Raw genomic sequence first — 57,671 nt, 5'->3', positions numbered from 1 at the left:
TCCCGTAGATTGTAAGATGTAAGTTGACTAACTCAATTGGTGTGGCTGGTAATTCAAAAGAAAACTCTTGTTTATGTTTGATGTGGAAGGCTTCAGCTAATGCAAGTAGCCCCTCTTCATCAAGCGTAATAGCTGATGCGTTTAATTTAACAGCATGCTCTTGACCTTTGTAGCGTAAATCATAATTAATTTCAAAATAATAATGATCCTTTGATAATGGTGCATCTGCATAGGCATTGGCAATGACTTGATCAATATTTTCTTGAATAGCCGCAAGATGGACTTTGTCAAAGTTCATTAAACTTGTTTGAATGTAATCTTGTCGATATTCGGTCATCATCATTCCTAATGCTGAGAAGACGGACGAGCCATAAGGAATAATGACTTTTTTCATACCAAGCTCTTCTGCTAAATTAATCGCATGTAGTGGACCACCACCACCAAATGCCACCATTGTAAAGTCTTCAGGATCGTAGCCTTTACGAATAGAGATCAGCTTCAGTGCATTTAACATATTGGAGTTTGCAATATCTAAAATACCTTGTGCTGCTTCTTCTGCTGACACATTAAATGGTTTCGCAATTGCTTCAACAAGAGCCTCCTCCACTTTGTCAATGGATACTGGGTTATCAAAGTTTGCTAAGGATAATCTTCCTAAATAAACATTGGCATCTGTAATTGTTGGCTGTGTATTCCCTAAGCCGTATGCTACAGGCCCTGGCTTTGCCCCAGCAGAATCTGGTCCAACCTTTAATGAGCCAAACTGATCTACACGTGCGATAGAGCCACCGCCATTTCCTATTTCCACAATATCCACTACAGGTGTTTTAATTGGATAGCCCGCAAATTTTTCATTTCTTTCAATATAGTAATCTGTTGTAACATTGACTTTGCCATCTGTAATAAGCGAACATTTTGCTGTCGTCCCACCAACATCAAAAGCTATGATATTCGATTCATTTAAAAGTTGACCTAATTTAGCTGCCCCAAACATCCCTGCTACAGGTCCAGATTCAACGAGGTTGATTGGTAGCTCCATTGCTTTATCAAAGCTTGTAGTCCCGCCATTCGATTGCATAATTTTTAAATGGTCTGTAATGCCAATTGTGCTTAATTTCTCTTTTAGGCTTTTTAAGTAGGCATGTGCAATTGGCTTTACATAAGAATTAAGGACTGTTGTGTTTGTTCTTTCATACTCACGGTATTCTTTAATCGTTTCACTTGAAAGTGTGATATATACGTCAGGCCAAATTTTTAAAATGGCTTCTTTTAACTGTTGTTCATGAATTGGATTTTTATAGCCGTGTATCAAGGAAATGGCAATCGCCTCAACACCTAATTCCTTAAATTTATATACGATCTCGTCAACTTCCTCGGTATTAAGCGCTTTCATAATATTTCCTTTAAAATCAATTCGCTCATCAATTTCTTGACGTAAATAACGCTCTACAAATGGTTCTGGCTTTTTATATTTAAAGTTATATAAGTCTGGTCGATTTCCACGAGCAATTTCTATAACATCACGGAAACCTTTTGTTGTAATTAACCCAACTACGCCCCCTTTTCTTTCCGTTAATGTATTGATGATAACCGTCGATCCATGAATAAATGATTCAATGAAAGAATCTTCCGTTACATGTCGTCCTAATACATTTAATATGCCATCCTCAAAGTGACCAGGTGTCGTATGTCCCTTATCAAAATGAAGATTTCCTTTTTCATCTGTGAAAACTAGGTCAGTAAAAGTACCGCCAATATCTGTTGCGATTTTCAAGACTTCATCCCTCCGTGTTCCTATAATCGGTACAGTGTTCCGAATTAGAATTAAATAAATTATATTTAAAAGAAAAAGAAAATTCAATGTATTTTTTAAATAAAAATTCATTTGACAATTGTCCTTCGTTGTAAAAACCCGCTCTATCTTTCCAATATCAGAGAACTATTGATAAAAAATACCAAATACATTTATATAAGGAAAGTTCTCGTGATTTTTGTGCAACATAAAAAAGATCCTAGTTTTCACTAGAATCTTAAAATCACTTAAAAAAATTAATTTTTGCGAATTTTCACTCAAGGAGTAGAGGCAGGAAGCATCCGAAATTTCACTTTTATACCATGTTTGCATTGTAGATAGTCGATGAGTTAGGTCACTTCCAACGAACCAAATTTACCAAAATTATCAATAAAAAAAAGCTGCCGATTTAAGTAGGCAGCTTTTAATATCATTTAGAACAATCCTACCGCATGTCCTTCGTTGTCGACATTCATGCGTAGAGCAGCTGGTGCTTTTGGAAGTCCTGGCATTGTCATAATATCGCCAGTTAGACAAACTAAGAAGCCTGCACCAAGCTTTGGAATAACTTCACGAATTGTGATGGTAAAGCCTTCTGGACGACCAAGTAAACTTGGTTGGTCTGATAAAGAATACTGGGTTTTCGCCATACAAATTGGAAGGGAGTCCCAACCAAATTTTTCGATTTGGGCAATTTGTTTTTTGGCTTGGTCTGTAAATTGTACATCTTTCCCGCCATATACCTTTTGCACAATCGTACGTACCTTTTCTTCAATCGACTCCGTTATATCATATAAAGGAGAGAAGTTGTTTTCTTCCTCTAGCACAGCTAGTACTTGCTCAGCTAAGGCTAGACCACCTTTACCGCCCTCTTCCCAGACATTTGTACGGGCAATGCGAACATGATTTTCTTGACACCAGTTTAGAACGGCTTCTAGCTCAGCCTCTGTGTCCGTGATAAAACGATTTAACGCAATAATTGGTTCAACGCCAAATGTACGAACTGTATCTACATGTTTAGCTAAATTCTCAATCCCTTGTAGAAGTGCTTCCACATTTTCGCCTACAAGCGCTGTTTTCGGTACACCTCCATGCATTTTTAAGGCACGAATTGTCGCTACAATGACAACTGCGCTTGGTTTAAAGCCTCCCTTACGAGCTTTAATGTTCATGAATTTTTCAGCACCTAAATCAGAGCCGAAGCCCGCTTCTGTCACCACAATATCAGCTAGCTTACGAGCGGTTTGTGTCGCCATAATGGAATTACAGCCGTGAGCAATATTCGCAAATGGACCACCATGGATAATAGCAGGTGTTCCCTCTAATGTTTGAACTAGGTTTGGCTTAAAGGCATCTTTTAATAATAGTGTTAAGGCACCCTCTACCTGTAAATCACGCACAAAGACAGGCTCACGCTCGAAAGTATAGCCAATCACGATACTAGCGATTCGCTCACGTAAATCCTCAATGCTTGTTGCTAAACAGAATACTGCCATAATTTCAGAGGCAACCGTAATATCAAAGCCATCCTCACGCGGCATGCCTTGAACAGGACCACCTAATCCCACCACTACCTTACGAAGGGCACGATCATTTAAGTCCATGACACGCTTCCAAATAATGCGTCGTGGATCAATGTTAAGTGTATTACCTTGGTGGATATGATTATCAATAAATGCGGATAAAGCATTGTTAGCTGTTGTAATCGCATGAAGGTCGCCAGTAAAATGTAAATTAATATCCTCCATTGGTATAACTTGTGCGTAACCTCCGCCAGTTGCGCCACCTTTTACGCCCATAACTGGACCTAATGATGGTTCACGTAATGCGACCATCACCTTCTTATCTAATTGATGAAGGGCATCTGCTAGTCCAACAGTCACAGTCGACTTTCCTTCACCAGCTGGGGTTGGACTAATAGCTGATACTAATACTACCTTTGCATCCTCGCCCTGAGCAGTAATTTTTAATGGGTCGATCTTTGCTTTGTAGCGGCCATACTGTTCAAGAGCATCCTCTGGAATACCCGCAGCATTGGCAATTTCCGTAATAGGTTTGATCACTGCTTGACTAGCGATTTCTAAATCTGATAATGGTTGATTTTTCGTTGTCATTTGGCATCCTACTTTCTATGTTGTTCATTTCCATTATAGTCTTAATTGTGAAAAAAAAGAAAGCCAGATATGCAAGCATTTCGTCAATCAATTGACATCTTTGTTCAATTCCTGTATGTTCTAAGAGAAAATGCAATTTTTTCACATTTTCTCAATGAGTGCACCATTTATTTAACTTTATTTTACATTCAAGCGCATTGGAGGCGAATGCTTATGCAACAGGGGATCGTAAAGTGGTTCAATAATGAAAAAGGTTATGGCTTTATTGAATGTGATGATGGCGAAGATGTATTTGTTCATTTTACGGGCATCCAGGAGGAAGGCTTCCGTACACTTGAAGAAGGTCAAAAGGTTTCATTTGATGTTGTGGAAGGCAATCGTGGACCCCAAGCATCAAATGTTGTAAAACTATAAGCATAATGGGGCTATCCATGTAGTTCCAGATTAGCAGCAGATTAGGAAATGCATCGTTTCCTTCATCCGCTTTTTGTATTGTTTTATAAGCTGAATGCCCCCTCCATGTTATAATAGAAGTAACAATACGTAAGGAGGGATCTCGATGCAAAAACAAAATAAACCCATGACTGAAGTTATTTTGAAGCATAAAGAACGACAAAGTGTAGCAGAATTTGCAGCAACACTGGAAACGATTGCAAAAAAGCTTAAAGAAAATGGTGAATTCACTTTTGTTCAAGACACAGAGCCAACAGTTGTCAGCCCAAGTGAACAGCTCAAAATCGAATACTCCTATACAAAAAAGGGCGACAAGCATTCATTTGAAATTGAATTTGATTGGTATACAGGTACAGAAACACCGAAAAAAATGACAATTGAATAATAATTGGCAACGAAAATCCACTTCTCTGATGAAGTGGATTTTTCCATATTGTTGAATTAAAGATCATGTCACTGCTAAAACTTTTTAGCAAGGTGAGGGGGTGATTTCGCTCCAGGGGTCTCCTCTATAACGCTAAATTCACAGGAAAGCAAGTAGCCAGCATAATAAATTCTATTGATGGTTTTGTTTTTCAATACTTATGTAAAAAGGCGGGAGCAAAAGTGTTTCAGCCCATAAAAATACCGAGCTATCCACTAAAACGCTTACGAAGTGTTTCGGAATAGTTCGGTTTTTCTAGTTATCATGTTTGTTAATGTAAAGATTATTCGGCTTAATGAAGGTCCCTGTTAGTGATGTTCCAGCCTTTTCTCCTTATCGATTTATCCAATAAAAAGCACCAGGGCAAACTAAAGTTTCTTTTGTTCGTTTAGAATCCTTTAATGTCACACCAAATGGTCCCTCTTTGACATGACCAAGTGTCATTGTCATCGCGCTCTCTTCCTCATAGAAATCTAAACGCATATTCGGTAGCTGTAGTGACATATACTGCTCATATTGCGTAGGCACTGGTAGCTGTAACACCTCTTGCCACAGTTGTACTGTTGCCTGCATGTCCTTGACGTAGAATTGGACGGATTCCATGGTTATAGCCTGTTTGACATCAATGGCACCACTTGCCTTTAATTGAACCAAACGCTCTTCATCTGCCTCCGCCCATTCAATCAAAAATGGAAAATCAATTGGCAGATCTGGCTTACCAAAATGCAATAGCTTCCATTCTACCACAGTGCCATCTGGTCTTGTTCTGCTACATGCATCTGGTCCATATACTTCATAGCCCAATGCTCGCAAGCGTCGACCCTCTTCCTCAATATTTTTTGTGCGCAGAGCAATTCGAGAAAATCCCTGGCGCTCTTGGTCACGTTTAAACGTATAATGTAGGGAATATGGGTATTGTGCCGCTTGCTCAAATAAATCACGATCATAGATAGCAATTTGTTCAATATAGCTTAAGCCAAAGTAGCTTAACGTATTATAAGTCCCCCACATCGTGTGCTGCCCACCATTCACTGTATGGACATTTCGTTTATTGAAGAAAACCTTTATATTTTCTGGTGATTCCACTTGATGAACCAAATGATCAAAATATAAAGTCATGGCCATTCCCCTTTCTTTCCCCATTACCTTTACCTGTATGTTTGATTAGTTTAAAATTTACTCAAGAAAAGGAGTTACTAGTAGGATATGAAAAAAAGTTTCGTTTACCTACAAACTCCGTTCACTAATTTCATAAAGAGGTGATTTGAATGACAGATTTAGTAGCTGCTTTTAAATTGGCATTAGGTAATTATCCTACAGGCGTAACAGTTGTCACGACATGTCATGACACAAAACCGATTGGCTTAACCGTCAATTCCTTTGCATCTGTTTCAATCGACCCGCTCCTTATTTTGTGGTCACTCGATAAAAAATCTCAGCTCCATCCTTATTTCACGACTGCGCCAAATTTTGCGGTCAATATTTTAGCGAGTGATCAAGAGCATTTATGTACACTATTTGCCAGTAAAATCCCTGATCGCTTTGCACAAGCAAAATGGTCAACTTCCTCTTTAGGACTACCGATTTTACATGATACAGCAGCTAATTTACAATGTAAAACATTTCAGCAAATCGATGCTGGCGACCATACCATTTTTATTGGGCAGGTCGTAGACATTACAAATGCTCAAAAAGAGCCTTTGCTTTATCATCGCCGTCATATCGGTCCCATACCAAAAAGCTTTTATAGCTAGCCTTTACACAAAAAAAGGGCCACTTGTAAGCACAGGAAATCCTTCATGCTTATAGGTGGCCGTTTGACATAAGTTCTACTGAAATCATTGTTATTTTTTCTGCGGAAATCTCTGCTTTTCAAGCCTATTAATTTGCACAATCACACCATCTTGAATCGTAATATGCACTTCACCAAATTCAAGATTTTGAATCGCCTTCGCAATTGCCTCTAGTTTCTTATCATCTACTTTTACTGACTGAGCCATACGATACACCCCTTCTTTTTTATCCTTATTGTTCATAAAGAGGCCAACGCATCAAACTGATTGATAGCCCCTCCTATCTCTCAGACACCATCTGTTGGATTTGGCACCTGTTGTTCGGTTGCCGAGGCTTCATTGGGCCAAGTCCCTCCACCTCTCTTGATAAGAGTACTGCGTTTCTTGAAAATAATTCTATAATTCTGCTATAGGAATGTCAATACAAAATATTAGAAAACCTAGTTGAATACTATGCAATATGTCGTTTAGATTAAAAGACTCCCTATACCTAAAGTATTTTATGCCTAGTCAGTGAGAAATAGATGGCAATCCATTAATTTATTACAAGCTCCATTTCCTCATCATGAATTCAAGTGGGCCTCGATGATGTTTAGTCCTCCACCATACAGAAACCACGACACATCCTAAAAAATAACAGCAGGCATACAGCATGGAAAAAGCAAGTGTTTGGTTCTCCAGCTTTTGGCAAATAATTAGTATTCCAATGCCTATAACAACATGGCCAACATAATGCGTTAAAGACATTTGTCCAGTTAATATGAAAGATTGAATAACTTTATTTTTACATGTCTCTACAAGATAGATGGAGCCAACAATGATAACAATAGCCGAAGCCGAATTAGAGAGGACATACATCATATTCGGTGGAATCGGTCCTGTATCAAATAAATACAATGCACTCTCTACATCTAATAAATGAATGGTTGTCATCTTAATGAATAACGTTGAACAAGTCTCAGTCACGATGACTAGCAATAAGCCTATCACCAGTAAGTTTTTTCTTAATGTATGATTTGTTAAATCTAATGTGCCCATTACCATCCCTATCAGAAAGAAGCAAATCCAGGGGAATAGTGGATGATAGCCATTAAACATCAAATTTCTTATAAATCCAGCTGGTGTCCAAAAATCAAGATACTCTAGTAGCACATATGTTGGATGCCAACCAGCAAGGTAACTAAATTGAATTTGAAGCCATTGTGAAAGGATAAGGATGGCACCAATTATGAAGATCATCATTTTCTTGGATTGGGCAATCAAACAAGCAGCAACAAACATATACACGCCATAATAATGTAAGATATCTCCTGTCCAGCCGATTGCATATAATATAATCCCTATCGTAAATAACAAAAGCGCCCTCTTCCACAAAGTAAGTCGATTTTGACGAAGAAGGATTGGGTCCTTACTCTCTCTAGCCTGACGAGTCATTAAGGCTGTCCCTATTCCTGCTAGCATGACAAATACGGCCGAAGCACGTCCCTCGAAAAGATGTTGGAAGGCCATTAACCATGTTGAACCATTCGTTGTAGAACCTGTTATGACGCCAAAATTGACAATGAACATGCCAAGCATGGCGAGAGCTCTTGCAAAATCAAGACCTTCAATGCGCCGATCATCATTTCTTTTTGTCATCTTTGCCCCCTTGGATAACGCTATTCACTGCCTCCTTCCAAATAGCCCTATAGTTCAATTGGTTGCCTGTTAACATGAAATTACCGATATTATCATAGACGAGGGCTAGCATCTGTGCCTTCGCTTCTATATGGGGAGTATCCTCTAGCACGCCTAGCTGTACGCCATATCGTAGGATAGCAACAAAGCTCGTTAAAAAGCTTGTTTCTAGCTCTACTAATTGTCTTTTATAGTTTTCATCGCGGGCCGCTAATAGTACATATTGATTAAATATTTTATTAAAATAAGGGTCCTTGTCCTGTGCCTCAATAGATTTATAGCCTAGCTTAAGTAATTCCTCCTTAAAATTAGCAGAAGAAAGCTCTTTATACTCCACAGCGACATCATGTTGAATTTCTTTATACAATTCATCAAATATGAAAGCGATTAATTGATCTTTTGATTGAAAATAATAGTAAATGGCTGGTTTTGAAATACCGACCTCTGTAGCAATCATTGCTAAGCTTGTTTTTTCAAATCCATTTTCCGCAAACATCCCATAAGCAATTTCTATAATCTTTTGAAAAGTTTGTTCTTTATTTCCCATTATTACCCTCCTTTTTTACCGACCGTTAAGTAAATATTATAGGATGCTAACCTTTTAGACAAGAAAAAACTGCGTAGAAATATTTCTCTACACAGTTCATATTTATTGATTTTGTAAATACATCATTAAAGCTTCTGCTGTTTTTTGCTTGCCCATTACTTTAAGAGGCTGTCCATCAGCAGGTACAATCCAATGAGGTTCATCCCCCCCATATAAAGACTGAGAGCTATTTGCTACCATAAATTGTGCATTGGCTGTTTCCATACGCAGTCTGGCACGAGCTAACAAGAATTCCTCATCATTCGTTGCTTCGAGCTTAAAGCCTACTAACGTTACATTCGGTTGCCATCCCTTAATTTGACCTAATACTTTTGGTGCTTTTTTAAAATGAATAATAGGTGGTTCGTCAGAAGGCATTTTCCCCGTTTCCTCCATTAAATTACCTGATTGATCATATACTTTGTCAATGACCCAATCAGAGCCCGCAGCCGCCATAATGACGATATCGACATGTTGTTGTTGAACTGCATGACGCACCTTTTGTCCTAAATCCTCTATGCCTTCAAATTGAATCAATGTCATATCATTTTGGTTTTCTGGGAGCTGTGCAAAGTAACCATGCATGTATACTACGTTAGCGCCAGCAGCCAGCGCCGCCTCTGCTAAATAACACCCCATTGTGCCTTTTGATAAATTCGTATGACCTCGTACACGATCCCATTTTTCAAGTGTTCCCCCACTTGTAATGAGTACGGTTTTGCCCTGTAATGTCCCCATACACTCACCTATTTTCTGAAATATATACAAATACTATTTTAACGTAATGTAAGGATAGGCTTCAATAGCCACTATTTTAGGGAGCTGTTTTGTTCTTTTAGCCAAGCACTTAATATCTCTGCAAATTTCTTTGTGACGGGCGAAGCATGGTGTTTCATGGCAATACCAATTGTTCGGTAGCCACCTTGCTTTAATGGAATCGCTCTCAATGTTGGCGGTAAATTTTGAATAACCAACTGAGGTAAAATACTGATCCCTAAATGATGGGAAATCATGGAAAGAATCCCTACCTCCTCGGAAAGCTCAAAGCGGATATTCGGCTTAACATGATATTGCTCTAATAGCACCTTGACATCATTTGTCCCTTTATAGGAAGTCATAATAAATGGCATATCCTCTAAATCTACGATATCAATTTCTGTCTTATCAAACAATGGACTTTTATCCGAAACAATACATAATAATGGGTCTTGTTGGAGCTCAGTGAACTGATATTGCTCTGACTTTTGACCATTCAAAAATCCTGCTTCTACTTCACCACTTAAAAGCCATTGTTCAATTTCATAGTAATCTCCCTCTCGTAACTCCACCTGTATCCCTGGAAATTGATTATCCATAATTCGAACAATCTCTGGCATCCAATTGGAAGAAATACTCGATATCACACCAATTCGAACCTTACCTCGTGTCACGCCATGAATGTGAGCTGCTTCCTGTTGCAATAATTCTTGAGCATCCAAAACCTGACGCATTGCCCTTAGCATTGTTTGTCCCTCACTCGTTAATGTCACACCCACACGACTTCGATGAATGAGCGCAAAGCCAAACTCTTTTTCTAAACTCGACACGGCATGACTCACAGCAGATTGTGTTAACCCTAGCGCATCAGCTGCTTTTGTAAAGCTTGCCACCTCTGCCACCTTTGTTAAAATCTCATATTTCACTAAGCTCATCCGCAATCCCTCTATATACATGAATTTTTTTAATCCTATTCATTATAAACATTCGTTTTACTAATCACAACACAAGATATATAGTAATTTTTAGTATAAAACTGTTTTAGTACACAGATGGTAGGTGAACATAATGAGTATCCAAGGAAAAGCAAATGTATTGATGGTTATTGTCACAATGTTTTGGGGGCTCTCTTATACCTTTATGGTCATGGGGCTAGAAACGTTGGCAGTTTATAATGTGGTGGCATTACGTTGTATCATCGCATTTTTTGTAGCAGGACTTATTTTTTACAAACGGATGATCAAAGTAAATGGTAAAACATTAAAATATGCGGCTATTCAAGGATTTTTATTATTCATTGTGTTCGCGTTAAGTTTATTTGGTTTACAATCTACTTCTGTTTCAAATGCTGGCTTCATCTTGAGCCTAACGGTCGTGTTAGTGCCGATTTTTAGCAGCTTTATTGAAAAAAAATTACCTTCTCGAGCAGTTAGCTTTGCGATCATTTGTACCATGATTGGTATTACCGTTTTAACAGCACACGGCTCATTCACATTCCATAAAGGTGATTTATTAGTAGCAATTGCTGCGTTATGTTATTCAATTTATTTACTTTTAAATAGCTCATTCACACGAAATGTAGAGTCCATTTCATACGGAATTTATCAGCTTGGCTTTGCTGGTATTTATGCACTTGTGTTAACCTTTCTATTCGAAACACCAACAATGCCAAATTCAGCCATATCCTGGATTGCTATTTTAGGGCTTGGCATCATCTGTAGCGCGTTTTGCTTTGTGGGTCAAACTGTTGCACAACAGTATACTTCTGCTACACATACAGGTCTTATATTCTCCTTAGAACCAATTTTTGCCGCTATGTTTGCCATGATGTTTATCGGAGAAGGCATAACAATGAAATTAATGATTGGTGGCAGCTTCATTCTTATAGGGAATTTAGTAGCACAATTAGAGCATTTCCATGTATTACGTTTTATGAAAAAGGATGCACAGGAAAAAGTCATACAATAATATAGTGCATATGAATAAAAAAGGAAGCTGAGCGTTATTTCTCAAGCTTCCTCTTACTATGTATTGAATTTATAGCACGATTACATGTAAAATAGACTAATTTTTACAGGTACGAAAATAAAGGAGATTCATACATGCAAATTCAAACCTTACATACGTCATATTATTTACCAACCAAGGATAATCAACCAATTCAAACACAAAACCTATTGGATTTAATGAGACATGTCGGTGGCCGTGAAGAGGAAGACGAAAAAAAGAACAAATCGAAAATTGAGGTCAGATACGAAAATGGCTATGTACGTCAATACCTTGTCAAACCAACAGGACAAAGGGTTCTCCTAATGGAAACCAAACAAAGCCTTGATATTAGAAAATCTACTAATTTACAAGACCTGCTTTCGCAACCTTTTAAAAAGAAAACAAGCGATCCTATTCTTTCAATACTAAATGCGAAAAATAACATTTCTAAATATAAAGATGGCATTTAAAAAATAGCCCTTCTTTTCAAGAAATGCTAGATAAAATAATAGACAAAGTCGAAACAATCGACTTTGTCTATATTCAAACTAGCGAGAAATAGTCATATCTCGTTAGTTTGATTCATTATAAAAATCTTCTATATTGCTCTGCCTCTGCCATACGCTGTTGATTTCTTAAACGCTCCTCTTGCTCTTCAGCAGTCTCTGGATATGTTTGGAGTGTATCAACATCATCCTCATGTTCTGCATATAAGACAATACTTCCTTGTTCTACAAGATGCGCATAGTAAGCGATTTGTCCCTCTGACAGATTAAATCGTTTTAAACCCTCTGTAACGGCTGAGTCGCCTGTAAACCAAGATTTAAATTGATCTACCCAATTTCCAGCCTCATGCGTTTGCACATCGGCATCCCATTTTACATCCTCAAACTGTTGGGGATCTCTCGCAATAATATGAATATCGTCTTGGTGATAACCTTCCATTCGCATATTCTCTAAAATGTGAAGCATTTCATCCCTTGTATGGGCCACCTCAATTTTTGGATTTTGTTCATTCATCATGTTCAATTCCTCCTATGTTGTATGGCTTACTAGGTAATTACCCGCACTACACACAAACAAACCCAATTTACTAAACTGTAATAATTGTTAAATTGCCTTAAACTACGTTGCTGATTTGACATAATAAGTTCAGGGCAGAAAAAAAGCATGCTGGAGAGAATTTCTTCTTCAGCATGCAAATTGTCAATTTTTACTTGTCAAGAAAGGCCTTTAACATCCATGTATGCTTTTCAAGAGACTGATACATGGCATTGAGTAAATCCTCTGTACGGTCGTCTCCTTCTTCTGCGGCTAGCTCCATTGTAGAATTTAAAGCTTTCATCAGCTTTTGGAAATCTGAGATTGTCGTTGCAACCATGTCCTCTGTCGTTTCTTCACCTGTTGCTTCATCTACATAGGATAGCTCTAGATGCTCTTTTAATGTTGCCACTGGCTTGCCATCCTTTGATAAAATACGCTCTGCTATTTCATCTAAATTCAATGTTGTTTCATTATATAGTTCTTCAAATTTTGCATGCAATGTAAAGAAGGCTGGACCTGTGACATACCAATGATAATTGTGTAGCTTTGTATAAAGCACAGACCACGTCGCCACTAGCTTATTTAATTGTTTGTTTAAGTTTTGTGTCATAATCAATTTCTCCTCCAATATGTCTTGTTCTAGCCATTAGTATGAGTCATAAAAGATGTTGGCTATACACTCATTGTTCCCGACCGACAATATTTCAAACATCCTTCATGAGAAACGATTTAGAGTAAGAATATTTCAACTATTCTATGAAATTATTTCACTTTCCGAAATAGTTTCGTTATAATGAAATCACTTATATGTAAAGGGGTGTCCATAAATGAAAGTTTTACCATTACGAAAAGATGTTGCAGTAGAGGAAACTTGGGATTTAACAGATTTATTGAGCAATGAGGCTGATTTTGAACCTACCTTAGCACAATTAGTGGAAGATGCACTTAGCTTCGAGCAACAATACAAAGGTACGATTACAAATGCACAAAAAGTAATCGACGTGTTAACAGCCTTTGAAGAGCTACAAAAAAAGTTTGTTCCGATTGGCACATATGCAAGCTTAAATCTTGAGACAGATCGCACAAATGATGTAGCACAAATGCGTGCGGCAAAGTTTGGTACAGCTATCGGAAAAGTCAGCAGTGCACTATCCTTCGTGCGCAGCGAGTTACTGGCATTGGATGAAGCTGTTTTACAAGAAGCAGCGACATTAAGCCCTCTTTACAAACGATATCTAGAGGAATTATTAAAACGAAAACCACACCAGCTCCATCCTGAAGTGGAAAAAGCGCTGGCAGCCTTCAGTGCCACATTTGATGCGCCATATAAAACGTACAATACGACAAAATTAGTGGACATGGATTTTGGCGAATTTGAAGCCAATGGCGAAAAGCATCCTCTTAGCTTTGTGCTGTACGAAAATGACTGGGAGTTTGAAGCAAATACAGATGTACGCCGTGCTGCCTTTCAAGCCTTTTCAAGCAAGCTACGCGATTACCAGCATACAACGGCACAAGTATATAACACACATATTCAACAAGAAAAAACAATGGCTGACCTAAGAGGCTTTCATTCTGTCATTGACTATTTACTATTTGATCAGGATGTCGATCGTTCACTCTATAATCGTCAAATTGATTTAATCACTAAAGAGCTTGCCCCACATATGCGTCGCTATGCAACGTTAATTCAAAAAGCCAACGGAATCGACCAAATGACATTTGCAGATTTAAAAATTGCACTTGACCCTGATTATGATCCAAGATTATCGATGGCTGAGGCAAAAGAATATGTTGAAAAGGCTTTAGCCGTTATGGGGAATGACTATAATCAATTAATGGAGAGAGCCTTTAATGAACGTTGGATAGACTATGCGCCAAACAAAGGAAAATCTACAGGGGCATTTTGTTCAAGCCCGTATGGTAGCCATCCTTATATTTTAATGTCCTGGAATGAACAAATGAATGAAGTCTTTACACTTATTCATGAGCTTGGTCATGCTGGGCATTTTGCAAATACGTATGAACATCAATCGTATCTTAATAGTCGTCCATCTCTATACTTTATTGAAGCGCCATCGACAATGAATGAAATGCTGTTAGCAAATTATTTACTAACACATAATGAAGATCTACGCTTTAAACGTTGGGTAATTTCCAATATTGTAGCGAAAACATATTATCATAACTTTGTTACACATTTACTAGAAGCTGCCTATCAACGCAAAGTATATGAATTAATTGATGCTGGAGAAGCAGTTAATGCAACCATCCTCAATCAATTAAAACGTTCCGTGTTGGAAGATTTCTGGGGCGATACAGTCGCTATTTCTGAAGGTGCTGAACTCACATGGATGCGCCAGCCGCACTATTATATGGGCCTTTATCCATACACATATAGTGCAGGGTTAACCATCTCCACACAAGTGTCTCAACGTATTTTAAAAGAGGGCGCTCCAGCTGTTGAAGATTGGCTAGCAGTTCTTCGGGCTGGCGGTACAAAATCACCAGTGGAGTTAGCGCAAATGGCTGGTGTTGATATTACGACTGACCAACCACTTCGTGATACAATTGCCTACATTGGCCATTTAATTGATGAGCTTGAACGTCTAACAGTGGAAATCGAAGCGGTTCAGCAATAATTTAACTAGAAGACGGTCCTGCCTATTCAAGGTATAGATCGTTTTCTTTTTTTAGTTCTAAGTAGAAAAATACGTACATATACTAGAATCAGGGCGTCCCTCTATATTTTTTAGATATTTCAAAATAGACAATTATTTTTCTTCATACAAAAGTACCGTTATTATTAAGAGTACGCAAATTATTTAGCAATATACGATTAACAATGATTAAAGGAAGTGTTCTAATTATGGTAAAACGTAATGATCCATGCCCATGCGGTAGCGGCAAAAAATATAAAAAATGTTGTGAAGGCAAACAACAAGTAACAGTGGAAGCAGTACAAATCGAAGAATTAGAGCGTGTGCTACAAACATTTTACTTAGAATATCCAGAACGTAAAGATGTTCGTGCCTATATTGAGCATGTGGGCACATGGCAGCCTAAATTAGAGAGCGTTTTACAGCGAGAGCTTATTGAAGCCATCGCTTTAGACGACTTTTTCTTCCATCAAGAGCCATCTATTTGGAAAAATTATTTGAAGAAAACGAAGAAAAAAGCGGTAAGACCTTCTACAGTCAAAGTACTTGAAGATTGGTCTCAGCCTACTTTATTTATTGGTACGGTGTCTGTTGTTGAGGAAAAATATTTCAAGGCTAATCATATACTTACAAATGATGAGCTTTATATTCGACGTGAAAATAACAAACCGATTCCTGAAGGTATGCATGTATTTGCCTTCATTTTACCAGATGGCACAAAGAAATCGGCTCATTTTTTAGCTGTGTCTACACTGATTTTCTTCCCAGAGGATCATGCGAAGGTCTTTGAAGAATTTAAGAAGCGCTTTGAGGCTTCAGAGAAGAAGGTTGGCTCCTTCTTAAAAGAAGAGCACCTAGCATTTTGGGAGTTATTAGTATCAAATGGCTATAAAGGTGAGGAATTCTCAAACTTTGAGAGCAATGTCCTGACACAAGTAAAAGACTTCCTAGAGCAAAATGAGCGTGAAACAGCACCGATGCTTGAGCTTTTAGAAGACTATTTAATCGAAGGTCAACCGACTGCGCGTAAAGAAGCGGCCATTGCAGCTGGTGCGATTCGTTATGGTCAGGAAAAGGAGCTGTTTGAGTCCCTTTCTATGACGGTAAAAGAAATCGCTGCGACATTTGATATTTCGGCTTCCTCTCTTACAAAGTATTATCAAGATCTAAGCAGCTATGCTGAAACGAAATAATCTTGACAATTAAAGAAGCTACATGTACTAGCATTTTGCTAATACATGTAGCTTTTTCTCATGTGTTTATTTGCTATAAACTTTTAAAAGTTCTTCCCCTAGGAACTGTAGCTTTTCTCCAACTGAACAGGCTTCAATGCAGAAACGATGAGCCCCTGGTTTACCACGTTCTTTACGTAATTGCTTAATCACTAAGCAATCCGAACAATACGTATCATGCAGTTCATCAATATCCTTCATAACCGTCACTTTATCCATGTTGAACTCTCGCTCCTTTCACGTCCAAAATTCACTTCCTACTATTATGAAGCGTTCAATTTCAACAAGCAACTATTTTGTTTACTTCCTACGTATTTTTTTCAAACACGATTTGCCCCACAAGGATGCTTTGCCCATAGCCTTGTTGTACAATTATAGAGAAGTCAAATCACAAAGTAGGGATGATATGTTAGAGGTTTATATAGATGCTGCCAGTGCAGGAAATCCTGGGCCAAGTGGTATAGGAATATTTATTAAAGGTGAAGGTCACCAGATCCAAATTAGCGAGTATATTGGGGAAACAAACAACCATATTGCTGAATTTTCGGCATTGGTTCGTGGTCTTGAAGAAGCACAAAAGCTAGGCTCCCCTCTTGTCTCGGTGCGTTCAGATTCCAAAATCGTTGTTGCTTCTATGGAAAAAGAATATGTGAAAAATGAGGAATTTAAACCTTATTTAGAAAAAGCTTTAGCGCTTGCTACTAGCTTTGATTTATTCTTTATCAAATGGGTGCCCGACTCACAAAACAAAGCGGCCGATGCCTTGGCACGAAAAGCAATCCAAAGTAAAAATAGTTAGCCTCATTTCACAGGACTGTTCTATAGGAGCAGTCCCTTTTTCTTTTCCCTATTCTTTAGTTACTTACTATCCCCAAATTTTATTATTTTATGATATTCAAAAAATGCTAGAAAACGCCGCTCATTTTCTGATTAATCCAAAACGATATTGACATTGCTAGAGTACGATGTTATCCTTTAACACATTAGTAGTTTAGCAAACGAAAGCGTTAGATTATAGGGGGAAACTAAAATGAAACGTGTATTGACTTTATTTATGATGCTGACAGCTGTCATCGTTTTAGCAGCATGCGGGACTTCAAAAGAAAAGACAGCAGAAAAAGACGAAACAGCAGCAGATCAAGAAAAAATTATTATTGGAATTGACGATAAATTTGCACCAATGGGCTTCCGCGATGATAAAAACGAAATCGTTGGATTCGATATTGATTTAGCTCGCGCTGCAGCAGAGCATATGGGCGTTGAAGCAGAATTCCAGCCAATCGATTGGAAAACAAAAGAGGCTGAATTATTAAGTGGACGTATTGATTTAATTTGGAACGGTTATACCATTACAGATGAACGTAAGGAAAAGGTTTTATTTACAAAGCCTTATCTTGAAAACTCTCAAGTTGTAATAACAAAGGCAGATTCAAAGATTACGAAGCTAAGTGATTTAGCTGGACAAGAAGTAGGTATTCAATCCCTTTCTTCTGCAGCAGATGCATTAAACGGTAACCCAATTCACAAAGAAGTGAAAAAAATTACAGAATTTGCGGATAATGTTTTAGCATTATCAGACTTAAAAACAGGCCGTGTTGATGCTGTGGTAATTGATGCTGTAGTTGCAGAATATTACATGACACAAGAGCCTGACACATTCAAATTATTAGAGGAATCACTCGCACCTGAGCAATACGGTATTGGTGTGAAACCAGGAAATGAAGCCTTATTAGAAAAACTACAAGCCGCATTAGACAAAATGAATGAAGACGGTACTGCGGCTGACATTTCAACAAAATGGTTCGGTGAAGATAAAGTATTAAAATAATGACAGGATACATCAACTGTAAGAGTTTCCTTAGCGGAACTCTTACTCTTTTTGGAGGGACATCGTTATGGCGGATTACTGGCAAACTATGATATTACCGATGCTAGAAGGGGCAAAAATGACAGTTTTACTGTTCTTCATTGCCATTCTGGTATCGATTCCATTTGGCTTTTTACTAACACTCGCCGTAAAAAGTCGGATAAAACCACTCGCTTGGCTTGCACATACGTATATTTATATCATGCGTGGTACACCACTATTACTACAATTATTATTAATTTGCTTTGGTTTACCTATGCTGCCAGTAATCGGTGAATATTTAGTATTGGATCGTTTTGTGGCCGCTTGTCTTGGCTTTATTTTAAATTATGCTGCCTACTTTGCAGAAATATTCCGTGGTGGTCTTCTTGCCATCGATAAAGGACAATATGAGGCAGCCCAGGTACTCGGCTTATCCAAATGGCAAACGACGACACGTGTTATTTTGCCACAAATGTTTCGTGTCGCCTTACCCGCATTATCAAATGAATCCGTTACACTAATTAAGGATACAGCCCTACTTTATGCAGTTGCTGTTCCCGAATTACTACATTTTGCGCAAACGGCTGTCAATCGGGACTTCACAATTACACCGTTCTTTATTGCTGGTGCAATTTACTTAGTCATGACCCTTGTCTTGACGGTGTTCTTTAAATGGCTAGAAAAACGCTTTAAATTCGAATAGAGGTGACACATATGGCATTAATGGAAGTAACAAATTTGAAGAAATCTTTCGATCAGGTGGAGGTTCTGAAACAAATTACATTTTCAGTAGAGAAGAATGATGTCATTGCAGTTATCGGTCCCTCTGGATCTGGGAAAAGTACAATGCTTCGAAGCTTAATACATTTAGAAGAAATCGATGGTGGCAGTATTGTAGTAGATGGCGATTATTTAGTGCAAGATGGTCGATATACAAAGCCACAAGACATCAAAGCAATCACAGCTAAAATGGGGATGGTCTTTCAACACTTTAACCTGTTCCCCCATTTAACCGTTCAGCAAAACCTTGAAATGGCACCGAGCTTATTAAAAACAGAATCGACAGAAGCCATTACAAAACGCTGTCAAGATTTACTACAAAAAATTGGTCTTGCCGACAAGGCCAAGGCTTATCCAGCCAATCTTTCTGGTGGTCAAAAACAGCGGGTAGCAATTGCACGTGCCCTTATGATGAATCCTCAAATTTTATTATTTGATGAGCCTACCTCTGCCTTAGATCCTGAGCTGACAGGCGAAGTATTAAAGGTTATGAAAAGCCTAGCAGAGGATCAGATGACGATGATTGTGGTAACACACGAAATGGGCTTTGCACGAGAGGTAGCAAATAAGGTCGTCTTTATGGATGGTGGTCAAATTATCGAATCCGATCATCCAGACAACTTCTTTACAAACCCTCAAAACGACCGTACAAAGGCATTTTTACAAAAGAATTTTAACTAAGTTAAGGGAGAGTTGGCTTATGCCGCTCTCTTTTTTTATCTTCTTTACGTACACAAAAGGAATAGGACTCGCATGTATCCTATTCCTTTATTACATTATTCATTTGGAAATTTAGGTAGATAAATCATGACCTTAAATAAATCACCATCTACTTGAACTAAGAATTTGCCATTCTGGATGTGAATAAGGCTTTCAGCAATCGACAACCCTAATCCGCTACCTTGACTTGATCTTGATTCGTCACCTCGTTTAAAGCGTTCCATTAACTCATCAACTGAAATATTTAATTCATATGCTGAAATATTTTTAAATGTCACAAGTATTTCATTCCCTACATCTTCAACACCAATATATACCCTTGATGTAGGCAGTGCGTATTTAAAAATATTCGAGAATAAGTTTTCGATGGAACGCCATAGGAGTTTACCATCAGCCTTCACATACACTTTTTCTGTTGGATGGGCTAACTTAAAATCTAATGACGAGGCTTCAATTTTTTCATCCATTTCTCCAATTCCTTGCGTTAGTAATGAGACGATATCAATCCGTTCTAACTGAACAGGTATACTACCACTTGATGCTTTAGCCGCTTCAAATAAATCATCCGTTAAAAGCTTGAGTCTTTTCGATTTTTGATCTAACACATCTACATATTCTTCAATCATTTTAGGATCGTTTTCTAATTTCAATAAATCAACATACGTAATAATTGACGTTAAAGGCGTTCTAATATCATGCGAAACATTCGTAATAAGTTCTGTTTTTAAACGCTCACTCTTGATTTCACTATCCACTGCCTTTTTTAACCCATCAGTAATACGGTTAATATTTTCTGCAAGTTGATTAAACTCCCCTTTTCCGTCAACTTCAATTCGATGATGAAGATCTCCATTTTTAATTTGCTCTACGCCCTCTTTAATGCGGTTAAACGACTTCACCTTTCTCATTGCCAACCAGGCAGCAATCCCCATCGTAATAGGAAACATGAAAAACGTAGCCGCCACTACTAATGGATAGCCAATAATTAGCAGCACAATTTTGACGCCTGTACTGCCACTGTCAAAAACATGTTTCAGCAAAATAAATAGCTTTTTGAAAAGTTGATAGAGGAGTGTATGCTGAAAAAACGTTCTGTTTTTAATATGCTTTACGAGTGATAAAATCAATAGTAAGCCAATGATAAATATAGGCACGGTGAAGAACATGTACATATCACGGAAGACTTCAACAATCATGGCGATCCACATCGCTGTTAAGCAACCGATAAGCACAATATTAAGGTCATTATAAAGTTTATCTATGACATGGAAATGAATTTCTTCTTTATCCAATGGCGTTCTTCCAATAACTATGATTAAATACACAAAACTTAAAATAAACCCTGCTAGAAATACTATCCATTCATTCAGAAAACCTTGGGCAGCCGCTTTAACTTTTTCCCATTCCGATATTTTTTGCTGTAGGTAAGAATCTTTAAAGGCCACATAAATAACATCTGTTTGTGGGTTCAACATGTTAACTTCGTGTGTAAAGTAATCCAAGTATTGACTTTCTTTCACTTCATTTGGGTAAAGCTTTTGTTGATAATCTTCAAATAACATATAGGCATCAAAGGATTCAAATTGCTCTTTCTTTGTGAGATCACTATTGGAGAACTTATGTTCACCGTCACTCGCATAAAACACAATTCCTTCATAGGCTTCGAGCGTACTACGCAATTGATAAAAATTTCTTACCTGTTCTGTCATACTTTCTTCTTTTGTTCTAGCAATGTCTTTTGCATATTTTTCTTGATAGATGTGCTTATTTTCCTCTTCACTCAAATTAGGATTATATCTGTAAGAATTGCGGAAATCATAATATAATTCCTCTTCGATTCTTCTACTATCCTCCCCTGTTAGTGTCTTACCACTTAAAATATATTCTTCACTTTTGTATTTTCCAATTAATTGCGCTAAAGGAGCAATAATGCTGTAACTTTCATCAGCGAATGCTCGGCTTTCAAAATAGTTATCTTGATTTATACTACTAAGATGAATCTCATTAAATTCCATGTTAAACATTACTCTCGCTATACCAGTTAAACAAGCGACAGCAATTAGAAACACAACTACTTTCGTAATAAGTGCATGACTAATACTTCTCAACTTTCTCAACCTTATACCCAACTCCCCATACAACTTTTAAATACTTCGGCTCTTTTGGATTAATTTCAATTTTTTCTCGAATCTTTCGAATATGAACCGAAACCGTATTTTCAGGATTAATAGCCCTGACATTCCATACCTTTTCATAAATTTCTTCAATCGTGAATACTCTTCCAGCATTGGCTGTGAGAAGCTTTAAGATTTTATATTGCACTGGTGTCAAATGAATCTCTTGTTTATCAACAGTAATGATTTTCTGTTCATCATCAATCACAAGACCACCCGTTTGAAATACAGCACTACTCCTCTCAAGACTTCCAAAGGTCGTATACCTTCTGAGCTGCGATTTCACTCTAGCCACAAGTTCTAATGGGTTAAACGGCTTGGCCATATAATCATCCGCTCCGATATTTAATCCCAGTATTTTATCATAATCCTCTGATTTAGCAGAAAGCATAATTAATGGAATCATATTATCTTGCCGAATCTTCATCGTCGCCGTAATCCCATCCATTTTGGGCATCATAATGTCCATAATAATAAGATGAATAATGTGATCTCGAATAAGATCGATTGCCTCTATCCCATTGTAAGCTTTGAATACTTGATAGCCCTCATTTTCTAAATAAATGCTAATCGCCCTAACAATTTCTTTATCATCATCACAAATCAAAATGTTCAACTACATTCACTCCTCCACCGCTTTAGGTTCATGTCAATCACCCCTATAGGATTCGTATAAGGATATAATACTAATTAAATCTTAACAAACTCAGACATCAATTCTTAAGATTTTCTTAGTGTTTTCCTTTATGCACACTTTATGTCAAATACAAATTCGAAAAAATCGAAGAATACATAAAAAATGGAGAGCTGGTTTGAGCGGCTCTCCTTTAATCGTCAAATAGACAATTCATATTATTCAGCTTGAGATATCCATCAAAATAGGTAGGTAAATGTAGATTATTTAAATGACAAAAAGCTAATTTTACTTGTGATTCGGTATTTCTAGCCATTGATAGAGAGGGTAGTTCATTTTCAGCAAAGAACGCAACAGCGTTAGTTTCCATGCCTTCTTCTGCACGTCCTCCAATGATTTCACATTGGATAAACATTTTATAGACATGGTAGAGAGATTGTGGCTGAGGGTGGCACTTCTTATCAAATACACTTATGAGTTTGATTGCTTTTACATCAAATCCTGATTCTTCTTTCGCTTCTTTGATGGTTACTTCACTAGGTGTAAGGCCGATGTCGCCTGGTAATGATCGATCACCATCCATCTTTTCTTTAACCATTCCTATTTTATTGTCCCTAAAAACCATCGACCGAATATCTATTTTGGGGTGCATAACCCGTCTCATGAGCAAATAAATCACGTATAACTGTCTTATCGCTCTCTGTATGGTGTGCTATAATAGCAACGCTTATTTCTCTTAATGATTCAAACCTTTCCAAGTCATAAATATCCTTCGAATAAGTTAGTCCTGCCTATGCAATTGATTGTAGTTGTTTTACCAACTCAAGCCATTTAGGTTCTATATATTTTCATACCTTTTTTATTCTTTTACTCTACCGACTGATTCCCTAAAAATCATTGTAGTCCATGATAATTAAATTTACATTATTTGAAAAAAACTGTTTATCCATGTTATAATCCTTAGTGAAGATGTATATAAGTAAATAAGACCATTGGTGCTGGAACACCAATGGTCCTAGTAACAAGACGAATCGCTTCAAAGGCGATTTGCAAAGTGATAAAAGTAAACCATCTCACATGCTGGCGAGGCAGGGGCGGTTTACTTTTTTTGTGTAAAAGTAAATGACAATGCAAGGACAGAAACAATAAGTGTTGAAAGACTTATCGCAACCATTATTGCTTCAAAAATAGTCAAAGGCATCAACTCCTTTCTCTTCCATAAGTTGAATGAGATAGGTTAAAATTGTGCCAACCGCCCATGAAACCTCTATCTAGTTACTCTCTTATTTTGGTCAAAAACAGCCACGCTACCTGATTGCCTATAATCATAAAAACAGTTGGGACAGACCCAACTGTTTTACTATATATTCACTACTTTTTTCGGTTTCATCTTTGCAAGTCGTAATAGATAAATAATAAAGACAACCCCTAGTAAGCCTGCACCTGACAAGTAGACTGAAGCATAGCCTGCCTGCACGGCTACCATTCCTAAAATATAAGAACCTAGTGCGATTCCAAGGTCAAACATCGTAAAATAGGTTGCTGTAGCATAGCCACTTCGCTGGATGGCTGTGGATTGAACGGCTAATGCTTGCAAGCTTGTCGTCACAGCACCATAGCCGAAACCTACAAAAATAGCAGCACTCAAAAATAATACGGGCCCCTCTACAAAAGCAAGCATAGCGAGCCCGATGGCGAAGGAGATAATGCCGGGAATAATAACAAATTGTGGTCCCTTCGTATCATAAAGTTTACCTGTGTACGGACGCGTAATTAGCATGGATGCAGCAAACACCGCATAAAAAAGACTGGCCACAGCCATTAAATCCTTTTGCTGTGCATAGACCGATAAAAAGGATAAAACACTGGCATACGAAAAGGCTACTAAACTAGCAATCGCAGCAACAGGTAACGCTTTTCGCTCAAACAAATCATCAAATTTAAAGGTTAGTTTTCCTTCATGTGCAGGTTTCGGTAAATCATCAGTATTGACCGTTAACGCTAGAATTCCTCCTGCTAGAATACAAATACTCATAACGATGAACAATACGTTAAAGGTACTATATTGTATTAATAATAGTCCGATAAATGGACCAATAACGACAGCTAGATTTGTAGACATCGTGAAATAGCCAAGGCCTGCTCCTTTTCGTTTAGCTGGAACGATATCAGCTGCTAAAGATCCTGCAGCTGTTGTAATAATACTAAAGAAAATCCCTTGTATAAAACGTAGACCAAGTAAAAGGCCGAATGGATGAATAAATAAATATAAGACGGTACATATAAAATAGCCCCCGATTGAGAGGACTAACAGTTTTTTCTTACCAAATACATCCAACAGTTTTCCTGAAAACGGGCGTACAATGATAGCTGACAATAAAAAGCCAGACAACAGAAGCCCTGCCTCTTTATCTGTCTGATGTAGCTCCCCTATTGCATAAAGCGGCAAAGTCGTTACAAGTCCATAAAATACAAAAAAAACTGAGATATTCGTTAAAAATAGACTAATGAAACGCTTCGTCCATATTTGTGTATTCTCTTCTTGCTGCATGTCCATCAACCTTTCATTTTTTCCAATAGCTTCAGAAATTGCTCTTGTTCTTCAGCAGTTAAAGAACCTACCATTTCCTCCTCAAACGCTCGAATAGTCGCTGTAATGGCTGGTAGGCGCTCCTCTGCTTGTGTGGATAAAGTCACTATCTTTTCTCGTTTATCCTCACCATCTAATCGTTGTACCCATCCCAATGCCTCAAGCCTTGTAATCGCCCTGGTGATACTTGGCGCTTCCACATTTAAATATTTCCAAATTTGCGTCAATGTCATCGGTCCATTTTTATGTAAGCAATATAAAATGGTCCACTGAGAACTATATAAATGATGCTGCTTCAGCACTTCATTTAAGCAATTAGTTAAATAGCGATTTTTTTGGAATAAAGCATGGAAAATTGGATTCATCACTATCTACCTCCTAAAATTATTTACCTAGCTAAATAAATACTATACGCTTCATTTTTTTCTTTGTAAAGGAAGTAATTTGGCAAGATGGCTTGACCAGCAGCAGGAAATTTTTTGCATGTGTCGAATAAAAGTTAATAAACTTTCAATGTAAAGGAGATGGAATCATGGGGAAAAAAGTTTTAATACTTGCAGGAGATGCAGTAGAGGCTTTAGAGATTTTTTATCCTTATTATCGTTGTCTTGAGGCAGGCTATGATGTCACAATCGCAGCACCGTCAGCTAAGAAATTACAAACTGTACTACACGATTTTGTAGATGGCGTCGATACATACATCGAGCGACCTGCCTATGGTTTAGAGGCACATGCTTCTTTTGCTGATGTTGATCCAACCCATTTTGATGGATTGATTATTCCTGGTGGTCGTGCGCCAGAATACATTCGTTTAAATGAGCATGTACCACCACTCGTATCTCACTTTTTTGAAACGAATAAACCGATTGCAGCCGTTTGCCACGCAGCACAAATTTTCGCAACGATTCCTGAAGTGCTAAAAGGACGTGAGCTGACAGCCTATATTGCTTGCAAGCCAGAGGTGCAAGTGGCTGGCGCTACTTATATTGATGCCAATCTTCATACAGATGGCAATTTAGTAAGTGGACATGCATGGCCTGATTTACCAGGCTTGATGCGTGCATTTATTCAAAAGCTTGAAGGTTAAATGAATGAGGATGCCTTTTCTGGGCATCCTTTTTTTCATGACGTGCTTTCTTGTAATTCAATTTTTTCTACCTTTTGTGTGGCACTTTGATAACTAATTCTTACATAGACACCAAATTCCTTATCGGGTTGCTTGAGCCAAAGCTTAAACTTTTCGATTGTTGACGCCCCATGTACTTCTTTACCCTCATGCAAATAATCGATAATTTTGGCTGAAGGATATTTTGCCTTTACCTCTTTGATGGCCAGTTGTCCCCATTTGGCATAGGCGGGTGTTTCTTGTTGTGCATTTGCGACCATTGCTGTTTGTATGAACACAGTAAGACAAACAAGCACAACCCCAAATAAATACAACTTCCTCACTCGAATCACTCCTTTAAAAAAATAAGCGCTCCAAAAAGCTTTGGAGCAGCTTGTCTTTATTGCTTTGGTTGTTGAGGATTATTATGAATGACTTGGTTAAACTCTGCTGAGTACTCCTCACGATCATTCTTTTTATGTGTATCTTCCTTCTTTTTCTTTTTAAAGCTTGTTTTTCTCTTTTTTGCCATGATTTGTACCTCCACTATTTCGTTTTATTGGACTGCTGGTTTTTATCATGATTCGTTTTATTGTTTTTATTTTTAGCTTTCGCATCAAATTCTGCTGCGAATTCTTCATTTAAGTTGTCATTCGGATTGTTATTATTGCTATTACTTCGATCAAGATCCTTGCTTTTGTATGTCCCAAAAGGATTATGTGTTCGCATATTCATGGTTTTACTGTTATTTCGATTATTACGTTTCCCCACGTAACATCACCTCCTGTACATAATTTGTTCAAATAGAGGCGTTACTATGTAGATCAGTTTCTTCGCAAATTGTAAAAAAATGAACATGACTAATGTGCATTAGTCATGTTCATTATCCTTAGACAATTGTATATTCTGTAATGTTCAGCAATGCTCCAACAGCACCTGAAAAACCATGATCGTTAATAAAAACAGGTGTGTGCTTCTTTGTGCGTGTATAATTTGCAATCACACGGGCAAGATGAGCATTATTACTAAGAGTTGATCCAATATAAACAATATGCTGTGCCTTTTTTTCCTCCGCATATTGAATGCTAAGTGTTGTAATTACTTCGCCTACTAGACCCTGAACCGTCGCTATAATATCCTCTGCTGGATGTTTCATGGACCGTGTAATGCCCACTTTCCCAAAATTACTTGCAGTTAAATGACCATCAATAGGTGTATCCATTCCCTGATAAATGTCCTTAACTAATAAATCAATGCTCTCTCGATGACCATTGTCAGCCATTTCTCGTATCTCATTGTAATCTGTAATCCCTGTTGTAAGCGCTGACAATCCAATTAATGTCCCTCCACCAACGCCTGTCCCGCCAACGCGAATATGGGTATTGCCCTCCATGTAATGAATGGAAGTGCCTGTCCCAATATTGGTAATCATGCTACGCTCAAAAAAGTAGCCTTCTTTATTTAATAAAAATCGGACACCCTTTAATGTTGCTTCAAATTCCACTATATAATGAATCGATTTCATTGTTTTAATGACATCAAGTAATTGCTCTGTACGTCCCCCCGTAACACCAATATCCTCAATATCTGGATGATCAATAATCCATTTTTTTACAGACTGTAAATCATTAGACGGAAAGGTTGTTAAAACAAGTTCATTGTGTTGATCTAAATATGCAACCTTTGTCAATGTGCCGCCTGCATCAATACCTATAGCCTTTGGCATACAATTCTCCTTTGTTTTTATTACGCAACTTTGTCATATTTGCAGTTTACGCGATGATTAAGGCAACTTTTAAAGTACATGCCCTCTTTGGTACGAAGGATTTTGCAAGGAGTTTTGTGTGCCAAAATCCTGACCAATTAATTTGTTTGTACAAAAGCAAAACGCTCCGTACAATCCCCCAAATTGTATAATGACATTTTCGCCCTTTCTAAACTTTAACGCTGTTGAAATGATTGTGCAATAACTTCGTAAACTTTCATGAAAAAATCATGGAAAATATCAAATTTTTTCTATTGGGTAGCTGAATGTTCTATTGCATATCTAAAGCTTTATCATCATTCTACTAAAAAAATAAAGCTTTGTTAAAGTATAATGCTGTTTTTGAAATTTAACGAAGATTTATATAGGCAGATTCCAGGAGAACGCTTACTAGTGCATGAAAGGAGGAGTTTAACTATGCACGATGCCTATCATATTGGGAAAATTGTATTCCTAAATAAAATGCAAGGCGTTTGGGATGGCTCGTGAAATAATGATGGGAGTGTCCAAATTGGACGTTCCACTATTTCACCTTAAAAAAATGCAAAAAAAAAGTGAAAATGCACTGCTTGAGCAGGCACTTTCACTTTCCTAAAACGATTAATTAGCGTGCTGAATAGCCACCATCAATGACAAGCTCAGCACCTGTAATGTAAGAAGCTTCATCAGATGCTAAAAATAAAATAGCATTCGCTACTTCTTCTGGTTGACCAAGGCGGCCCATTGGTGTTGTTCTTACTAACATATCCATTGCTTCTTTTGCTTCTGATAATTTAGCAGTCATTGGTGTTTCAATGACACCAGGGAATACTGTATTAACACGAACATTGAAAGCACCAAGCTCAGATGCCGCTGCACGAGCAATCGCACGTAAAGAGCCTTTAGAAGCTGTATAGGCATTAAAGCCTGCACCAATAATCGCTGTGTAAGAGGATGTATTAACGATAGAGCCTTTTCCAGCTTCTTTCATATAGTTAGAGACATGTTTAATGCCCAAGAAAGGTCCAAAAGCATTGATATTATGCATGATTGACCAATCCGCTTGTGTAATTTGATCTGGTCCTTTTTCGGATGATATACCAGCATTGTTAATTAAAATATCAATGCGACCATATTTCTCCACAATGGCTTTCGTCACTTCTGCCCAGTTTTCGTCAGAGGAAACATCTAATTTCATCCCCTCTACATGATCAAGCTCCGAAATTTTTGCTAGGTTATCTTCATTAATATCAGCTGCAATTACCGTAGCACCCTCTTGTGCAAACAATTTCGCCATTGCTGCACCCATACCAGATGCGCCACCAGTAATCATCGCAATTTTATTATCTAAACGTCCCATTTTTCTAAACTTCCTCTCTTCTGAAATGTGGTTTAACTTATACTTTCGTCCACAATGAAAGTATAGGTTTAAATAGTTTACTATTAAACTATATCACTTTTAGTAAACGTTTTCAAAGAATATCTCTCTAAATATGAACAATCTGTTTTATCTTTCCCTATTTTTACGATACGATATACTATAGATGTGGAACCATTTGAACGGAGGAATACAAGTGAACGAGCAAAAAAGACTTTACAAAGAAGCGATGCAGGTTTTGAAAGATACAAGCCGCACGTTTTATATACCTATTACATTTTTAAAAAATGATTTAAAGATATCAGTAGCTGCAGCCTATTTAGCAATGCGTGCCATTGATGAAATTGAAGACCATGAAGAACTTTCTAATGATGTAAAATTTGATTTACTGTCAGCTACGAGTGAATTACTAAAGGACAATTTCAATAACGAAGCCTATCAGTCATTACTTGCACCTTATGCAGAGCTATTACCTGAAGTATCCCTTCGTTTAGCAGATTGGCTGACATTTTGCCCTGAGGAATCCAGAAAAATTGTACAGGCTTCCACAAGTGAAATGGCTTTTGGGATGGCAAAATGGGCAAAGGCGAATTGGCAGGTCCGCACACGTGAGGATTTAGACGATTATACATACTACGTGGCTGGGCTTGTAGGGACGATGCTGTCTGAGCTTTGGGCATGGGGTGCAGGCGTTCAAACGGATCGCGAGCTAGCAATAGGCTATGGCCGTGGATTGCAGGCTGTCAACATTTTACGTAATCAGCATGAGGATTTAGATGAACGTGGTGTAAGTTTCGTACCAGAGGGATGGACACGCGAGGATTTATTTGCGTATGCAGAAGAAAATTTAGCCAAAGCAGATTTATATATGAAGGATATCAACAAACGTACTATTCTGCTGTTCTGTCGCCTACCACTTGCCTTAGCCCACAAAACACTAAAGGCAATGCAAGAAGGGCGAGAAAAAATGACTCGTGCCGAGGTAGAGCAAACTGTTGAAGAGGTACAGGCAGACTAACATCAAAAGCCCCAGTAAACGATTACTGGGGCTTATCTTATTTATATCGCATCAATAAATCTTACAATTAATTCATAGCTCAAATAGATGGATAGCATCGATAACAACATCAGTACGACACCTTCTACCTTGCTACCAGTTTTCGTTGTCAGCGGAAAACGAATGGAGACAGTCGCAGGGAAAAATAGTTTAACCCCTTTTTTTGTACACATATCAAGTATGATATGACTAGCCATCCCGATAATTATTCCAATAGATATCGCTCGATAAGGAATCAACATATGTAATAACACCATCATGCTTATTAAAAACAACAAACTATGTGTAAAGGAACGATGTCCAAATACTGTATTTACTAGCTTCGCGATGAGGGGAAATGTTCGACCTATTTTACTACCTCTATGACAAATATCTGGAAGTAACGCACCAATAACCCCTGCACCAACTAAGACAAGTGGGTTATCATTTGAAAACTGTGCAAAGGCAAGACTTGCTGTAATGCCCCCTACGATATGGGTATTCCCTTGCATAAATTACTTCCACTCCTTTTCTCTTATTTTTCCTTCTTAATGTAACATAATTCGACACAAAAGGGAACGTACATTCCGAACGTACGCTCGAAACTTTTTTCCTATCTGATTGTATAGCTAGTTAAATTATGGATAAACATAGGGATGGAGGTTAAATATGAGAGCCTATAAAGGAATACTTTTTATTTTCATCATTTTGTGTGGTAGTGCTTTGCTTTGGTATTTTAGCAAACCCATGGCACCGATCCATCCGTTAAACACACTAAGTCATGTCATTGGAGGCTTAGCCATAACTTGTTTATTTCTTGTATTCTTATTAGCTACAAGAATAAAAAAGTTGGAGCGTTGGTTTAGTGGTCTAGCGCATGTCTATTTTTATCATAAATTACTAGCAATCCTTTCACTTGTATTGATTCTTATTCACGGGCAATTACAAAAAATGATTCCTGATGAAGAGCTAACACAACAAACACCACTCAACGAATTCGCAAAAGATCTTGGCGAGCTTGCTCAATACGGCTTTATCTTCCTAATCATTCTTGCCTTTATTGCAAAATTCCTGAAGTACGAGCATTGGCGCTGGCTTCATCGATTATTACTTGTGCCCTATACACTGGGTATTTATCATGCTTATTTTTCTAGCCACTATGATTTATTACAACCCTCAGCTTTAGGGATTTTTACAGCATTAACAACTACGATTGGATTTATGTCAGCCCTTTATATGCTGACAATGTATCAGGATATGTTCTTTCCCTATAAAGGTCAGATTTCATCCATTCAAAGGCTGACTCCTGAGATATTGGAAATTAAGTTGAAGCTTACAAAACAGCTGGATTATCGACCAGGACAATTTCTCTTTCTGAAAGTCTTTCAAGAGGGTATCGAAAAAGCACCGCATCCCTTCTCTATTTCTGGAGGGTGTGGACAACAAATCAATCTTACAATGAAAGCTATTGGAGATCATACCAAACAGGTCTACAACCTTATTCAGGTTCATACAGAGGTTGCTGTAGATGGCCCCTATGGTCATTTTGACTTCGGCAACGGGAATGCACAGCAGCTATGGATTGCAGGTGGTATGGGCATCACCCCATTTCTTGCCTATTTACACACGCAGCCTGATAAGAAAATTGACTTATATTATTCTTTTCACGGGCAAGACAATGTCATCTACAAAGATTTTTTAGAGGATTATGCACAAGCAAATGACCATTTTACTGTCACATTTATTGATACAACACAGCGCAATAGACTCTCTGTTAATGAGTTATCCGTTTCTCCACAAACTAGTATTTATATATGTGGACCAGAAAAAATGATCAAGCATTTCAAATCGGCTGCACCTAAGAAAAATGTAAAATGGGAAGCTTTTTCATTTAGATCTTAAAAAGGTGTACACCTAAATCTAGATGTACACCTTAGCACTAAATCGTGAATTTAGTTGCTTCTTCTTGCAGATTTTGAGCAAGTTGCGCTAATTGCTCTGAGGCTACAGACATCTCATTCATTGTCGATGCCTGCTCCTCCGTGATGGCCGATACATTTAATGTATGATCATTTGTTGCAAGTGCCTGTTTGCTAATTGCCTGTACTTTTTCGGTTACTGCCTGCAACTTTTCAAAAGCATCAGATGTCGTTTTGCTTGTCTTTTGCATGGTGTTTTGGAGACCTTCAGTTGCACTGGCAATTGTATCGAAGGTCATGCCTGCTTGTTGAACAGAGCCAATGCCTTGATGAGCTATTTTTCGACTTTGCTCCATCATCTCTACTGCATCATTCATTTGTTCCTGAATCGTCTGCACAACCTTTGCAATATCTAACGAAGCACGGCTAGTTTGTTCAGCTAGTGCTTTCACCTCTCCTGCAACAACGGCAAAGCCTTTCCCTGCTTCCCCTGCTCGTGCTGCCTCAATGGCAGCATTAAGAGATAGTAAATTAGTTTGGTCGGTAATAGCCGAAATGAGCTGACTCATCTGCTCGATTTGAATCGAATGCTCCTTCAAGCCATTCACCAGATTGGCACTACTGTCAACCTGTGCATGTAGGTGGACAATATCATTTACGAAACCATGTATTTTTTGTGATCCGCCAGTAGCGAGTTCAGAGGTTTTTTGTGATTGTTGGACTGCTTCATGTAAATCGTCCATGGCGGTCTTCATATTCCCACCTAGTTGTGTTGTTACACCCTCTAACGCCCCACTCACCTGTTGTTGTGAACTCGTATTTTCTGCCACCTCTTGCATAGAAATCGCAACTTCTGTGACAGTTTTATTGACCTCTTGCACACTTGCCGTTAATTCCTCTGCAGTAGAAGCAACTGTGTCAGTTTCAGCTACAATGCGGTGCATCATCGAACCTAATGCTTCCACAGAGTCATTATAATATTGCGCCATTTCACCAAATTCATCCTTTGTATGAATGGCCATTTGTTGCGTTAAATCACCCGTAGCAAGATAGCCTAAATGAGTATTCATCGTTTTCACTTCCCCACGGATATAACGAGCAAGGAAATAAATACTAATTGCGATAAGCAAAATTAGAACGACACTCATCACGATTTGCTGTTGAAGCATGGCCTGTATTTCGCCATAAAGCTCCGTTGTCGGAACCAGTAACACTAACTTCCATGGCATATCTTGTATTTGCATAAATTGTAAGGTAAAATCACTACCCTGACTGCTTGTATGTATTAACTTTTTTTGATCAGAAATCTGCTCCACAGGCATGTTCAACAACTGCTGGATCGTTTCTTTATTCACTTTATTTACATCAGGGTGCGTTAAAATTTTGCCACTATCATCAATTATAAATGCATAACCACTCTCTCGAATTTTCACGTCAGAAACAATGGATTGAATTGAATCTAATACATAATCCCCTGTAATAATGCCAATGGGCTTAGAATCTTTGACAATTTGTGTACCAAATGAGATAAACATTTCCCCCAGAGCTTCATCAAAATAAGGTGCAGTATGAACTACCTTATTAGATTGGATACTATTGCGATACCATTCTTGCTCGTGAAAATGATAGGCAGGATCTTCATAAGCATCCGTAGAGACAATTTTTTCTTCTTCCTTATAGGCATAAGGCCCGAAAATTTCTCCCTTTGCCACACCCTCCTCTAGCCATAATCCCATACCATACGTTTCCTTATTGAAAGGCAATAGCTGCTGTACGTAGCGAATAAATTGCTCTCTGGTCATCATACTGTCAGCCGATTCTATTGTTGTCTTTGCACTATTTATGAGCTGAATGTGTGCATGCAATTTGCCCTCAACGGAACCTGCAACATCATCCGCGAGTATAGACATTTCATTTTCAATAGAGCTTTCAAGTTCATTGGATACGTTCAAATAGTTAAGGAAGGTCATACCACCTAAAAAAACAGTGATGACAGGAATAAGCATTGCGATTTTTGCCATAATATTTAAATTTCCTAATAGCTTTTTCATTCACCTTCACTCCATATCTATTATTATTGCTCTATTCCATCTCTAGTATAAATGGATTATACCTACAAAAATATGTTTTTTTTGTAACTTTTAAATCCTATATTCGAGACTCTTTAATTCGAGCAATTTACTTGGAAAATGAATTCATTTATCGTATAGTAAAAAACGCATCATACCAAGAAGGAGACAAAATAATGACAGTGACAAAAAGTTCTTTAACTAAAGTTATGCACGAGCGTAAATCCGTTCGTAAATACGATGAAAACTTTAAAATCCCGCAGCAACAATTAGAAGAATTACTTGTAGAAGCGACGTCTGCTCCATCGTCTAGTAACCTACAGCCTTGGCGCTTTTTAGTAATTCAGGATGAAGCGGTCAAAAAAGAGCTACGTGCTATTGCCAATAACCAAGAACAAGTAGAAACTTCCTCAGCAATTATTGCCGTTTTAGGTGATACAAAGATGTACGAAAATGCCGAGGCTATCTATACAAAGAACTTCAATCTTGGCTATATCAATGAGGCAACAAAAGATTTAATGATTAACAACTCAATCAATCTATATTCTCAACTTCCCCAAGAAGTGTTAAAAAATATCGTTACATTTGATGCTGGTCTAATTTCCATGCAAATCATGCTACTAGCTAAAGACATGGGCTATGATACAGTGCCAATGGGTGGATTTAATAAAGAAGCCTTTGCTCAACGCTTTGAATTAGCTGACCATATCGTCCCAGTTATTTTAATTGCCATTGGTAAGGCAGCCGCACCTGCTTACAATTCTTCCCGCATTGAACTTGAGCACATCGCCAAATTCATTTAATACACGTGAAAATAGTCATCTTACAATGTAGTTAAGATGGCTATTTTTATTTTTTGTGGCATTTCTTGTGCATCTACCATCATAGGATAGTAATGTTTTTGTACGTAATTTTTGAAATTAATAAAACGGAAAATGATTCTCAAAAACTAGCATAATAATGTTTCCAAGGATATTTTTTGCATTTTTATCATAAGGCACTCAAAAAATCATCATTAAAGCCTTAAATAATCCACTTCATTCTAGTACATTTGTGCGATTTTTACTAAATATTACATCTAAATTGTTGTAGCTTTAACATTTGAGGATTGTTATGATTAGGAGGTATTTTCATATGAAGGGAGGTTTTTCTGATGAATTATGACTATAATGATTCTTATTATTACTCAGATTTAGATGCAGCCATGGGTGGTTTATTTTTTATCTTTATACTAGCCGCTCTTGCTATTGGTTTAATTGCCTACATTATTAGTGCACTTATTTATTTTATGACATCTAAAACAAATGGTTTTGGAGATGTAGCCTATATTGCTTGGATTCCCATTATTAATGTATATAGTCTCTTCCTGCTGACAGCTGGTGGGGATACTCGAGAAACAATACGTGCAACAGCTTTAAAAAATACCCTTATTTATGCAGGCTTGATCATTGTTTCGTTTATTCCATTTATCGGTATTCTGGCTTCTTTAGGAGCGGCAGGCTTTACACTGTATTTCACGTATCGCCTATTCTACCGCTGGTGTGGCGAAACAGGTAAGGCAGTATTATACACAATCTTAATGGTAATAACAGGTGGATTGTTCTTTGCCATCTACGGCTTAATGCGTATGAACAGACCTTTCGTTGCTTAATTGTTTAAAACCTCTTTATGCCCTTAGGCTAAAGAGGTTTTTTACGTAATTTCACAGAGTAATGGTGCATGGATTTAGGAATTCCCTTTAATTCAAAAACCCCGCTATATATTAAATAGCGAATTCTATATTCTAAAAAGAAGATATTTGGTGGGGCATCCATTCTTGTTAATAGCTCTGAGATGAATTCACCTGTTTGTATAAAATCAGTACCCCCTTGCTCCTTATGAAGTTGTTCAATCGTTGACATAATCAAATTATCATAATAATTCTCTTGGACTGCTTGAATTTGTCGATGTAGCCATAGTCGACAAACATCCTTTGTCTGTGCTAAACTTTCCCACTGTTGCTGAAAAATTAGACGCTCCTTTGCGGACATTCGCTTTATATCATACATTTCCATGTTCCATTGATGGTTGATAGCCCGCTGTTCACCTGTGTTGATAAGAACAACTTCATTGGTTTTATTACGTAATAAATAGAGTAGGAATCTAAGACCACACTGTTCTTCTGCATTGTACCCACACCAAATGTAAATCAGCAGGTTGCTTGGAATATCCTGTATCTCTCTGATTGTGTTCATTAATTTATTTCGATTTATAAAATCATCCATTCCATCATTAATATTTTCTCTTAGCCACTCATCACGGAATGCCTGTCCTCTTTTTTCATCGAGTTTCCACAATGGTCCAATCGACAAATCCTCTGGAAACCCGATCACATATTTCGGTGGAGCAAGTGTCGCTCGTAAGGAGCCTGCTGCAGATTCCGAGCAAACAATATGTACTATTTGTGCTGAAGTAGTGGTTATGACCTGTTGAATATAATCATTAATAATTTCTACCAACTGATAGAGCTCTTCCTGCCCCATAAAGAAAGACCATCCCTGCTGAGGTGTGCTTTGTTCATGATGAAATGCTGTAAAAGATTCAGATGGCTCAAGCTCATACCCCTGCCATTCCCCCTCTCTCATCACCTCTGCTATTGTGATATACTCTAACGCTTGAATTCTATATACTAGCACCTGGTTTGTGTCGTAGAAGAAATAGATAAATGGATAATGCATGGATGTTTCCATTCGCACTGCCTCCTTTTTAAAAATTGTACCACAATGACAATCTCTTCCATCATTTTTCAAAAAAGTAGTTAGCTAGCACCATAAATATGCTATTATTATAGTTAGAAAATTTTGAATTTCTAGCAAAGGGGATAAATGAATATGTATGAAAATATTTTAAGACATCCAGGGCCAACACCGATTCCAAAAAAGGTACAACTTGCGATGAATCAGGATATTTTTAGTCATCGTAGTCAGGAATTTGTAGAATTATACCGAGAAACAATTGAATTAGTAAAGCCTGTTTTCGGTACGACACAGGACATCTTACTTTTACCTTCGGGTGGGACAGCCGCGCTTGAGGCTGCAGCTGTTAATACTGTATCTGCTGGTGAAGAGGTTGTCGTCATCACAGTTGGAGCTTTTGGCGACTATTTCGTTTCAATCTGTGAGCAATATGGCTTCCATGTACATAAGCTCGAAAAAGAATGGGGACAGGCTTGTACAGCCGAAGAGCTTCGAGCATTTTTACAGCCATTACAAACTATTAAAGCCGTTTTTGTGACGTACAATGAAACATCCACAGGTATTTTAAACCCTGTTGCTGAACTAGCCCAGGTGATCCGTGAAGAAACAGATGCCCTCGTTATCGTTGATGGTGTAAGCTGTATTGGTGGCGCTCCTGCTGAAATGGATGCTTGGGGCATTGATATTCTGGTGACAGGCTCTCAAAAAGCCATGATGCTCCCACCTGGACTCTCTCTTATCAGCGTAAGCGAAAGAGCTTGGGAAGTCATTGAAGAAAATCAAACACCTGCTTATTACTTAAATCTTCAAAGCTATCGTAGCTGGGCGGAAAAGGGCATGACTCCTAATACACCTGCTATTACACTGATTTATGGACTGCATGAGGTGTGTAAGTTAATCGAACAGGAAGGTGGCTTTACGCAAACAGTTGCCCGCCATGACCTCATGAAAAACATGGTGCGAAATGCAATGAAAGCATTACACATGGAGCTATTAACTGAAGATCAATACGCTTCTCCAACTATTACAGCAATTAAAACACCTCAAGGAATTGATCTTGGTGAATTTTTGACGCACCTTAAGCAACACTATCATTTAGATTTCGCAGGCGGTCTAGGTCATCTACAGGGTAAAATTTTTAGATTCGGTCATATGGGCTATTGTTTCCCAAGTGACATTTTACAAGCCGTTTCCCTACTTGAGGCTGCCCTACAAGACTTCTCCTATGATTTCGAACCAGGAGCAGGCATCCTTGCCGCACAAGAAGTATACTTAGCCGCACAACGTAAAGCACTACAACGTTAAACAGCAAAAACAGGTGGAGAAAAATGACTCCACCTGTTTTTTAATTTGTTCTACTAAACTTGAAGTTGCGTTTGATCGTTTGTGGATGCAATCTGTGCGGGTTTCTTCACTTTGTTAGCGCTTTAAACTCCTGGTTGAGCGGGTCCACACATTTTACGAGCGCTTTGGACTCCTATTGGAGCGGGGCATCTCACTATTCGAATGCCTTCCCCCATGCTTGAACGGGAAATAACTAATAGAGGTCAAGCTTCCATCCAAACATAGCTCACATCATCTTTAATTAAATTCCTTGACCTTTGCTAAATAAGCAGCTCGCATTGTAGGTGGGACCATACTACCGCCAGTTGCCCATACAAGATGTGTGGCTTGTGGTAGATGGTTTACTAATGCGTTCTTTTCTAGATAGGATTGACCTTGTTGTAATAAACGAATGGCTCCATACATTCCTGCGTGTGCAGATGGCTCTAAAAATAAACCTTCACTTTCCATCGCTAATCCTAGAGATGTAAACAGCTCTTCATCTGATACTGTATAGCAACCACTTATATACGTCTCCATCACTTTTCCTACAAATTTGGAGGCGCGACCAACGGCTAACCCATCCGCTTCTGTTCGATTGTCAAGACCAATATCTTCTACACTAATTGCGTCATGTAAGCCTGTCATCAGCCCGATCGTCATACAAGGAGAAGCGACAGGTTCTGCAAAGAAAATATGCACATGCTCACCGTAAATTTCTTTTAATCCATAGGCAACACCACCGGGTCCTCCACCTACGCCACATGGTAAATAGACGAACAATGGATGGGCTTCATCCACTAAAATATTCGTCCTTTCTAGCTGTTCCTTCAAACGCTTGGCAGCTACGGCATAGCCAGCAAATAAATCCTTTGAATTTTCATCATCAATAAAATGACATTTTGGATCTTGCTCAGCTTCCTGTCTCCCCTGCTCAACAGCTACACTGTAATCAGCCTCATATTCAATCACTGTCGCACCCTTTTCACGCAGTAAGGCTTTTTTCCACTCCTTTGCATCACTCGACATATGTACAACGACATTAAAGCCGAGCTTCTTGCCCATAATGCCGATACTTAATCCTAAATTCCCCGTAGAGCCTACTGCAATCGTATATTGTTGGAAGAACGACTGAAATTCCTCTGTTGCTAAAATTGCATAATCATCCACTTCTTTAAGTCTTCCACTTGCCAAAGCTAGTCTTTCTGCATGTTTTAATACCTCATAAATTCCTCCACGTGCTTTGATCGAGCCAGAGATCGGTAATGCATGATCACATTTTAAAAGCAATTGGCCAGGAATCGCCACACCATATGCTTGTTCAATAGCACTTTTCATTGCAGGAATTTCCTTGATCGTTGATTCAATTAAACCATCACTTTCTAGAAGCTCTGGAAATGCTACTTTTAAATAAGAAGAGAAACGTTGTAATGTTGCTTCTGCATCATCCACTTCAGCCATAGTAAAGAGCGTTGTTTCAGGATTTTTCATCCAATTTGTATTTTCCCACAATACAGTAACCTTTTTTGCTAGTTCGTTCAACTGCGGATATTGTTCGAATAGTTCGTGTTTATGTTCATTTTTCACCTGTAGATTCCTCCAGTTTATAGGCTAAAATCGCTCGTTCACAAATTTGTCGAAATTTCATTTCAAACGAAATATTGTTTTCTTGTGTTCTTTTTTTAGGTCCCTTTGTTCGCCCACCTGCCCTTCTAATTTTTTGACCAACATGCCGCATATCGAGCAAACGTTCGATGTTTTCATTAGACATTTCTCGTCCATTTTGATCAATCGGATACCCCCCTCGCGCTAAAACCATGGCTGCTAATCCATAATCCTGTGTAATAACAATATCGTGTTTTGAAAGCGCGTTCACTAGCGTAAAATCAACCGAATCTGGACCTTTAGGTACAATAATTGTTATTACATTATCACGTTCAACACGATGCGATGTATCGCAAAACAAGATAGTTTCTATCTCAAACTCAGATGATATAGATAGCGCTAAATCCACTACTGGACAGGCATCAGCGTCTATAAGAACCTTCACAATAAAGCATCATTCCTTTCTCGTAATTAGATGAATCACTTAGAACTAAATTATTTCAATATAATTTTAAAACAACCTCTCTTGCTCAATTTTTCACAAACTTTAAAAGTATTTTATTGAATAGTTTGAAAAATAGATATACGATACACCTATCAACTAAATGGGGGTTTTATTTATGACAATTACAACTGTTAGCAATGAACAATTAGCAAAAGAATACGTAGATGGCGTATTTGAGCAACTTAAACAACAGAATAGTCATCAAGCGGAATTTTTACAAGCAGCTGAAGAAATTTTCATCTCATTAGTACCTGTATTCGCACAACATCCTGAATATATTAAGGCCAATATTTTATCCCGTATTGTGGAGCCAGATCGTATTATTTCTTTCCGTGTAGCATGGCAAGATGATAACAATCAAGTCCAAGTGAATCGTGGCTATCGTGTACAATATAGCAATGTCATGGGCCCATATAAAGGCGGTCTTCGCTTCCACCCTTCTGTAAACGAATCCATCATTAAGTTCCTAGGCTTTGAGCAAATCTTTAAAAACGCTTTAACAGGGCAACCTATCGGTGGTGGTAAAGGTGGTTCAAACTTCGATCCAAAAGGTAAATCAGATTCAGAAATTATGCGTTTCTGCCAAGCATTCATGACTGAATTATACCGTCATATTGGTCCAGATGTCGATGTTCCTGCTGGTGATATTGGCGTAGGTGCTCGTGAAGTAGGTTATTTATGGGGCCAATATAAGCGTTTAACAAAAGCAAATGAATCAGGTGTATTAACTGGTAAGACTCCAGGCTATGGTGGCTCTTTAGCACGTAAAGAAGCAACTGGTTACGGTACTGTTTACTTTGTGAACGAAATGCTGAAGGATGCAAATGACTCATTCGAAGGAAAAACAGTCGTTGTTTCTGGATCTGGTAATGTATCTACGTATGCGATTGAAAAAGCGCAACAGTATGGGGCTAAAGTGGTTGCTTGCTCAGACTCTTCAGGCTATATCTACGACCCAGAGGGCTTAGATTTAGATGCCATTAAAGAAATTAAAGAAGTAAAAGGTGACCGTATCTCAACTTACGTTAATTATCGACCAAATGCTACTTTTACAGAAGGTTGTACAGGAATTTGGACGATTCCTTGTGATATTGCTCTACCATGTGCTACGCAAAATGAAATTAACGGTGAGTCAGCTCGTACATTAATTTCGAATGGTGTGAAAGCCATCGGTGAAGGTGCTAATATGCCATCAGATCTTGAAGCAATCAATGAATTCCTAGAGGCAGGCGTATTATTTGGTCCTGCAAAAGCAGCGAATGCTGGTGGAGTTGCGGTATCTGCTCTTGAAATGGCACAAGACTCTAGCCGCGTATTTTGGTCATTTGAAGAAGTAGATGCGAAACTTCATCAAATTATGAAAAATATTTATACAGACAGCAAAGCAGCAGCAGAAAAATATGGCTTCCCAGGTAACCTAGTAGTTGGTGCAAACATTGCTGGCTTTATCAAAGTAGCAGATGGAATGCTTACTGAAGGCGTTTATTAATAACATTCTATTTTCAATGTTTCCTAGGATTTGATTTCGGAATATTCTTAATCTCAACCAAGGTGGTAACGAACATTCGTTATCACCTTATTTTTTATTTACAATCCCATTATAAAACATAAAAATAAACGTTTTAAACGAACATTTTTAGCGTTAAATATTTAAAACATTCGTGTTATAATTTTAGAGTACTATGAAAAATATTGGAGGGTTTTTTGTGGAATTATTGTATACAGGTAAAACAAAAAATGTGTTCAAATTAGAAGATGGTCATTATTTATTAAAATTTAAAGACGATGTTACAGGAGAAAACGGCGTGTTTGATCCAGGTGCAAATACTGTTGGTTTAACAATTGATGGGGCTGGCTTGGCTGGTTTACGTTTAACTTCTTATTTTTATTCAAAATTAAACGAACAAGGAGTTCCTACTCATTTCGTTGATGCTAACTTCGAAGATGCAACAATGACAGTAAAACCAGCAACTGTTTTCGGTAATGGCTTAGAAGTGATTTGCCGCTTTAAGGCCGTTGGTTCATTCCTGCGCCGCTATGGTGCCTATGTAAAAGAAGGACAAGATTTAGACTCTTTTGTAGAAGTGACAATCAAAGATGATGATCGTTTAGATCCTCCGATTTCCGAAGATGCTTTAGCGATGTTAAACCTGTTAACTCATGAAGAATACGCCATTTTGAAACAACGTACAATTGAAATCTCCAAATTTGTAGCGGGAGAGCTTGCTAAAAAAGGCTTAACGCTTTATGACATTAAATTAGAATTCGGCCGCGATGCGAAAACGAATGAAATTTTATTAATCGATGAAATTTCAGGCGGTAATATGCGTGCTTACAAAGGTGAGCAATATATTGAACCATTAGAACTTGAGAAAATTATGTTAGCTGAATAATAGAAACAACCTTAAAAGAGTCGGCATTTACGACTCTTTTTTTATGTGTGGGCTTATTTTTATTTTCCATGAAACTTTTCTTTACTTCACTCGTATATTAACTATATGTAACAAGCAATTATTCTATTATTTTGGAGGTAGTTTGATGGAAAATTTGAATGAGACATCGAAAGAAGAAAGGTCAAAACTAAATCCATTTTTATCGGTTTGGATGCATCCAAAGCAAACAACTCGTTATATGATTAATGAAAAATCTATCGGCTTTGCAATTTTGGTTTTGTCTATTGGTTATATTGGCTCCCTTATGTCTGGATTAATTGATTCAGAATTTCTTCCTGATTTTTCTCCATGGCTTTTAGTCCTATTATGTGTCATTTTTGCTCCGATCGCAGGTGTGATCGGCACAGCTATTTCTGCACTCATCTCATGGCTATTCGGGAAATTATTTAAAGGTACTGGGACTTACTCGGACTTATTTAAGGGGTTAAGCTTAACAGCAATCCCATATATTGTGCTGGTTCCACTTTATATTATTTGGTTAATGACTTCACCCGATTCATTATTGGATCCTAATTTTATGGGTTCATTACCGTGGATTTTTTGGCCAACTATTTTAGTAAGCATCATTGTGACGATTTGGTCATTTGTTATTTCTGTAGGTGTAGTCGCTGAAGCACACCAAATTTCGAACTGGATGGCTTTCTTCACCATCTTTATTCCAGCCATTATTATCTTCATCGTATTATTTGTTCTTTTCTTTGTCATACTCATTGGAATTATTGGTGTTGGCATGGTCTAAAAACTTGAGATAAAGCCTTTGTTAACTCGACACAGCTAAAAAAGCAGATAGAGAAAAAGCCTGTAACTTTTTTCTATCTGCTTGTTTTATTTTATTAGACAGATAGTGCGGTACTTTGCTGGAATAGCTCAGATACGCCAGATTCTACAGCTGCCCCACTTACTGCGCGTGAGACGATGGCCACTACGCGTTCGTCTAACGACTTAGGAACAATATATTCTTCCTTTAGTTCCTTATCACTTACAAGGGAGGCAATGGCTTCTACAGCAGCTAGCTTCATCGACTCATTAATATCCGTAGCACGCACATCTAAAGCTCCCCGGAAAATACCAGGGAATGCGAGAACATTATTAATTTGATTTGGATAATCTGAACGGCCCGTTCCCATAACACGTACACCCCATGCTTTGGCATTTTCATACGTGATCTCTGGATTTGGATTGGCTAAGGCAAAGACAACTGGATTTTCATTCATGGACGCAATATGTGCCTCTGTCAATAGATTAGCTACAGAAACGCCAATAAAGACATCTGCACCTGTTAGTGCATCCTCTAGTGTACCATGTTGCTTCTCTGGATTCGTCAAATGAGCAACCGCTTCTTTAATCGGGTTCATCCCCTCTGTACGACCCTCATAAATAATACCTTTTGTATCGCACATATAAATATTCTTATAGCCCATTTGTACAAGTATACGCAAGATTGCAATGCCTGCAGCACCAGCACCGTTAATCACAACTTTCATCGTTGCAACATCCTTTTTCACAATACGATTGGCATTAATCATCGCTGCTCCTACAACAATCGCTGTTCCATGTTGATCATCATGAAAAACTGGAATATCACATTCTTGACGTAGGCGATCTTCAATTTCAAAGCATCTTGGTGCTGAAATATCCTCTAAGTTTACCGCACCAAATGTCGGGGCAAGCGCCTTCACAATGCTGACGATTTCATCCGTATTTTTTGTATCTAAGCATATTGGAAAAGCATCAACATTGGCAAAACGCTTTAGTAAAATCGCCTTCCCTTCCATTACAGGTAATGCCGCTTTCGGACCAATATCTCCCAATCCTAAAACTGCTGTCCCATCCGACACAACTGCTACCATATTACCCTTCATTGTATAGTCGTACACAAGCGAAGGATTTTTTTCAATCTCCACGCATGGCGCTGCTACCCCCGGTGAATAAGCCAAGCTAAGATCATAGGAATCTTGTACAGGTACCTTTGAGCTCACCTCTAATTTCCCACTATAGTGTGCATGCATTTCTAATGCCTTTTTCATTACGTCCATTCCATCCCATCCTTTTCCCTTTGGTTTTTTATTATATTTCAGAATCATAATACTTTGTGAAAATATAGTCAACGAATTTTCTGTCAATTTATTTTAAACTTCAAAAATTCAAGGTTTAATGACTTTCATTACATTTTTCTGTCAAATTAAACATTTCACAAACAATTTTTTTAAGATAATTAATGTGATTGTTGACACATTAAAAAGTGTACACATAGAGCCATTTAGCCTGTTCAACTTTTCACATAGTATTTTTCTTATGTAAATGAGAATTTTTTCACAAACTTTTGTAAGCGTATCCATTGTCTTCATTGACTTCGTCACAATTTATTCACATTTTTTCACAAAGTTTTTTATTATATAGATCAAAGTATTTGTGAAAATCTTAACAAGCAAAAAAAGAGCCCTATATAAAGGACTCTTCGGTAAAATGATTCATAAAGGCCGTGATGATATGCTTGGAAGACCATTGCTCTCCCGAAACTTTTGTAATCGGATAGTCACGAGGAAAAATTGTTTTGGTGATTTCTTCAACAGAATAACCTTGCATAAATAATTGTTTCACTTTTCCTTGCATGTTTTCCAAATAAGCAATTTTTTCTTGTATTTTCGTTCGACCATCCTCTATAAAGCCTGCATGACAGCAATAGACGACATCGAAATCATAGTTTACTATTTTCCTCAAAGACGCCAAGGTATGGACAATATTTTCTTCATCAAGCACAACCTTTGTCTTGGGTTGGATAAACAAATCACCTGTAAACATAGCGCCTGTTTCCCGATTGTAAAAAGAGAGATGATCTGTAGTATGCCCAGGTGTTTCAATAACATCCCACGTTGCTGCATTCGTTTGTAATGTTTGACCTAATGGTTGGGCAACAAATGCTGGTCGTTCCCCCCACAATGCCTGACGATAGAATGGATAGTCTCCATCCTCAGCACAAAGATCGACTGAATCACGATGAATATAAATAGGTACATTCTTATGGTGTTGAATCCACGCTGCATTTCCTGCATGATCCTCATGTGAATGTGTTAGTGCCAATTGCTCTATCGGTATATCCTTAAAAAAGGATTGAAATTCCTGCGACAGTGAGTAGGAACCCGTATCAATCAGTAGCCCATCCACAAAAAAGCTGTACACACTCATACCAATCCCCTGCACCGCAACTTTCCCATGCGCACATTGTACACCGCGATGCTGCTGAATCTCGATACTTTTCTCCCGTTTAAACATCCTGCTCCCCCTTTGCCCCTTGTACAAAAAGTGTAGCATAAAATGAATGGTGAGTCATTTTTGTAAGTAGGTAACAACAAAGGATTTATTTTTTACATGTTTTCGAAGTGCTAACACATGAACAAATAACCGTATATTTACTGCCAATAAAAGCAATGCGCCTAGGAACAATAATCCCATCTGCCAATCACTTGTAACATTCATTAACAGCGTCCAACTTATAATGACAGCAAAGGCAATCGCTATATATTTTTTCATCACTCTTGTAGTGGAACCCTGTATATCGTGTTTTTGTTCAATGCTTAATAAAATTTTTCCAAATTCCATTATGATCAGCAATTTAATTCCTTGAATTAAAACCGTACTCCAATAGAAGAGAAGATGTGAAGAAAAGAAAGTACTCATCAAGGCAAGAATCATAGCGCAAGCCATATATTTGCTGATAGGTGTTTTTTCTTTATAGAACGAAAGACTTTTTAAATAGGCCCCATAAACAAGGATATCTTGTAGAAGATTAGCGTATTTAAAAACATTTAAATAGATAAATTGAAAGAAGAGCGCCACTGCAAACCATTGTAAAAGTTTTACCTGTTGTTTAGATTCACTCATTGTTTTCACGCACCTTTTTCACCAAATTCGACGTAAAATACGCTTGCGAATATACTCTTTTAGTTAAATAACCATCGGGGCCACTAAAGCCTATGGACGTATTGATATCTAAGGGGGCTTCCTTCAATTGAATAGTCAGCTCCAAGCGTTGACCTTTCGTCACTGAAAAAGGAAAATCACTTGCTGTGTAGCGCTGATCGTTTAATCGCCATTCTTTCAACAGTATTTTATCCTCTAATGTAGCTGGAACATAAAATGCATCAAAAACTGCATCCTGCTGAAGGGTAAATGATATGATTTGTTCCGAATCATTTTGTGACTGACTATAGCTATTATTCATGATCTGATTTTCATCAATGAAGGTTTCCCTCGTAAAATGAATTGGGGCAGGTAATTTCACCTCGTCATTTAATACAAGATAAATAGTTTTACTTGCCATCACTTTTTTCATCGTGTTTATATCAAGCTGAAAAAAAGCTAAACGAATATTTTGATAGCGTAAATCTTGAGAAGTATCCAATGGGTAATAAAAGCCATTGACTAGATTTGCTTGCTCTGTTTGATCATATACTATTGGTAATTGCACATCTTCTGCCTGCAAATATTTCACATATCGATGGTCATCTTTGTTTGTAATATAGCGTATCTCTAAAGCATTCTGTAAGCTATCTGTAACTTCAATTACAGTAGGAACCACTATCGGTTTTATGAATTGATGTTGTAAAAAAATCGTACTGTTACCGATCAGTAAAATTAAAACTACGGCAACACCAATCGTCTTTTTCTGGTCAACGCCAACTTTAAGCTTTTTCCTAGAGATGTATAGTATGATGCATACGCACAAAATAGCCAAAATCCAGTACATTGGCGAAGATAAATGATCTAATTGTGACATTAACGCACTAGCCCGATCATTATCAAAGTGTTGCTTCCCTACCATGAATGCCACAAATCCACCCGTTGCAAGTGTTACAGCAACAGTCAAGACTTTAGGTACCCCGTGCAAAGGCTTATGCTGCTCTTTTGTTGCTTGTTCAATACCTTGTAGACTACGCTGATGTAACGATTCTGGAATGTCTATTTGATCCATCTGCTTTTTTAGATCGTTCACCCTTGCCCCTCCTGTTTCAGTGCCTGCTTTAATTTTTTTAATGCACGATACAAAATGATTTTCGTCGTCCCTAATTTAAGCTGCAATACCTGAGCCACCACCCGCTCCCCCCCTTTTTCTATTAGACTTTTAAACTATGCAATTTAGCTTTGCAAAACAGAAATTTCCTCATTTTATGTATTACTACCTGAGCATGCTATGCTCTCTCCACTTTGATGGATTTTTTGATCAAGTATAAAATTCTATCTCCTACTTTAAAAGGGCTATCCTTCACTTTTTCATTTTTATCCGTCACTTTGAACAGGTTATCCGCTACATTAAATTTTATCCGTCACTTTGAACGTTCTATCCTCCACTTTTTCTTCCGTATCCGCCAATCTGAAGAGGTTATCCGCTACATTAAATTTTATCCGTCACTTTGAACGTTTTATCCTCCACTTTTTCTTTCTTATCCGCCAATCTGAAGAGGTTATCCGCTACATTAAATTTTATCCGTCATTTGAACGTTCTATCCTCCACTTTTTCATTTTTATCCGCCACTTTGAAGAGGTTATCCGCTACATTAAATTCTATCCGTCACTTTGAACGTTCTATCCTCCACTTTTTCTTCCGTATCCGCCAATCTGAAGAGGTTATCCGCTACATTAAATTTTATCCGTCACTTTGAACGTTCTATCCTCCACTTTTTCTTTCTTATCCGCCACTTTGAACAGGTTATCCGCTACATTAAATTCTATCCGTCACTTTGAACGTTCTATCCTCCACTTTTTCTTTCTTATCCGCCACTTTGAACAGGTTATCCGCTACATTAAATTCTAACCTCTACTTTACGCTCTATCCACCGCACTATAAAAAAACGCCCACCGAAGTGAGCGTTTCTTTTTATTCGTTTGTGCCTTTTTCCACGTCATATTCTGTAATCCAATCACTGAAGCTACCTACATATAATTGGATGTTGTCATAGCCTTCATCTGCTAACACAGCATAAAGTGGAGAGGCGGTTACGCCGCTGCCACAGTAAACCACAACCGGTTCATCAGCTGCAACTTTTTGACGTAATGCATCGTTTGCCTTTAGTTGACCATTTGACTTCAATTGCTCCCAGTCAAAGTTTTTCGCAGTTGGGATATGGCCAGCTACTTTATCCAATGGCTCTACTTCCCCTCTATACCTTGCAGCAGCACGCGCATCGAGTAAAGTGGCTTTCACCTCTCCATCCACAATGGCTTTTACGGCTTGGCGTGGTGCGTAAAGCTCATCTTTCCAATCAAACTCAATGATGGTTGGGGGATATTTAATAATATCCTTGGTAAAAGGAATTTTCGCCTCAAGCGCAGGGGCACCTCCGTTGACAATCACTACATTTGGGAAACCAGCATATGTTAGCATCCACCAGGCGCGTGGGGCAAATGGAGCTGCTCCTTGGTCATAAACTACAATCTGATCTTCATACCGTAATCCTAGTTCTTGAAAAACGGATGCCAATTTTTCTTTGCTTGGCATTGGATGACGACCTTCTTTGCTGTCCATATCCGATAACTGCTGTTCTAAATCAATATAGATAGCACCAGTAGCATGACCTTCCTCGAATGCTTTTTTGCCAGCCTCTTTGTCCTGAAGATCGAAACGAGCATCGATAAAACGGACGCCATCAAACTGAATTTCATCCACTGATTTGAATACTTTTCCCATTAGAATCACCTCATGCGTATTGTAATTGTGCGTAAATCGCTTTCCAAGAAGCTAAACGGCTCTCTTCTTGTAAGGCTAATCTTTCTGTGTCAATTTGTTCAAGCGCTTGATGATAAATATAGTAACGTAATTTTTCGGCTTCCTCTGCTATAAACGTAATCGCCCATGTCATGAGGGAAACTTTCTGTGCATCTAAATAATCTTGTGCATCTGGTTTTGTGATAGCTTCTAGTGCCTCACTCAGCTTCACTTTTTCATTCTTTTCAAAGAAAGCTTTTTGATTGCGGAAATGAGATTTTACGCTAGCATATTTGGAAATATCCGCAAACGGTCCTTCAAAATCCAATAAATTTGGCTCAGAAGATTCAAAGGCTAGGAATGAGAAGCTTCGATTTAACTCTTTCAATTCGCGTACTTCATCTTTAAAACGTTGTTGCATCTTTTTGCTAATGAACTGCGATAAACGGAAGTTTGTTACACGCATTTCTTGAGTAAAATCAAAACGCAAGCTTTGCATTACTTCTTTTAATGCATGCTCCAATGCTTGTTGCGCTGGCATTGCAGCAAAGGTAGAAGGATTGTAGCCTTCCTTAAAGAACTCAGGGTAACGATAATAAACACGCTGAAGAACATAATAGAGTAGCTCATCAAGCTCCTGCTTTGTTTCACTCTCTAACATGCTCGTATTCAGTACACTGTACTTCGATTGAATATGTTGTTCAAGTGTTGTTAATTCCTCTAGTCGCTCATCTTTACGTTTTAAGTTTTCCTCTGTTTGGGCAATTAAATCCGCCAAACGTTGCTCTGTTTTATCAACTTCCTCTACAAGAGCTTGAACGGCTAATGCACTCAATTCATCATTTAAGAATGTATGGAAGTCGCTTTCAAACGGTGGCATCCCTGATGTTAAATCGGCACCTTCTACCTTTTCCTTCAACGCTAAAAGACTAGATACCCCATATAGTCTTGGGAAGCGAATGCCAAAGCGTTGTAACTCTGAGCGTACATAGCCTTTTACATCTTCCTGTTCTTCATCCGTTGTTGCCAAATCAATTGCATTGACAATAAAGAACATTTTATCAAGCTCAAATGCATCCTTCACACGACCAAGCTGAATTAAAAACTCGCGGTCAGCTTTGGCAAAGGCATGGTTATAGTACGTAATAAATAGGATGGCATCAGCATTACGAATATATTCAAATGCTACACCTGTATGGCGGGCATTAATAGAGTCCGCTCCTGGCGTGTCAACAAGTGTCACGCCCATACGTGTTAATGGACTATCATAATAGAAGTCGATATTGTCAACAAAGCAAGATTTATTTTCTTGTGCTACAAATTTTTCAAACTCCTCACGGTCTACGCGGAGGATAGAACCAAATTCAGACTTAAAGGTTGGGTAGCCTTCTTTATAGGCACGAATAAATGATTTATGAACATTTAAGCGTTCGTCCGTTAACTGAACTCCAAGCCCTTCATCAGCACGATTATAGGCTTCCTCCAATGTCGATACAGACAAACCAATCGCCGCATAGGAGCCTTGAATATCCTCTAGCATTTGTTCCGCAGTTTTAAGCTGTACATCTGCTGTTTCATGTGGGTGCTCAGGTGTAACTGGACGAATTTTATTGATGGCCGCAGTTGTTGGATTTGGTGAAACAGGTAACACCTTGGCTCCCATTAAAGCGTTTGAAAAGGAAGATTTACCAGCACTAAATGCGCCAAACAATGCAATGGTAAAATCTTTTTTCTGTAGTCGTTCTACTTTATTTTCAAGGTATTGGGCTACTTCGGCAAAGCCTTGCACCTCTTTGACTGCATTAGCAGTATGAAGTGCACGGTTAATCACACCATCGATTGGTAGAATCGTTGCAGTAGTAGCTTGCTGAGCTTCCTCTTGTTGGATGATTTGCTCTTTTGGCTGCAGCATGGACTCGTCAAATAGACGAATTTCTGCTAAATCTTGCTTAAATGATTGTTCCCAATTTGTAAGCTGTTGATTGGCAACTTTACGAATTTCATTGCTCGCTTGATGCATAGTGCTTGCACTATATTGCTGATAGCCTTCAATTTCAAGGACCGCATTAATGGCATCTACTTTGTCCTGCATACCCGCCATTTTTAATTTTGATGGTGCGGCAGTTTCTGTTGCTACAGCTTCAAGAGTTGTCGCTTGCGCATTTTTCCAACTATCTGTCTCCTGAATAAAGTAGCGCTTTGTTGCTTCTGCGATACGGTTAGCGAAGTTTAACACAGCATCACCTGTTAAAATAGCGCCTGTTTGAACTTGCTGCTCAATCAATGAAAAAGGTAAGTCAAATTCATAGGCATCAATAGCAGCGGCACGTTCCTCATTTAATGCACCAACGTCCTTCAATACCTTTTTCATAAGACCTTTTAAATGCCCCGTGATTTGTGCATGGACCACATTTTGATAGGCACTATACGCATTTTCTTTACGTCTGTTTCGCTCTTCCTCTGTTTTTTTCTTTGCAGTAAAGAGCCCTCCAACTTTAAAGCCTTCCTGCATGCTTTCTAAATAAAGGCGTAAGTGATCGCGTAAATCAGCTGGCATAATTGCAGCATTCGCGAGCAACTCCTTACGTTGCTCCTCAAACGTTTCGTTCCAAGCTTCTACTGAAAATAATTCAACCTGACGATTTAATTTATTGTATTGCTCTAATATATCTTGATGGTGTGCCCAGTCATCCGCACTTAAAATTTCTTCATCAATGGCTAAACGATCCTGTCTTTCTTCCATTAAATAATTGTCATGCTCGCTTTGCAATAAACGCAATGTATTCGTAGCTGTTTGGACAAGCTGCTCCTGCCAGTCATTCATACTGTCCATCACGATTTTCTTTACTGCCTCAAAATCATTATGTGGATGCTCTGGCTCTCTTAATGATGTAAAGAAAACACCCTTCGGTACAACACCCCATGCTGCAAAGGACTGATGAACAGTTGCTTTAAATTCTTCAAAGCTCAATTCATTATCCTTATGCTTATCAATCATATTGACAATTAAATAAACATTTGGATTATATTTCATTAATTGCTTTGTGAATTGGAAATTTAATTCCGACTGCACATGGTTGTAGTCCATTGTATAAAATACGATATCGGCAATATGTAATGCTGATTCCGTTGACATGCGGTGTGCATCATCTGTGGAGTCTACCCCTGGCGTATCCATTACAGTAACACCTAGTGGTAATGTAGAGGCACTGTGTCCAATCTCAATCTGTGACACTAAATCCCCATTTTTACTTAGCTCTTTTACTGTTTTAAAATCATAGCCAGCCTCAAATTTTACGGGCTTTTCATTGTGCATATAAACAATTGCATAGTCTTCCTCTGATTTATGAACTTTGACGATGTTCGCACTTGTTGGAATTGGACTAGATGCCAGTAGATTTTCACCAGACAGCGCATTAATCATACTGGACTTCCCTGCAGAGAAATGGCCTGCAAAGCCAATCACATACTCTTTTTGCTGAATTTTTCGAGCAAAAAGTGATGTTTTATCCATACGCTCTGTATCACCATTATGCTGATAAATTATGTATTGCAAAGAGGCTTGCTTTAATAGCCCCTCCAATTGTTGTTCAAAATCTTTCATGAAACCAGTAACCCCTTTTTCATTAATTATTCATAATTAGTATTCTACCTTATTCAACTAGCAAAGTATAACACTAATTTAAAGCATATATGCCAACGTTTCCATCCTTACAAAAACATGTTTATACAAAAAATCTATGCCAAATGATAGATGGTCAACTAGTTCTTTTTATATTTACTTCATATTTTATAGTAAGCATATTCGGGGCAAAGTTATATTTTTTATGAAGGGAGTGTGATGCCATATGATAAATCCTAAGTCTCATCAAATCATTGAAAAATATTGTTCATGTAACTGTGAGGATCGATTTATCTGGCCCCGTATAAAAGCAACAAACGGAATACCCATGGTTCCTCCTGAAGTAGTCCCTGAAGGTATGATTATACCAACGATCCAGCGATATTTTTATATCGTTACAGCTGATCTTGATCTATCGAATGGGGCAACTCTTCCAGCCAATCTCTTTTGGAATGATGAAGCAAATTCTGTTACTGAGTTTACAATTTTTTCACCTAATGGTTACGTTAACCTTTATATTAATGCAGTAATGCAGGAAGGCGGTATTTATTCGGTAACGCCAGCCTCCCTGACAATCGTACCTTATAATGCGACATTGTATAGAGGAACACCCATTATTATTGAATCGCTAGGCTTTACAACGAAATAAAGGAAATGAAAGGAGGTGAATTGGGTGGCACTTTCCATTATTAATATTCACGTCAATGTAACAGGTAGTTCTACAAGGTTTTTTAACGTCTTAGCTGCACCCCTTGTCATTGCAGATGGCACAACAGTCGCTGCAACAACGTTTTTAAATGATAGCGGTACAGCCGCAACAGCATTCCCAGAAGTCGCAAATGGTTACTATAACTTATATATCAATGGTGTTCTTCAGGAGGGTGGTGCCTATACAGTTTCTACAACTGAAATAACGTTTAATACTGTCACAGGTACACTTTCTGCTGGTACGCCAATTGTGCTCGAAGCTGTGGAGCTAGTGACAACAATCTAAATAAAATGGATGCCTTGTTTAGGGCATCCATTTTATTGTAATTGCTTTCTGAGACCTGCAATTTTTTTGGCGTAATCTATCGCACGTGGGCCATCTCCGTGAATACATAAGGTTTGCACCGCAACTTTAATTTTTTGGGACTCGACCGACAACACTTCATTAGCAGTCAAAATACCTTTTACATGCACTAGCATTTCTTCTTCCGATTGTATTAAGGCATTTGGTTCCTGTCTGTTCACTAATGTGCCATTATCGTTATAGCGTCGATCCGAAAAAACCTCCTCATATACTTGAAGCCCTATGTCTCTAGCAATCTCTACGATGAGGCTACCAGATAAGGCATATAAAATAAGGTGTGGATTAAAATCATACACTGCATGGACTACAGCCAACGCTTTTTCACGGTCGTTCGCGCATTGATTATAAAGTGCGCCATGTGGTTTAACATGATGAAGCGTACCATTTTCAATCTGCACAAATGCTTGTAAGGCACCAATTTGATAAACCATCATATCGTAAATTTCACCTGGGCTACATTCCATGTTACGGCGACCAAACCCCTCTCGATCTGGATAGCCTGGATGCGCACCAATGTGAACGTTTTTACGAATGGCGCTGCGTACAATTTGATGCATAATTGAATGATGACCCGCATGATAGCCGCATGCAATGTTGATGGAAGTTACATAGTCTAATAATTCTTCATCCTTACCCGTGATAAAAGCATCTAAGCTTTCACCTAGATCACAATTGATATCAATTGACATCATGTTTCCTCCAGTACAAAGTGAATTGTGTTAAACATACGCATTTGCGCTACTTTATGTAAATCTTCTTCATGAACTGTTGCAATAATAGGATAGCCTCCTACTGTTTGAGCATCAGCCATTAGGATAATGGGATCACCACTTTGCGGCACTTGGATTGTTCCGAACTGTGTAGCTTCTGACAGAATATCCTTCATTTCCTGAAGTTGTAAGGCAGGTCCTTTTATGTAGTAGCCCATACGATTGCCGCCGATAAATTGAAAAGGATTTTGTAAAAATTGTTGCTGACTCTTTTTTGTAAATAAATGAAAGTGTGGTCCTTTAAACAATCGAACCGTAATAGAACTGTCAAAATGTGGACGATAGGATGGATATAGCCCTCTATTATATTTTAAAGACGATGATACCTGCCCATACAAAATACTTCCTTTTGTAATCCGTGTTCCCAAATTGCCAAGGGGGAGGCAAGATTGGCTACCAAGCTCATCGGTTGTATGAAAACCTCCTAATGGAGTTAAGTAAACAATAGAGCCTTGATGGACACCCTTGATAGATAATCTATCTCCCCTCGTTAAATGGAATGTTTTCCACATTTCGATTGGTACATGATTAACCAAGCATGTACTATGCCCCCCTGTTAATACATAGACACCATCAGCAAGCGCCTCAAATTCAAAACCACCAACAAACATTTCAAAAGACGTTTGATCATGGTGATGATGTAAGATTCTTTGAGCTGCATTAAACGATCGATGATCCATTGGACCAGATAACGGAATACCAAATGCCCGATAGCCGTACCTTCCTTTGTCTTGTAAGCTACCATAAACCCCTTGTTTTGTTACGATCAGAAGTGGCTTCAAACGCTACACTCCTTTGCTTTTCATTTCCCAAAATTGCTGTTTGGTTATTTCATAAAACTGAACTTCATCACCAAGTTCAAATAAAAATGGCTCTTTGCCATGAACATCAAATAAATCCAAAGGTGTTTTCCCTATAATATTCCAGCCACCAGGTGAATCGACAGGATAGATTCCTGTTTGTCCACCCCCAACCCCAACAGAGCTTGCCGATACAGATGCCCTTGGTTTCTGTAAGCGTGGCACAAATAATTTAGAATCAAGCTCGCCTAAGTAAGGAAAGCCAGGTAAAAAGCCGATTAAATACACATAATAGCTTTTGGACATATGCAATGTTTTAATGTCCTCAAAAGGTAAACCTGTGAATTTCATGACGCGCTTTGAATCTAAGGCAAATTCCTCATCATAGCAGACGGGTATTTTTAAAAATCGATTCGTTCCTTTATCAATTGTTGTGGAGGCTTGCATCTCAAGCCACTGCATTTCTAAATGTTCAACATCTATTTTTTGTTTAATATAAGCTGTTACTGTATGGTAGCTTGCAACACTTTCAACTAGGTTATGTCGTAGCTGCAGTTTCAGAAAACGATTAAACGTTTGGACCGCATGAAAGTTTGAGTGGGAGATTTCCTCTTTGAATGCAAAACGAATAGTATGTTGACTAATCCACATTGAATGCGGAAAATCAATGATTGGTTGCACGTGCCGTCTCCTCAATACAAAGCTGTACCGCAGCTACTAAATCTCTAATACTCCAGCCGGGAATTTTGCCATGTTGGATGGCCAGCTCAAATGATGCTGGAATATGAATAAAGCCTGCACGAACCCCTTTATGTTGCTGTGCATAAGCAAGCCCCTCATACATAATGTTATTACACAAGTATGTACCCGCTGTATTGGAGATTTCCGCTGGATATCCTTCAGCCTGCAAACGATTTACCATACTGCGAATCGGTAAGTTTGTTAGATAAGCATCTGCCCCCTCCTCATAGATACGCTCATCAACTGGTGTATAGCCATTATTATCAGGCTCTCCGTCCTTCACATTAATGGCAATGCGCTCTGGTGTTACTTTAAAACGACCTCCTGCTAACCCTAATGAAATGATGATTTGTGGTTTCACTTCTTCTATATGTTGTTTTAATTGCTCCGCTGATTGCTGAAAATCTACAGATAGAATTCGTCCGACGATATCATAGCGATCTATCTTCTTTCCATTTAATGCTTCCACAATTTGCATTGTTGGATTTATTTTATAATCAAGAAATGGCTCAAACCCTGTTACTAATATTTTTGTCATATTTGTCACCTGATTTCTATCGGACGTTTTTTAAAGTAGCGTCCAAATTGTTTAATTTTAGTTACTTTAGTAGAAAGTGCTGCTTCAATAATAGCTTGATTAAATAATTTATGTGCTTCAATACAAGAAGTTAATTCTTCATCGTAAACAATTTCATCAGACACTTCAGAAATGATATCTAAAGCCACCCACTGCGGGTAGCGTAATATACTTACAGATGCGTATGTTGGCGTAACTTCCATACTTCGATAAAAATTTATATTTCCCATTTCTTCAATGGGGTACT

The 57,671-nt window shown here is 38.2% G+C and carries 58 protein-coding genes, 1 pseudogene and 1 riboswitch (2 of these 60 running past the window's edge); of the genes and pseudogenes, 22 read left to right on the top strand and 37 right to left on the bottom strand.

From position 1 onward, the window contains the following. Together QH639_RS14230 and QH639_RS14225 are read right to left on the bottom strand one after the other, a co-directional pair. Window positions 1–1,774: the 5' portion of a hydantoinase/oxoprolinase family protein gene (locus QH639_RS14230; RefSeq protein ID WP_131519774.1), read on the bottom strand. The gene continues 263 nt to the left of window position 1, outside the view; the window shows 1,774 of its 2,037 coding nt (coding positions 1–1,774); its start codon is at window positions 1,772–1,774; the stop codon falls past the left edge of the window. A 452-nt stretch (window positions 1,775–2,226) separates the two neighbouring features. Beyond that, the gene (locus QH639_RS14225; RefSeq protein WP_131519773.1) at window positions 2,227–3,906 is read right to left on the bottom strand and encodes a formate--tetrahydrofolate ligase; all 1,680 of its coding nucleotides are present in this window, start codon (window positions 3,904–3,906) and stop codon (window positions 2,227–2,229) included. A 213-nt stretch (window positions 3,907–4,119) separates the two neighbouring features. On the opposite strand from QH639_RS14225, the gene QH639_RS14220 reads away from it, so the two are divergent. After that, window positions 4,120–4,320 carry a cold-shock protein gene (locus QH639_RS14220; RefSeq protein WP_004269397.1) on the top strand — a complete coding sequence of 67 codons (201 nt, stop codon included), beginning with the start codon at window positions 4,120–4,122 and terminating at the stop codon, window positions 4,318–4,320. A gap of 145 nt (window positions 4,321–4,465) precedes the next feature. Beyond that, complete coding sequence (locus QH639_RS14215) at window positions 4,466–4,744, top strand: amphi-Trp domain-containing protein (RefSeq protein ID WP_048390101.1); 279 nt, start codon at window positions 4,466–4,468, stop codon at window positions 4,742–4,744. A gap of 372 nt (window positions 4,745–5,116) precedes the next feature. Here QH639_RS14215 and QH639_RS14210 read toward each other — a convergent pair whose 3' ends face one another. After that, the gene (locus QH639_RS14210; protein WP_131519772.1) at window positions 5,117–5,902 is read right to left on the bottom strand and encodes a VOC family protein; all 786 of its coding nucleotides are present in this window, start codon (window positions 5,900–5,902) and stop codon (window positions 5,117–5,119) included. A gap of 149 nt (window positions 5,903–6,051) precedes the next feature. Between QH639_RS14210 and QH639_RS14205 the strand changes: the two genes are divergently transcribed. Then, window positions 6,052–6,537 (top strand): flavin reductase family protein, encoded by a 486-nt coding sequence (locus tag QH639_RS14205; protein ID WP_048390098.1) that lies wholly within the window; start codon window positions 6,052–6,054, stop codon window positions 6,535–6,537. A gap of 90 nt (window positions 6,538–6,627) precedes the next feature. On the opposite strand, the gene QH639_RS14200 is transcribed toward QH639_RS14205, so the two are convergent. The 5 genes from QH639_RS14200 to QH639_RS14180 all read right to left on the bottom strand — a co-directional run bounded on the left by QH639_RS14200 (window position 6,628) and on the right by QH639_RS14180 (window position 10,530). Next, on the bottom strand, window positions 6,628–6,783 hold the full coding sequence (locus QH639_RS14200; RefSeq protein WP_004269393.1) for a YezD family protein: 156 nt from the start codon (window positions 6,781–6,783) through the stop codon (window positions 6,628–6,630). A gap of 70 nt (window positions 6,784–6,853) precedes the next feature. Continuing rightward, a riboswitch (SAM riboswitch) is annotated at window positions 6,854–6,949 on the bottom strand. Between the two features lie 170 nt (window positions 6,950–7,119). Further along, window positions 7,120–8,214, bottom strand: coding sequence for a DUF418 domain-containing protein (locus QH639_RS14195; RefSeq protein ID WP_131519770.1), 1,095 nt, complete (start codon window positions 8,212–8,214; stop codon window positions 7,120–7,122). Further along, entirely contained in the window at window positions 8,198–8,800 is a 603-nt protein-coding gene (locus QH639_RS14190; RefSeq protein WP_131519769.1) for a TetR/AcrR family transcriptional regulator, read from the bottom strand. Before QH639_RS14190 ends, QH639_RS14195 begins: the two co-directional genes overlap by 17 nt. Before the next feature lie 102 nt (window positions 8,801–8,902). Next, window positions 8,903–9,577: a phosphopantothenoylcysteine decarboxylase domain-containing protein gene (locus tag QH639_RS14185; RefSeq protein ID WP_048390090.1), complete on the bottom strand. Its 675-nt coding sequence runs from the start codon at window positions 9,575–9,577 to the stop codon at window positions 8,903–8,905. Window positions 9,578–9,648: 71 nt separating this feature from the next. After that, the gene (locus QH639_RS14180) at window positions 9,649–10,530 is read right to left on the bottom strand and encodes a LysR family transcriptional regulator (RefSeq protein WP_048390089.1); all 882 of its coding nucleotides are present in this window, start codon (window positions 10,528–10,530) and stop codon (window positions 9,649–9,651) included. Window positions 10,531–10,663: 133 nt separating this feature from the next. On the opposite strand from QH639_RS14180, the gene QH639_RS14175 reads away from it, so the two are divergent. Further along, the gene (locus tag QH639_RS14175; RefSeq protein ID WP_004269389.1) at window positions 10,664–11,563 is read left to right on the top strand and encodes a DMT family transporter; all 900 of its coding nucleotides are present in this window, start codon (window positions 10,664–10,666) and stop codon (window positions 11,561–11,563) included. A gap of 134 nt (window positions 11,564–11,697) precedes the next feature. Next, a complete protein-coding gene (locus QH639_RS14170; protein ID WP_281114695.1) occupies window positions 11,698–12,054 on the top strand; it encodes a hypothetical protein in 357 nt (118 codons plus the stop codon). Window positions 12,055–12,169: 115 nt separating this feature from the next. Here the strand turns inward: QH639_RS14170 and QH639_RS14165 are convergent, their stop codons facing one another. Both QH639_RS14165 and QH639_RS14160 read right to left on the bottom strand, forming a co-directional pair. Continuing rightward, a complete protein-coding gene (locus QH639_RS14165) occupies window positions 12,170–12,607 on the bottom strand; it encodes a general stress protein (RefSeq protein ID WP_048390084.1) in 438 nt (145 codons plus the stop codon). 190 nt (window positions 12,608–12,797) lie between these two features. Further along, window positions 12,798–13,238, bottom strand: coding sequence for a Dps family protein (locus tag QH639_RS14160; protein ID WP_054550810.1), 441 nt, complete (start codon window positions 13,236–13,238; stop codon window positions 12,798–12,800). Window positions 13,239–13,455: 217 nt separating this feature from the next. Here QH639_RS14160 and pepF point away from each other — a divergent pair, with 217 nt between their 5' ends. Further along, window positions 13,456–15,270, top strand: a complete 1,815-nt coding sequence (gene pepF / locus QH639_RS14155; protein ID WP_237900199.1) for an oligoendopeptidase F — start codon at window positions 13,456–13,458, stop codon at window positions 15,268–15,270. 227 nt (window positions 15,271–15,497) lie between these two features. After that, window positions 15,498–16,481, top strand: a complete 984-nt coding sequence (locus tag QH639_RS14150; RefSeq protein ID WP_281114694.1) for an SEC-C domain-containing protein — start codon at window positions 15,498–15,500, stop codon at window positions 16,479–16,481. Between the two features lie 66 nt (window positions 16,482–16,547). Here the strand turns inward: QH639_RS14150 and QH639_RS14145 are convergent, their stop codons facing one another. Continuing rightward, window positions 16,548–16,739 carry a zinc-finger domain-containing protein gene (locus QH639_RS14145; protein WP_004269383.1) on the bottom strand — a complete coding sequence of 64 codons (192 nt, stop codon included), beginning with the start codon at window positions 16,737–16,739 and terminating at the stop codon, window positions 16,548–16,550. Between the two features lie 187 nt (window positions 16,740–16,926). Between QH639_RS14145 and QH639_RS14140 the strand changes: the two genes are divergently transcribed. The 4 genes from QH639_RS14140 to QH639_RS14125 all read left to right on the top strand — a co-directional run bounded on the left by QH639_RS14140 (window position 16,927) and on the right by QH639_RS14125 (window position 19,830). Next, window positions 16,927–17,319 carry a ribonuclease HI family protein gene (locus tag QH639_RS14140; RefSeq protein WP_131519766.1) on the top strand — a complete coding sequence of 131 codons (393 nt, stop codon included), beginning with the start codon at window positions 16,927–16,929 and terminating at the stop codon, window positions 17,317–17,319. Window positions 17,320–17,550: 231 nt separating this feature from the next. Further along, a complete protein-coding gene (locus QH639_RS14135; protein ID WP_131519765.1) occupies window positions 17,551–18,348 on the top strand; it encodes an amino acid ABC transporter substrate-binding protein in 798 nt (265 codons plus the stop codon). 67 nt (window positions 18,349–18,415) lie between these two features. Next, window positions 18,416–19,072 (top strand): amino acid ABC transporter permease, encoded by a 657-nt coding sequence (locus QH639_RS14130; protein ID WP_004269380.1) that lies wholly within the window; start codon window positions 18,416–18,418, stop codon window positions 19,070–19,072. 11 nt (window positions 19,073–19,083) lie between these two features. Continuing rightward, window positions 19,084–19,830, top strand: a complete 747-nt coding sequence (locus tag QH639_RS14125; protein ID WP_048390072.1) for an amino acid ABC transporter ATP-binding protein — start codon at window positions 19,084–19,086, stop codon at window positions 19,828–19,830. Between the two features lie 95 nt (window positions 19,831–19,925). On the opposite strand, the gene QH639_RS14120 is transcribed toward QH639_RS14125, so the two are convergent. The 5 genes and pseudogenes from QH639_RS14120 to QH639_RS14100 all read right to left on the bottom strand — a co-directional run bounded on the left by QH639_RS14120 (window position 19,926) and on the right by QH639_RS14100 (window position 25,632). Continuing rightward, on the bottom strand, window positions 19,926–21,986 hold the full coding sequence (locus QH639_RS14120; RefSeq protein ID WP_281114693.1) for a HAMP domain-containing sensor histidine kinase: 2,061 nt from the start codon (window positions 21,984–21,986) through the stop codon (window positions 19,926–19,928). After that, window positions 21,964–22,659, bottom strand: a complete 696-nt coding sequence (locus QH639_RS14115; protein WP_281114692.1) for a response regulator transcription factor — start codon at window positions 22,657–22,659, stop codon at window positions 21,964–21,966. Before QH639_RS14115 ends, QH639_RS14120 begins: the two co-directional genes overlap by 23 nt. A gap of 211 nt (window positions 22,660–22,870) precedes the next feature. Next, window positions 22,871–23,519: pseudogene (locus QH639_RS14110) on the bottom strand (NUDIX hydrolase). A 518-nt stretch (window positions 23,520–24,037) separates the two neighbouring features. Next, complete coding sequence (locus QH639_RS14105) at window positions 24,038–25,228, bottom strand: MFS transporter (RefSeq protein ID WP_481817303.1); 1,191 nt, start codon at window positions 25,226–25,228, stop codon at window positions 24,038–24,040. A 5-nt stretch (window positions 25,229–25,233) separates the two neighbouring features. Further along, complete coding sequence (locus QH639_RS14100) at window positions 25,234–25,632, bottom strand: MarR family winged helix-turn-helix transcriptional regulator (protein ID WP_004269373.1); 399 nt, start codon at window positions 25,630–25,632, stop codon at window positions 25,234–25,236. A 167-nt stretch (window positions 25,633–25,799) separates the two neighbouring features. Between QH639_RS14100 and QH639_RS14095 the strand changes: the two genes are divergently transcribed. Further along, window positions 25,800–26,354, top strand: a complete 555-nt coding sequence (locus QH639_RS14095) for a DJ-1/PfpI family protein (RefSeq protein ID WP_131519762.1) — start codon at window positions 25,800–25,802, stop codon at window positions 26,352–26,354. A 35-nt stretch (window positions 26,355–26,389) separates the two neighbouring features. On the opposite strand, the gene QH639_RS14090 is transcribed toward QH639_RS14095, so the two are convergent. The 5 genes from QH639_RS14090 to QH639_RS14070 form a co-directional block, all read right to left on the bottom strand. After that, window positions 26,390–26,716 (bottom strand): DUF3889 domain-containing protein, encoded by a 327-nt coding sequence (locus tag QH639_RS14090; RefSeq protein WP_131519761.1) that lies wholly within the window; start codon window positions 26,714–26,716, stop codon window positions 26,390–26,392. A 56-nt stretch (window positions 26,717–26,772) separates the two neighbouring features. Next, the gene (locus QH639_RS14085) at window positions 26,773–26,904 is read right to left on the bottom strand and encodes a hypothetical protein (protein WP_004269370.1); all 132 of its coding nucleotides are present in this window, start codon (window positions 26,902–26,904) and stop codon (window positions 26,773–26,775) included. 14 nt (window positions 26,905–26,918) lie between these two features. Next, a complete protein-coding gene (locus QH639_RS14080; RefSeq protein WP_004269369.1) occupies window positions 26,919–27,143 on the bottom strand; it encodes a hypothetical protein in 225 nt (74 codons plus the stop codon). Between the two features lie 118 nt (window positions 27,144–27,261). Further along, entirely contained in the window at window positions 27,262–28,098 is an 837-nt protein-coding gene (gene coaW / locus QH639_RS14075) for a type II pantothenate kinase (RefSeq protein WP_131519759.1), read from the bottom strand. 643 nt (window positions 28,099–28,741) lie between these two features. After that, a complete protein-coding gene (locus QH639_RS14070; protein ID WP_131519758.1) occupies window positions 28,742–29,476 on the bottom strand; it encodes an SDR family NAD(P)-dependent oxidoreductase in 735 nt (244 codons plus the stop codon). Between the two features lie 214 nt (window positions 29,477–29,690). Between QH639_RS14070 and QH639_RS14065 the strand changes: the two genes are divergently transcribed. After that, window positions 29,691–30,512: a squalene/phytoene synthase family protein gene (locus QH639_RS14065; RefSeq protein ID WP_082148098.1), complete on the top strand. Its 822-nt coding sequence runs from the start codon at window positions 29,691–29,693 to the stop codon at window positions 30,510–30,512. 41 nt (window positions 30,513–30,553) lie between these two features. Here the strand turns inward: QH639_RS14065 and QH639_RS14060 are convergent, their stop codons facing one another. Beyond that, on the bottom strand, window positions 30,554–31,042 hold the full coding sequence (locus QH639_RS14060; protein ID WP_131519757.1) for a metal-dependent hydrolase: 489 nt from the start codon (window positions 31,040–31,042) through the stop codon (window positions 30,554–30,556). 157 nt (window positions 31,043–31,199) lie between these two features. On the opposite strand from QH639_RS14060, the gene QH639_RS14055 reads away from it, so the two are divergent. Continuing rightward, entirely contained in the window at window positions 31,200–32,432 is a 1,233-nt protein-coding gene (locus tag QH639_RS14055) for a ferredoxin reductase family protein (RefSeq protein ID WP_237900195.1), read from the top strand. 37 nt (window positions 32,433–32,469) lie between these two features. Here the strand turns inward: QH639_RS14055 and QH639_RS14050 are convergent, their stop codons facing one another. Continuing rightward, the gene (locus QH639_RS14050; RefSeq protein ID WP_237900193.1) at window positions 32,470–34,500 is read right to left on the bottom strand and encodes a methyl-accepting chemotaxis protein; all 2,031 of its coding nucleotides are present in this window, start codon (window positions 34,498–34,500) and stop codon (window positions 32,470–32,472) included. Window positions 34,501–34,694: 194 nt separating this feature from the next. Between QH639_RS14050 and QH639_RS14045 the strand changes: the two genes are divergently transcribed. After that, on the top strand, window positions 34,695–35,321 hold the full coding sequence (locus QH639_RS14045) for a nitroreductase family protein (protein ID WP_237900190.1): 627 nt from the start codon (window positions 34,695–34,697) through the stop codon (window positions 35,319–35,321). Window positions 35,322–35,671: 350 nt separating this feature from the next. Continuing rightward, window positions 35,672–36,169 (top strand): hypothetical protein, encoded by a 498-nt coding sequence (locus QH639_RS14040; RefSeq protein ID WP_004269361.1) that lies wholly within the window; start codon window positions 35,672–35,674, stop codon window positions 36,167–36,169. A 28-nt stretch (window positions 36,170–36,197) separates the two neighbouring features. Here the strand turns inward: QH639_RS14040 and QH639_RS14035 are convergent, their stop codons facing one another. Then, window positions 36,198–37,247 (bottom strand): DUF1835 domain-containing protein, encoded by a 1,050-nt coding sequence (locus QH639_RS14035; RefSeq protein ID WP_131519753.1) that lies wholly within the window; start codon window positions 37,245–37,247, stop codon window positions 36,198–36,200. Between the two features lie 141 nt (window positions 37,248–37,388). Here QH639_RS14035 and QH639_RS14030 point away from each other — a divergent pair, with 141 nt between their 5' ends. After that, on the top strand, window positions 37,389–38,558 hold the full coding sequence (locus QH639_RS14030; RefSeq protein WP_131519752.1) for a pyridoxal-phosphate-dependent aminotransferase family protein: 1,170 nt from the start codon (window positions 37,389–37,391) through the stop codon (window positions 38,556–38,558). Between the two features lie 276 nt (window positions 38,559–38,834). On the opposite strand, the gene QH639_RS14025 is transcribed toward QH639_RS14030, so the two are convergent. Both QH639_RS14025 and QH639_RS14020 read right to left on the bottom strand, forming a co-directional pair. Then, window positions 38,835–40,163: a D-serine ammonia-lyase gene (locus QH639_RS14025; RefSeq protein WP_131519751.1), complete on the bottom strand. Its 1,329-nt coding sequence runs from the start codon at window positions 40,161–40,163 to the stop codon at window positions 38,835–38,837. Continuing rightward, window positions 40,153–40,626 carry a YaiI/YqxD family protein gene (locus QH639_RS14020; RefSeq protein WP_221680718.1) on the bottom strand — a complete coding sequence of 158 codons (474 nt, stop codon included), beginning with the start codon at window positions 40,624–40,626 and terminating at the stop codon, window positions 40,153–40,155. Before QH639_RS14020 ends, QH639_RS14025 begins: the two co-directional genes overlap by 11 nt. Window positions 40,627–40,801: 175 nt before the next feature. Between QH639_RS14020 and gdhA the strand changes: the two genes are divergently transcribed. From gdhA to QH639_RS14005, 3 genes are all read left to right on the top strand, one after another. After that, a complete protein-coding gene (gdhA, locus tag QH639_RS14015; protein ID WP_004269356.1) occupies window positions 40,802–42,175 on the top strand; it encodes an NADP-specific glutamate dehydrogenase in 1,374 nt (457 codons plus the stop codon). A gap of 217 nt (window positions 42,176–42,392) precedes the next feature. Then, window positions 42,393–43,079 (top strand): phosphoribosylaminoimidazolesuccinocarboxamide synthase, encoded by a 687-nt coding sequence (locus QH639_RS14010; protein ID WP_131519749.1) that lies wholly within the window; start codon window positions 42,393–42,395, stop codon window positions 43,077–43,079. A gap of 145 nt (window positions 43,080–43,224) precedes the next feature. Continuing rightward, window positions 43,225–43,878, top strand: coding sequence for a Yip1 family protein (locus QH639_RS14005; protein ID WP_016995151.1), 654 nt, complete (start codon window positions 43,225–43,227; stop codon window positions 43,876–43,878). 94 nt (window positions 43,879–43,972) lie between these two features. On the opposite strand, the gene QH639_RS14000 is transcribed toward QH639_RS14005, so the two are convergent. The 6 genes from QH639_RS14000 to QH639_RS13975 all read right to left on the bottom strand — a co-directional run bounded on the left by QH639_RS14000 (window position 43,973) and on the right by QH639_RS13975 (window position 53,446). Then, entirely contained in the window at window positions 43,973–45,175 is a 1,203-nt protein-coding gene (locus QH639_RS14000; RefSeq protein ID WP_004269353.1) for an NAD(P)-dependent malic enzyme, read from the bottom strand. A gap of 406 nt (window positions 45,176–45,581) precedes the next feature. Further along, the gene (locus QH639_RS13995; RefSeq protein ID WP_131519748.1) at window positions 45,582–46,412 is read right to left on the bottom strand and encodes an MBL fold metallo-hydrolase; all 831 of its coding nucleotides are present in this window, start codon (window positions 46,410–46,412) and stop codon (window positions 45,582–45,584) included. Between the two features lie 54 nt (window positions 46,413–46,466). After that, entirely contained in the window at window positions 46,467–47,021 is a 555-nt protein-coding gene (locus tag QH639_RS13990; RefSeq protein ID WP_131519747.1) for a hypothetical protein, read from the bottom strand. Further along, window positions 47,014–48,132 (bottom strand): hypothetical protein, encoded by a 1,119-nt coding sequence (locus QH639_RS13985; RefSeq protein WP_281114688.1) that lies wholly within the window; start codon window positions 48,130–48,132, stop codon window positions 47,014–47,016. Before QH639_RS13985 ends, QH639_RS13990 begins: the two co-directional genes overlap by 8 nt. 882 nt (window positions 48,133–49,014) lie before the next feature. Then, on the bottom strand, window positions 49,015–49,824 hold the full coding sequence (locus QH639_RS13980; protein ID WP_281114687.1) for a sulfurtransferase: 810 nt from the start codon (window positions 49,822–49,824) through the stop codon (window positions 49,015–49,017). A 10-nt stretch (window positions 49,825–49,834) separates the two neighbouring features. After that, entirely contained in the window at window positions 49,835–53,446 is a 3,612-nt protein-coding gene (locus tag QH639_RS13975) for a dynamin family protein (RefSeq protein ID WP_281114686.1), read from the bottom strand. Window positions 53,447–53,690: 244 nt separating this feature from the next. On the opposite strand from QH639_RS13975, the gene QH639_RS13970 reads away from it, so the two are divergent. After that, window positions 53,691–54,113: a DUF4183 domain-containing protein gene (locus QH639_RS13970; RefSeq protein WP_066037690.1), complete on the top strand. Its 423-nt coding sequence runs from the start codon at window positions 53,691–53,693 to the stop codon at window positions 54,111–54,113. Window positions 54,114–54,137: 24 nt separating this feature from the next. After that, the gene (locus tag QH639_RS13965; protein ID WP_048390025.1) at window positions 54,138–54,458 is read left to right on the top strand and encodes a DUF4183 domain-containing protein; all 321 of its coding nucleotides are present in this window, start codon (window positions 54,138–54,140) and stop codon (window positions 54,456–54,458) included. 32 nt (window positions 54,459–54,490) lie between these two features. Here QH639_RS13965 and QH639_RS13960 read toward each other — a convergent pair whose 3' ends face one another. The 5 genes in view from QH639_RS13960 to QH639_RS13940 are tightly spaced (at most 5 nt apart) and all read right to left on the bottom strand, a layout consistent with a single transcriptional unit that may run on beyond the window. Beyond that, a complete protein-coding gene (locus QH639_RS13960) occupies window positions 54,491–55,225 on the bottom strand; it encodes a 5-oxoprolinase subunit PxpA (protein WP_131519744.1) in 735 nt (244 codons plus the stop codon). Then, window positions 55,225–56,088: a 5-oxoprolinase subunit C family protein gene (locus QH639_RS13955; protein ID WP_066037688.1), complete on the bottom strand. Its 864-nt coding sequence runs from the start codon at window positions 56,086–56,088 to the stop codon at window positions 55,225–55,227. Before QH639_RS13955 ends, QH639_RS13960 begins: the two co-directional genes overlap by 1 nt. A gap of 3 nt (window positions 56,089–56,091) precedes the next feature. Continuing rightward, window positions 56,092–56,787, bottom strand: coding sequence for a 5-oxoprolinase subunit PxpB (pxpB, locus tag QH639_RS13950; protein ID WP_131519743.1), 696 nt, complete (start codon window positions 56,785–56,787; stop codon window positions 56,092–56,094). Continuing rightward, a complete protein-coding gene (gene pcp / locus QH639_RS13945; protein WP_131519742.1) occupies window positions 56,771–57,385 on the bottom strand; it encodes a pyroglutamyl-peptidase I in 615 nt (204 codons plus the stop codon). Before pcp ends, pxpB begins: the two co-directional genes overlap by 17 nt. 5 nt (window positions 57,386–57,390) lie before the next feature. Further along, on the bottom strand, window positions 57,391–57,671 hold the 3' end of the coding sequence (locus QH639_RS13940; protein ID WP_131519741.1) for a M14 family metallopeptidase. It continues 2,545 nt past the right edge of the window; only the last 281 of its 2,826 coding nucleotides appear in the window; the start codon falls outside the window, past its right edge; the stop codon is at window positions 57,391–57,393.

The sequence above is a fragment of the Lysinibacillus sp. 1 U-2021 genome, assembly GCF_029916965.1.
Lineage (GTDB): Bacteria > Bacillota > Bacilli > Bacillales_A > Planococcaceae > Lysinibacillus > Lysinibacillus capsici.
Note: the sequence above shows the minus strand (reverse complement) of the source record. Positions and strands in the feature narration are given on the sequence as shown.

Excerpts from the sequence above, each read along its gene's own strand:
- QH639_RS14225 (WP_131519773.1), bottom strand. The coding sequence starts at position 3,906 with ATGACAACGAAAAATCAACCATTATCAGATTTAGAAATCGCTAGTCAA.
- QH639_RS14220 (WP_004269397.1), top strand. The coding sequence starts at position 4,120 with ATGCAACAGGGGATCGTAAAGTGGTTCAATAATGAAAAAGGTTATGGC.
- QH639_RS14215 (WP_048390101.1), top strand. The coding sequence starts at position 4,466 with ATGCAAAAACAAAATAAACCCATGACTGAAGTTATTTTGAAGCATAAA.
- QH639_RS14210 (WP_131519772.1), bottom strand. The coding sequence starts at position 5,902 with ATGACTTTATATTTTGATCATTTGGTTCATCAAGTGGAATCACCAGAA.
- QH639_RS14205 (WP_048390098.1), top strand. The coding sequence starts at position 6,052 with ATGACAGATTTAGTAGCTGCTTTTAAATTGGCATTAGGTAATTATCCT.
- QH639_RS14200 (WP_004269393.1), bottom strand. The coding sequence starts at position 6,783 with ATGGCTCAGTCAGTAAAAGTAGATGATAAGAAACTAGAGGCAATTGCG.
- QH639_RS14195 (WP_131519770.1), bottom strand. The coding sequence starts at position 8,214 with ATGACAAAAAGAAATGATGATCGGCGCATTGAAGGTCTTGATTTTGCA.
- QH639_RS14190 (WP_131519769.1), bottom strand. The coding sequence starts at position 8,800 with ATGGGAAATAAAGAACAAACTTTTCAAAAGATTATAGAAATTGCTTAT.
- QH639_RS14185 (WP_048390090.1), bottom strand. The coding sequence starts at position 9,577 with ATGGGGACATTACAGGGCAAAACCGTACTCATTACAAGTGGGGGAACA.
- QH639_RS14180 (WP_048390089.1), bottom strand. The coding sequence starts at position 10,530 with ATGAGCTTAGTGAAATATGAGATTTTAACAAAGGTGGCAGAGGTGGCA.
- QH639_RS14175 (WP_004269389.1), top strand. The coding sequence starts at position 10,664 with ATGAGTATCCAAGGAAAAGCAAATGTATTGATGGTTATTGTCACAATG.
- QH639_RS14170 (WP_281114695.1), top strand. The coding sequence starts at position 11,698 with ATGCAAATTCAAACCTTACATACGTCATATTATTTACCAACCAAGGAT.
- QH639_RS14165 (WP_048390084.1), bottom strand. The coding sequence starts at position 12,607 with ATGATGAATGAACAAAATCCAAAAATTGAGGTGGCCCATACAAGGGAT.
- QH639_RS14160 (WP_054550810.1), bottom strand. The coding sequence starts at position 13,238 with ATGACACAAAACTTAAACAAACAATTAAATAAGCTAGTGGCGACGTGG.
- pepF (WP_237900199.1), top strand. The coding sequence starts at position 13,456 with ATGAAAGTTTTACCATTACGAAAAGATGTTGCAGTAGAGGAAACTTGG.
- QH639_RS14150 (WP_281114694.1), top strand. The coding sequence starts at position 15,498 with ATGGTAAAACGTAATGATCCATGCCCATGCGGTAGCGGCAAAAAATAT.
- QH639_RS14145 (WP_004269383.1), bottom strand. The coding sequence starts at position 16,739 with ATGGATAAAGTGACGGTTATGAAGGATATTGATGAACTGCATGATACG.
- QH639_RS14140 (WP_131519766.1), top strand. The coding sequence starts at position 16,927 with ATGTTAGAGGTTTATATAGATGCTGCCAGTGCAGGAAATCCTGGGCCA.
- QH639_RS14135 (WP_131519765.1), top strand. The coding sequence starts at position 17,551 with ATGAAACGTGTATTGACTTTATTTATGATGCTGACAGCTGTCATCGTT.
- QH639_RS14130 (WP_004269380.1), top strand. The coding sequence starts at position 18,416 with ATGGCGGATTACTGGCAAACTATGATATTACCGATGCTAGAAGGGGCA.
- QH639_RS14125 (WP_048390072.1), top strand. The coding sequence starts at position 19,084 with ATGGCATTAATGGAAGTAACAAATTTGAAGAAATCTTTCGATCAGGTG.
- QH639_RS14105 (WP_481817303.1), bottom strand. The coding sequence starts at position 25,228 with ATGCAGCAAGAAGAGAATACACAAATATGGACGAAGCGTTTCATTAGT.
- QH639_RS14100 (WP_004269373.1), bottom strand. The coding sequence starts at position 25,632 with ATGAATCCAATTTTCCATGCTTTATTCCAAAAAAATCGCTATTTAACT.
- QH639_RS14095 (WP_131519762.1), top strand. The coding sequence starts at position 25,800 with ATGGGGAAAAAAGTTTTAATACTTGCAGGAGATGCAGTAGAGGCTTTA.
- QH639_RS14085 (WP_004269370.1), bottom strand. The coding sequence starts at position 26,904 with ATGGCAAAAAAGAGAAAAACAAGCTTTAAAAAGAAAAAGAAGGAAGAT.
- coaW (WP_131519759.1), bottom strand. The coding sequence starts at position 28,098 with ATGCCAAAGGCTATAGGTATTGATGCAGGCGGCACATTGACAAAGGTT.
- QH639_RS14070 (WP_131519758.1), bottom strand. The coding sequence starts at position 29,476 with ATGGGACGTTTAGATAATAAAATTGCGATGATTACTGGTGGCGCATCT.
- QH639_RS14060 (WP_131519757.1), bottom strand. The coding sequence starts at position 31,042 with ATGCAAGGGAATACCCATATCGTAGGGGGCATTACAGCAAGTCTTGCC.
- QH639_RS14055 (WP_237900195.1), top strand. The coding sequence starts at position 31,200 with ATGAGAGCCTATAAAGGAATACTTTTTATTTTCATCATTTTGTGTGGT.
- QH639_RS14050 (WP_237900193.1), bottom strand. The coding sequence starts at position 34,500 with ATGAAAAAGCTATTAGGAAATTTAAATATTATGGCAAAAATCGCAATG.
- QH639_RS14045 (WP_237900190.1), top strand. The coding sequence starts at position 34,695 with ATGACAGTGACAAAAAGTTCTTTAACTAAAGTTATGCACGAGCGTAAA.
- QH639_RS14040 (WP_004269361.1), top strand. The coding sequence starts at position 35,672 with ATGAATTATGACTATAATGATTCTTATTATTACTCAGATTTAGATGCA.
- QH639_RS14035 (WP_131519753.1), bottom strand. The coding sequence starts at position 37,247 with ATGGAAACATCCATGCATTATCCATTTATCTATTTCTTCTACGACACA.
- QH639_RS14030 (WP_131519752.1), top strand. The coding sequence starts at position 37,389 with ATGTATGAAAATATTTTAAGACATCCAGGGCCAACACCGATTCCAAAA.
- gdhA (WP_004269356.1), top strand. The coding sequence starts at position 40,802 with ATGACAATTACAACTGTTAGCAATGAACAATTAGCAAAAGAATACGTA.
- QH639_RS14005 (WP_016995151.1), top strand. The coding sequence starts at position 43,225 with ATGGAAAATTTGAATGAGACATCGAAAGAAGAAAGGTCAAAACTAAAT.
- QH639_RS14000 (WP_004269353.1), bottom strand. The coding sequence starts at position 45,175 with ATGGACGTAATGAAAAAGGCATTAGAAATGCATGCACACTATAGTGGG.
- QH639_RS13995 (WP_131519748.1), bottom strand. The coding sequence starts at position 46,412 with ATGTTTAAACGGGAGAAAAGTATCGAGATTCAGCAGCATCGCGGTGTA.
- QH639_RS13990 (WP_131519747.1), bottom strand. The coding sequence starts at position 47,021 with ATGAGTGAATCTAAACAACAGGTAAAACTTTTACAATGGTTTGCAGTG.
- QH639_RS13980 (WP_281114687.1), bottom strand. The coding sequence starts at position 49,824 with ATGGGAAAAGTATTCAAATCAGTGGATGAAATTCAGTTTGATGGCGTC.
- QH639_RS13975 (WP_281114686.1), bottom strand. The coding sequence starts at position 53,446 with ATGAAAGATTTTGAACAACAATTGGAGGGGCTATTAAAGCAAGCCTCT.
- QH639_RS13970 (WP_066037690.1), top strand. The coding sequence starts at position 53,691 with ATGATAAATCCTAAGTCTCATCAAATCATTGAAAAATATTGTTCATGT.
- QH639_RS13960 (WP_131519744.1), bottom strand. The coding sequence starts at position 55,225 with ATGTCAATTGATATCAATTGTGATCTAGGTGAAAGCTTAGATGCTTTT.
- pcp (WP_131519742.1), bottom strand. The coding sequence starts at position 57,385 with ATGACAAAAATATTAGTAACAGGGTTTGAGCCATTTCTTGATTATAAA.